Raw genomic sequence first — 56,127 nt, 5'->3', positions numbered from 1 at the left:
GGGCGTAGAGCAGGCGGAGGTAGTCGTAGATCTCGGTGATCGTGCCGACGGTGGAGCGCGGGTTGCGGCTGGCCGACTTCTGGTCGATCGAGATCGCCGGCGAGAGCCCCTCGATCACGTCGACGTCGGGCTTGTCCATCTGACCGAGGAACTGGCGGGCGTAGGCGCTGAGCGACTCGACGTAGCGCCGCTGGCCCTCGGCGTAGATGGTGTCGAAGGCGAGGCTCGACTTGCCCGAACCGGACAGCCCGGTGAACACGATCAGCCGGTCGCGGGGCAGGTCGACCGAGATGTTCTTCAGGTTGTGCTCGCGCGCGCCCCGCACGACGATGCGATCGGAGGACATCGGCGTGAGGCTACCGACGCCCTCGGCGGACGAGTTCAGCCCGCATCGCGCAGCTCCCGGCGCAGGTCGTTGACCTCGTCACGCAGGCGCGCGGCGTACTCGAAGCGCAGCTCGGCGGCCGCTTCGTGCATCTCCTCTTCGAGGGTCTGGATCAGCCGCGCGAGCTCCTGCTGGGGCAGCGTGCGCAGCTCACGCTGCACGGCGGCCTTGTCGCGCTCGCGCTGGCGGCGGCGGTCCTTGCCCGGCAACGGCGCGGTGCCGTCGCCTTCGGGTCGCAGCAGCGACAAGATGTCGCCCACCGCCTTGCGGATGGTCTGGGGATTGATGCCGTTCTCGGCGTTGTACGCGATCTGGAGCCCGCGGCGCCGGTTGGTCTCGCCGATCGCCCGCTGCATCGACGCGGTGACCTGGTCGGCGTACATGATCACCTGCCCGTCGACGTTGCGGGCGGCGCGCCCGATCATCTGGATGAGCGAGGTCTCGCTGCGCAGGAAGCCTTCCTTGTCGGCGTCGAGGATGGCCACGAGCGACACCTCGGGCAGATCGAGGCCCTCACGCAACAGGTTGATGCCGACGAGGACGTCGAACTCGCCGAGGCGCAGCCCCCGGATGATCTCGATGCGCTGGATGGTGTCGACGTTGGAGTGCAGGTAGCGCACCCGCAGCCCTTGTTCGAGCAGGTACTCGGTGAGGTCCTCGGCCATCTTCTTCGTCAACGTGGTGACGAGCACGCGGTCACCCTTCAGCACGCGGGCCTGGACCTGATCCATCAGGTCGTCGATCTGGCCCTTGGTCGGCTTGATGACGACCTCTGGGTCGACGAGCCCGGTGGGGCGCACGATCTGTTCGACCACCTGGTTGGAGACCGACAGCTCGTATGCGCTCGGGGTGGCCGACAAGAACACGCACTGGTTGATCCGCCCGAGCACCTCTTCGAACGTGAGCGGGCGGTTGTCACGTGCACTCGGCAAGCGGAAGCCGTGCTCGACCAGCACGTCCTTGCGGCTGCGGTCGCCGGCGAACTGGCCGTGGAGCTGGGGGACGGCGACGTGGCTCTCGTCGATCACCATCATGAAGTCGTCGGGGAAGTAGTCGAGCAGGGTGAACGGCGGCTCGCCGGGCGAGCGGCCGTCGATGTGCATCGAGTAGTTCTCGATGCCGTTGCAGTAGCCGACCTCTTGGATCATCTCCAGGTCGTACTGGGTGCGCATCCGCAGGCGCTGGGCTTCGAGGAGCTTCGAGTTGTCCTCGAACCAGGCGAGCCGTTCCTGCAGCTCGGCCTCGATGCCGACCACGGCCCGACGCATGCGCTCGTCTCCGGCCACGTAGTGGGTGGCCGGGAAGACCATCGTCTCGCGCAGCTCACGCAGCGTCTCGCCGGTGAGCGGATCGAGCACGACGAGGCGCTCGACGGTGTCGCCGAACATCTCCACCCGCAGCACGGTCTCTTCGTAGGCGGGGTGGATCTCGATCGTGTCGCCGCGCACCCGGAACTTGCCGCGCCCGAGCGTCATGTCGTTGCGGTCGTACTGCAGGTCGACCAGGCGGCGCAGGATCGAGCGCATGTCGTAGTCGACCCCTACGTGCAGGTCGAGCAGCTGGCCCCGGTACTCGTCGGGGTCGCCCATGCCGTAGATGCACGACACCGAAGCGACCACGATGGTGTCGCGACGGGTGAGCAGCGCAGCCGTGGCCGAGTGGCGTAACCTGTCGATCTCGTCGTTGATCGAGGAGTCCTTCTCGATGTACGTGTCGCTCGACGGCAGGTAGGCCTCGGGCTGGTAGTAGTCGTAGTAGCTGACGAAGTACTCGACCCGGTTGTCGGGGAAGAACTCACGCATCTCCTGGGCGAGCTGGGCGGCGAGGCTCTTGTTGGGGGCGAGGATCAGCGTCGGTCGCTGCACGCGCTCGATCGTCCAGGCGATCGTGGCGCTCTTACCGGAGCCGGTGATGCCGAGCAGCGTCTGGAAGCGGTCGCCGCGCTCGATGCCCGCGGCGAGCTGGTCGATGGCCGCCGGCTGATCGCCTGCCGGGGCGAAGGAGGACACGACACGGAAGGGCGACGGCGTAGCCACCCCCTCACCCTACCCTGGGGGTGCGCGCCGCCGAACGCCTGTTCGATGGAATCCGAGAAGCGTGCCGGGAACTTCAGCGCGGTTGCGGGGCGACCGGCTGGTAGTCGTCGGGCAGCTGGGGCAGCGAGCACAGCCACTTCCACGCCCGCTCCACCTGGGGCACCAGCTCGGCCAGCGTGCCCGAGTTGTCGATCACCACGTCGGCGCCTTCCAGGCGCTGCTCACGCGTCGCCTGCCGAGAGATGCGGGCCCTGGCGTCGGCTTCGTCGAACCCACGCTGCTCGACGAGGCGGCGCACCTGGAGCTCGACCGGGGCGTCGACGACGATCTTGCCCTGCAGCCCCTCGCGCGGGTTCTCGGTGAGCAGCGGGATGTCGAGCACCACCACGTTCGTGGTCCCCACCTGTTCGAGCACCCGCCGGTTCATCTCGGCGCCGATCGCGGGGTGCACGATCTTGTTGAGCGCCTGCAACGCCTCGGGATCCTTGAACGCGATCTCGGCCATGGCTCCACGGTCGAGCGATCCGTCTGCGTTCAGCACCTCGGGGCCGAACCGCTGCGCAAGCGCGGCGAGCACGGGCGAGCCGGGGTCTTGCACCTCACGGGCGATCGCATCGGCGTCGATCACCACCGCCCCCCGCTCGGCGAGCAGCACCGCGACCGTCGACTTGCCCGACCCGATGCCTCCCGTCAGCCCGACGATCCTCATGTGCTCACCATAGGGTCGCGATTCCGGCCCGGTCGTGCCGCGCAGCGATCCACGACCGCGCTGAGCCTGCGAACTAGCGTGCCAGGCGAACATGCACGACGAGCAGCAGGCAGACGCCCGTTCCGCCGCTGCAGCCCCTGCCGAGCTGACGTGGCCGCTCGTCGAGCGACGCCAGCGTGCCTCGGGGCCGCCGGCCGGGATCGAGCGCCGCCAGCGCGAGATCGCGGACCCCCCGGCGGCACCACGAGACGTGCTGCTCGAGGCACCTCCCCTTGCTCCGTTCCGCCTCGCCGCGCTCGGGCTCTCGGTGCTCCAGGCCTTCGACGAGCTGCGCGAGGGGCAGGTCTGGACCTGGATCGCGCTCGGCGTGGTGACCGGCTACACCGTCGTCGCGACGATCCGCCCGATCTCGTACCGCGACACCGGCCGCCACCGCGGCCTCGTCGTCGCCGAGCTGGCCCTGCTCCTGGCCGTCGTCGTCACCACCGGGGGTTGGATCTCACCGTTCGCCTACACGCTGGTACCGGTGACGCTGCTGGCGGGTTTCGTCGCCGGGCTGCGCTTCGCCGTCGCGCTCACCTCCGCAACTATCGCGGTGCTGTTCGGCGAGGCCGTCGTCGTCGCCTCGCTCGACGATCGGGGCACGATCACCGCCGTCTGGAGCACGCTGTTGATGGTGGTCGCGCTGACCGCAGGCATCTCCCGCAAGGCGTTCGAGGCCACGGCGCGCACGAGGGCGATGGCGCTCGACCGGATGAGCCGGTTGGCGGAGGCGAACGCCTTGCTGTTCTCGTTGCAGCGGGTGGCGCAGACCCTGCCAGCGTCCCTCGACCTCGACGACGTGCTCGATTCCTCGATCACCCGCGTACGCGCGCTGATCCCCGCCGACGTCGTCACGGTGATGCTGTACAACGAATCCGACGGCACGTTCGAAGCGGTGCGCGGGCGCGGTTCGCGCGAACGCGAGGCGCTGTTGCCCGAGGAGCTGCCCCCTCCCCTGCGGCAGGCGACCACCGCCACCCGCGCGGTGTCGGTCGGCGACCTGCGTGCGAACGGGCCGGGCATCGCCGACGAGGCGACCGAGGGGATCTACGCCGGGCTCCGCGCGCGAGGAGCGCTCGTCGGGATGATCGCGGTCGAGTCCCGCGCCGGTGGCCACCTGGGCGCGCAGCAGGCCGAGGTGCTGACCGGGCTGACCGACGCGTTCGGTGTGGCGATCGACAACGCCCGGCTGTTCCGGCGCATCCGCAGCGTCGGTGCCGACGAGGAGCGGGCCCGCATCGCCCGTGACCTGCACGACCGCATCGGCAGCTCGCTGGCGCTGCTCGGGTTCGAGGTGGACGGCCTGATCGCGGCGTGCCGGCGCGGCGAGCACCCGCTAGAGCCGCTTGTCGATCTGCGCCAGCAGATCACCACCGTCGTCGGCGACGTGCGCGAGACGCTGTCCGACCTACGCGCCGAGGTGAAAGAGGACGCCGACCTCGTGACCGTGCTGGCGGACTTCCTCGGCCGGGTCGAGCAGCGCAGCACGATCCATGCCGAGCTGACGTCCTCGGTCAGCGGACGCCTGCCGCTGCCGGTGGAGAAGGAGCTGTGGCACATCGCGCGGGAGGCGATCACGAACGCCGAGAAGCACGCGGGCAGTGATCACGTCTACGTGGCGTGGAATTGCGACGGCGCCAACGCGGAGCTGGAGATCACCGACGACGGCCAGGGGTTCGCGAGGAGCGCAGGCCGTGCGGACTCGTACGGGCTCGTCGGCATGCGCGAGCGCGCGGCGGGCATCGGTGCCCAGATCTCGATCCGGTCGCACCCGGGTCAGGGCACGAGCGTGACTGTGCGGCTGATACCGAACGGAGAAGCGAGATGACGCTGAGGTTGGTGCTGGTGGACGACCACCAGATGTTGCGGGAAGGGCTGCGGCGCGGGCTGGAGGCCGAGGGCTTCGAAGTGGTCGGCGAGGCCGGCGACGGTGCCACCGGCGTGAAGCTGGCGCTGGAGACGCACCCCGACGTGGTGCTGATGGACGTCTCCATGCCCGAGTCCGACGGCATCGAGGCGACGCGCACCCTCACCCAGGCCGACGCCCGTCAACGCGTGGTGATGCTGACGATGCACATCGACCGCGACGTGATCGACCGGGCGATCAAGGCCGGCGCGGTCGGTTACCTCACCAAGGACTGCTCGATCCACGAGGTGGCCGAGGCCGTGCAGCTCGCCGCGAACGGCGACATGGCGCTGTCACCGAAGCTCGCGGCGAAGATGCTCGAAGAGGTCCGCCGGCCGACGGAGACCGGCGAAGGCGTGGTCACCCAGCGCGAGGAGGAAGTGCTCCAACTGATCGCCGACGGGCTGTCCACCCCCGAGATCGCCGGACGTCTGTACATCAGCCAGAAGACGGTGAAGAACCACCTGGCCTCGATCTACGCCAAGCTCGACGCGCGTGACCGCACGCAGGCGGTGTTGACCGCAGTGCGGATGGGGATCGTGAAGCTGGTCTGAGGCCGGCTCAGGCGTCGGCGTCGGCCGGTGCCTCGGCGTCGGCCGGTGCCTCGACGTCGGCGGCCACTTCTACTTCTGCGGCCACTACGGCTTCGGCGGGTACCTCGACGGCTGGGGCGGCTTCTGCGGGCACCTCGACGTCGACCGCGGTCTCCGCCGCAGCGGGCGCCTCGGCGCCGGCATCGGTGGGCGCCTCGCCGCCGGTCTCGCGGAAGTACTCGGCCCAGGCCGCCTCGCGCTCTGCGTCTTCGGCACCGGCCGTCCAGTTGCCGTGCTCGTCGACCTCGAAGTGCTCGCGGTACTCGGCGGCGAGCTCGCCGCCTTCTGCCGCCTGCTTGATCGACAGGCTGATCCGGCGTCGGCCGAGGTCGAGGTCGATGATCTTCACCCACAGCTCCTCGCCGGGGGTGACCACCGTCTCCGGAGCGTCGACGTGATGCGAGCTCATTTCGGAGATGTGGACCAGGCCCTCGATGCCCTCGCCGACCTGCACGAACGCGCCGAACGGGACGAGCTTGGTGACCCGCCCGTAGACGAGCTGGCCCACCTCGTGCGTGGACGCGAACTCCTGCCACGGGTCCTGCTGGGTGGCCTTCAGCGACAAGCTGATCCGCTCACGGTCGAAGTCGACGTCGAGCACCTGCACGGTCACCTCGTCGCCCACCTGCACCACCGAGCTCGGGTGGTCGACGTGCTTCCACGACAGCTCCGACACGTGGATCAGGCCGTCCATGCCGCCGAGGTCGACGAACGCACCGAAGGACACCACGCTCGACACCACGCCGGTGCGGGTCTCGCCGGGCTTCAAGTTGGTCAGGAACTCGTCGCGGGCCTCCTTCTGGGTCTCCTCCAGATAGGCGCGCCGCGACAGCACGACGTTGTTGCGGTTCTTGTCGAGCTCGATGATCTTGGCTTGCAGCACCTTGCCCACGTAGGGCTGCAGGTCGCGCACCCGGCGCAGCTCGACGAGCGACGCGGGCAGGAAGCCGCGCAGGCCGATGTCGATGATGAGACCGCCCTTGACGACCTCGATCACCGGACCTTCGACGACGCCCTCGGCCTCCTTGACCTGCTCGATCGTGCCCCACGCGCGCTCGTACTGGGCGCGCTTCTTGGACAGCAGCAGCCGGCCTTCTTTGTCTTCCTTCGTCAGCACCAGCGCCTCGACCTGGTCGCCGAGGGACACGATCTCGTGCGGGTTGACGTCGTTGCGGATGCTGAGCTCACGCGCCGGGATGACGCCTTCGGACTTGTAGCCGATGTCGAGCAGCACCTCGTCCTTGTCGACTTTGACGACGGTGCCGTTGACGATCTGGCCGTCGTCGACGTCGACGAGCGTGCCGTCGATTGCGTCTGCGAAGGACACGCCGAGATCGTTCTCGGTGATCTGGCGGGGGGTGTAGTTGCCCTCCTCGTCGAAGGAGCCCATCGAGGAGCCCGTCGAGGCGGAGGTGGTCTGAGTGTCGGACAACGGAGGGGATCTCTTTCGGCTGACGAAGGAACGATGCACGCCTGACACCACGCCGGCGCCAGGACCGGGGAAGGTTAGCACCGCCTGCGGCGAACACCCCAGGCACCAGCGCTGACGTGGGCGGCGTCGGTCACCCGGCGCGGCGTGCGACCACGAGGAACTCCGGTGACTCGGTCGTCGGCTCGGCAGCGCCGTAGGCGCCGGGTTCCACGGACGAGATCGACTCCACTTCCAGCCCCCGCGCCCGCAGCAGCAGACGGAGCTCGCGCGGCGTGTAGCAGCCGGTCCAGAGGTCGACCTCGCGTTCGGCACCGGCCTCGTTGCGCACGGTGGTGCGCTCGTGGCTCAACCCGCGACCGGCGTCGAAGGTTGCCGCGTCGTGATAGCGCACCGCGAAGTAGGCGTTGAAGGCGCTCAGCGCGAGCACTCCGGAGGGGCGCAGCGCACGCGCGATCCCGTCGAGCACGAGCTCGTCTTCGCCGGGAACGGTCATCAGCCCGAACGCCCCTTGGCAGAGACAGATCACCGCGTCGAAGCAGCCGGCGAGGCGATCCTCCCGAACGAGGCGCCTGGCGTCGAGGCGCTCGAAGGTGGCGCCCGCGGGCGCGGCTTCGCGAGCCAGCTCCACGAACCGCTCGCTGATGTCGACGCCGTGCACCGACAAGCCGCGCCGCGCGAGCTCGTGGGCGTGGCGGCCAGGACCGCAGCCGACGTCGAGCACGCGCTGGCCCGGGGCCAGCCCGAGCGCGGCTACCAGGTGGTCGACCTCCTGGTGGGTCCCCTTCGTGAACGAGTACCGCAGGTAGGCCGCGCCGAGGTGGTCGGCGACGGGCTCGAACCAGTGGTCAGAGCTTGGCATCGGCCCAGGTCGTCCCCCAGGTGACGTTCACCTCGAGCGGCACGTTCAGCTCGGCCGCGCCGCGCATCAGCTCGACCACCTGGGGCCCGACGACTTCGCGCTCGGCGTCGGGGACCTCGACGAGCACCTCGTCGTGCACCTGCAGCACCAGCCGGCTCGCGCGCCGCTCGTTCTCGAGCGCGGCGTCGATCCGCACCAGCGCCACCTTGAAGATGTCGGCGGCCAGGCCCTGGATCCCGGCGTTCATCGCCTGGCGCTCGCCGGCCTGGCGGATGCGGTAGTTGGAGCTGAGCAGCTCCGGGATCGGACGCCGCCTCCCGAACAGGGTCTCGGTGTAGCCGCGCTCGCGCGCCTCGTACACCGTGTGGTCCATGTACGCCTTCACGTTCGGGAATGCGACGAAATAGGCGTCGAGGATGACCGCGGCCTCTTCGGTCGGGATGTTCAGCCGCTGCCCGAGACCGTGCGCCTCCATCCCGTAGGCGAGCCCGTAGGAGACCATCTTCGCCTTCGACCGTTGCTCCACGGTCACGGTGCTCGGCTCGACGCCGAACACCCGCGCAGCCGTGGCGCGGTGGATGTCCTCGCCGCCGGTGAACGCCGCGATCAGGCCGGGGTCGGCGGCGAGGTGGGCGATGCAGCGCAGCTCGATCTGGTTGTAGTCGGCGACGAGCAGGACGTGGCCGGGCGCGGGCACGAAAGCACGGCGGAACTGGCGGCCTTCCTCACTGCGGACGGGGATGTTGTGCAGGTTCGGGCGGTCGCTCGACAGGCGCCCGGTTCTCGCCACGGTCTGGTTGAAGGTGGCGTGGATGCGGCCGTCCGCGGCCACCTCGGCGAGCAGACCCTCGCCGTAGGTGCCGCGCAGCTTCTCGACTTCGCGGTACTGCAGCAGCGGGTCGATCAGCTCCGGCCACTGGTCGCGCAACCTGACGAGGGATGCGGCGTCGGTCGAGTACCCGGTCTTCGTCTTCTTCTGGCCGCTCAGCCCACGCTCGTCGAAGAGGATCTCGCGCAGCTGGGTCGGCGAGTTCACGTTGAACGGCCGACCGACGACGTCTTGGAGCACGGCGGTGAGGCGCTGCACCTCGGCCGACAGCCGCTCGTTCAGCTTGCTCAGCTCTTCGCGGTCGACAGCGATGCCGGCGTGCTCCATCTTCGCGAGCACCCGCACCAGCGGGTTCTCGATCTCGTCGTAGAGCGCCGCCATGCCTTGGCGCTCGAGCGCCGCGCCGAGCGCACCGGCAAGGTGGTGCACGGCCAGTGCGTCGCGGCCCGCGCGCTGCGCGTCGTCGGGACCGCCTCCGAAGTCGAGCTGGCCGGTTGCCGCGGCCTCGCCGTCGGGGCGGCGGAACGTCGTGTAGCGCCCGAGCAGGTCGTCGAGCGCGTAGCGGGTCTCGGCGGGATCGATCAGGTAGGCGGCGATCGCGGTGTCGAGCTGCAGTTGGGTGAGATCGGCCCCGCGAGCGAGCAGCCAGCACATCAGCGGCTTCACCTGGTGCGCCCGCAGCGGACGCTCGACGAGCGCGCCGAGCACCGCGGGGTCGCCGAGTTGCGATCCCGGGATCCAGGCGACCTCCCCCACCGAAGGGTCGGTCACCACCGCCACTCCGATCAGCTCGCTGCGCCCCGGCTCTCCCGCCCAAGCCGGGGCGAGGTCACGCACGGGGAGTGCGGCGAGCGCAGCGAGCGACTCGGCCGGCGTCGGGCAGGCACGAACCTCGGCCTCGAGCACCTCGCCGCCATTACCGAGCTCGAGGCGCTTGACACCGGTGCCGGCGAGGGCCTCGTCGAGGCGATCGGCGAGCGTGCGGAACTCGAGGAACTCGAACAGCCGCTTCACATCGCCGGGCTTGGGTGCCACGCCGAGCAGCTCACGGTCGCCGAGGTCGATCGCCTCGACCGGCGCGTCGCGGCGCAGCACCATCACCTCTGCGTTGCGGCGAACCCGGGCCTCGTGCTCGGCCAGCGCCGCGCTCAGCTTGGGCGTCTGCTCGCCGACGTGGGCGAAGATCCCGTCGATGCCGCCGTACGTGTTGATCAGCTTGGCAGCGGTCTTCTCCCCCACCCCTGGGACGCCGGCGAGGTTGTCCGAGGGGTCGCCGCGGAGCGCTGCGTATTCGGGGTACTGCGCCGGGGTGACCCCGGTGCGCTCGGCGATGCCCGCTTCGTCGTAGAGCGCGTAGTCGCTCACGCCCCTGCGGTTGTAGAGCACCTTCACCAGCGGGTCGTGGACGAGCTGGTATGCGTCGCGATCGCCGGTGACGATGACCACCTCATGACCCTCGGCCTCGGCTCGCGTAGCGAGGGTGGCGATGACGTCGTCGGCCTCGAATCCGGGCAGCTCGACCGCCACGATGCCGAGCGCATCGAGCACCTCACGCACGAGACCCATCTGCTGGCGCAAGATGTCGGGCGCCGCCTCGCGCTGCGCCTTGTACTCGGGGACCGCCTCGTGGCGGAACGTCGGCTCCGGGCGGTCGAACGCGACGAGGATCCCGTCCGGGCGATGGTCCTTCAACAGGTTGACGAGCATCGAGGTGAACCCGAACACGGCGTTCGTGACCTGCCCGCTCGCCGTCGCCATGTCGCTCGGCAACGCGAAGAAGGCCCGGTAGGTGAGCGAGTTCCCGTCGAGCAGCAGCAGCTTCACGGGTGCAGCTCGCCCGCCAGCACACGTTCGGCGACGTCACGCATGCGGCTGCGCTCACTCATCGCGGTGCGCTGGATGAAGCGGAAGGCGTCCTGCTCGCGCAGGCCGTGCTCGTCCATCAGCTTGCCCTTGGCGCGGTCGATCACCTTGCGCGACTCGAGCTGTTCGCCGAGGGAGTCGACCTCGCCCGACAGCGCCTGCAGCTCGCGGAAGCGCCCAATCGCGACCTCGATCGCGGGGATCAGGTCGCTCTTCTGGAACGGCTTGACGAGGTACGCGAGGGCTCCTGCGTCACGGGCCTGCTCGACGACCTCGCGCTGGCTGAACGCGGTGAGCACCAGCACGGCGCAGATGCGCTCGTCGCTGACGACCCGTGCCGCCTCCAGACCGTCCATGCCGGGCATCTTGATGTCGAGGATGGCGAGGTCGGGTCGCAGCGCTCGGGTGAGCTCCACCGCCTCATCGCCGCGGCCGGTCTCGCCGACCACGTCGTAGCCCTCCTCCTCCAGGGTCTCCCGCAGGTCGAGCCGGATGATGGCCTCGTCCTCGGCGATGACGACGCGGATGCTCACGGGCGTGTTCCTTTCGCTGGCGTGGCCACCGCCATTCAAGCACCCGTTCAGGTGCCGAGACGATCGAGCAGCTCGTCCTGCCGGCGCTCGAGCTCGACGATCGAATCGACGAGGTGCACACGATGACGAGCCATCGCGTTCGCATGGAGCTGGGCGTCGCGGAACTCCGACGCGGCCACGGGTGTCTCCGCGACCAGCGCGCGCAGCTCCTTGTCGGCCGCGTCGTCGCTCAGGTGGTCGAGCTGCTCGTCGATGACGAGCAGCTCCTCGCGCAGTCGCCGCAGGCGATCGCTGTTCTGCCTCAGCCGTCGCTCGACGAGCCAGTCGACCATCGTCGCGAGACTAGGGCGGTATCCCCGCCGGCGCAGGCACTCCCTCGGTGAGAGCGTTGCCCGCGCGCAGGGGGAGAGCCGCGCCAGACTGGTCGGGTGACCGACGCATGGGGCATCGCCGACGGCTTCCACGACATCGAGGGCACGTGGCACCCGACCCCCGATCACGCCCGCATCGCGCTCCGCGAGGCGATGGGGGCAGCCGACGCGCACGACCCGTACGAGACCCCGCCGGGCGGAATGCCGATGTGGTTCGTGCCGGTCGGCCGTCAAGAGCAGCTGCTCGGCCCGTGCGACGTGGTGCTCGAGGACGGCACGCACATCGGCACGGTCACCCAGCTCCCCCCGGAGCTGCCGATCGGTTATCACGAGCTCGCCCCCGCCGACGGCGGTCCGTGGACGCGCCTCGTCGTGCATCCCGAGCAGTGTCCGGCCGCGCCCCGCGCGTGGGGCGTGGCGTGCCAGACGTATTCGCTGTGGAGCGACCAGAGCTGGGGCATCGGCGACCTGCGTGACGTGGCCACGCTCGCCAAGCGGGTCAGTGCCGCCGGCGGAGGGGCGATGCTGCTCAGCCCGCTGCACGCCCCGCACCCGGCCGTGCCCCAGGATCCGAGCCCCTACTACGCGAGCTCCCGCCGCTACCGCAATCCACTGCTGATCCCCCTCGACGGCACGTCACCGGTGCCGAACGACGGCCCCCTGGTCGACCGCGACGCCGCCTGGACCGCGAAGCGTGGGGCCCTGGAAGCGCGCTTCGAGGCCGACCGCTGGGAGCCGGCGTGGCGGGCATGGGCACGTGAGCAGGGCGAAGCGTTGTGGCGGTTCGCTTCGTGGTGTGCCGTCGCCGACGACCACGGTCCGCTGTGGCGCGCGTGGCCGGAGCAGTTCCGGCACCCGTCGTCGTCTGCGATCACCGATCGCGCCCACGACGACCCGGCGATCGCCGCCCGCATCGAGTTCCACGCGTGGTTGCAGTGGCGCATCGACCAGGCCTTGGCCGAGGCCGCGGATGCCGGAGCGGCGCTGATCGGCGACCTCGCCGTCGGGTTCGCCACCCACGGTGCCGACGCCTGGGAGTTCCAGGACCAGCTCGCCCTCGACGTGGTGATCGGGGCTCCTCCCGACCCGTTCAGCGCCCACGGCCAGGACTGGGGCCTGCCCGGGTTCGTGCCCTGGAAGCTGCGCGCCGACGGATACCGGGCGATCGTCGAGACGGCCCGGCTCGCGTTCCGCCACCTCGCCGGGATGCGCATCGACCACGTGATGGGCCTCTATCGCCAGTTCTGGATCCCACCGGGGGGCGAACCCGCCGACGGCGCCTACGTTCACTTCCCCGGCGACGAGCTGCTCGCGATCATCGCCATCGAGGCCACGAGGGCGGGCGCGTTCATCATCGGCGAGGACCTCGGCACCGTGCAGCCCTCCGTGCGCGAGGCGATGGCCCGTGCCGGGGTCCTCGGGACGAAGGTGCTGTGGTTCGAGCCGTTGGGGCCCGAGTCGTGGCCGGAGGCCAGCCTGGCCACCATCACCACCCACGACCTGCCGACGATCGCCGGCGTGTGGAGCGGCGTCGACGGCGACACCGAGATGCGTGAGCGGCTGGAGGCACTCACCGGGCTCGGCCCCGACCGTCCTGCGGTGCAGGTGGCGGCCGCGGCCCATCGTCACCTGCTCGACTCCCCTGCCAGGCTGCGCCTCGTCACCGCGGAGGACCTCTCCGGCACACCCGACCGCCCGAACGAACCCTCTCAACCCCTGCGCGAGAACTGGTGCCGGCGGCTGCCCGTGCCGGTCGAGCGCCTGCTCTTGCCGCACGCGGCGACTCGCGCTCTCGCCGAGGAAGCTCCGGTGCCCGAGGTGGGACTCGAACCCACACGTCCGTGAAGACAGCGGATTTTGAGTCCGCCGCGTCTGCCATTCCGCCACTCGGGCCGGGACGGACAGCGTAGCGGCGGCGTTACCCGGCGGTAGCAAGACTGCGCCCGCGAAGACGTCTATCGTCGCCGCACCGGGGGCATCTCGCGCCCCGCGCCGACGAGGAACCACAGGTCCCACCGAATGCTCGCTTTCACCTTTCCCGGTCAGGGCTCACAGCGCCCCGGCATGGGCCGGCCGTGGGTCGATCATCCGAGTTGGGAGCTCGTCGACGAGGCCTCCGAGGTCGCCGGGCGCGACGTCGCCGCGCTGCTGCTCGACGCGAGTGCCGACGAGCTGAAGGACACCCGCCAGGCACAGCTCACCACGTTCGTCGCCAGCCTCGTCGTGCTCGACGCCGTCGAGCGGCTCGGCATCGAGCCGAGCTTCTTCGCCGGCCACAGCCTGGGCGAGTACACCGCCCTCACCGCCACCGGTGCGCTGGGTTTCGAGGAGGGCGTCCGCCTGGTGTGCGAGCGGGCCGACGCGATGCACGAGGCCAGCCTCGAGCACCCGGGCACGATGGCAGCCGTGCTCGGTCTCGACGACGGCCAGGTCGACGTCGCCTGCAGGAGGGCCGACCACGAGGTCTGGGTGGCCAACTTCAACGCACCCGGCCAGGTTGTGGTGGCCGGGTCGCCGGCCGGCGTGGCGGCAGCGAGCGAAGTGGCCAAGCAGCTCGGCGCGAAGAAGGTGATGCAGCTTCCCGTCTCGGGTGCCTTCCACACCCCGCTGATGAGCGCGGCCCGCGATCGCCTGCGCAAGGCGATCTCCGACGCCAACCCCCGCGACGCCGAGGCGCCGGTGGTCTCCAACGTCGACGCAGAGGCGCACGACGCTGGCGCCGAGTTCGCCAGCCTCCTCTCGGCGCAGCTCTGCAACCCGGTGCGCTGGCGGCACTCGCTCAACACTCTCCACGAGCTGGGCGTGAACGGTTTCGCCGAGCTCGGTCCCGGCGGCGTGCTCACCGGCATGGCCAAGCGCACGGTCACCGAGGCGCGCACGATCTCGATCGCCACGCCCGACGATCTCGACAAGCTGCTCGAGTGGGTTCAGGCCGGCTCCCCGACGGGCGCGGCCCAACTCGAGGGCGAGCACCTGTTCGCGTCCGAGCGCATCGTGGTCAGCCCCGCGGCCGGTGTGTTCCAGCCCGACGTTGCGGTGCGAGCCGGGACCCAGATCGAGGTCGGCCAGCTGCTCGGCCACGTCGGCGAGCACGAGGTGCGTTCCCCGTTCGCCGGGCGGGTGGAGAGCTACATCGCCGTGGCCGGAGAGCGCATCACCTCCCGGCAGCCTGTCGCCTGGTTGAGGACCTCCTGATGCCCAAGCTGCCCGACGGCTCCCGCCACGCCGTCGTCACCGGATGGGGCACGGCGCTGCCCGACAAGGTGCTCACCAACGACGACCTCGCGTCGACGATCGACACCAGCGACGCCTGGGTGCGCGAGCGCACCGGCATCCACGAGCGCCGGGTGGGCGGCACGACCGCGGGCCTCTCCGTCGAGTCGGGGCGTCAGGCGATCGAGATGGCCGGGCTCGACCCGCTCGACTTCGACGCGCTCGTCCTGGCCACGACCACCCCCGATCGCGCCGTGCCGGCCACGTCGGCCACCGTCCAGCACGAGCTCGGAATGCGCTGCGGCGCGTTCGACCTGAACGCCGCCTGCTCGGGCTTCGTGTACGCCTTCGTCACGGCGGAGGGCCTCATCGCGATGGGTGCCGAGAAGGTCCTCGTCATCGGCACCGACACGCTCGCCCGCATCACCGACTGGGACGACCGCAACACCGCCGTGCTGTTCGGCGACGGCTCCGGCGCAGTCGTGCTCGAAGCCGTCGACGGCCCCGGGGCGCTCGTCTCGTGGCACCTCGACGCGGACGGCTCCGCGGAGCGCTTCTTGTACTGCGAGCTCGGCGACTTCTTGCAGATGGACGGCAAGGAGGTCTTTCGCCGCGCGGTGCGGATCATGGTCGACAGCGCCGAGCGGGCGATGGCGGACGCCGGGGTGGCGGCCGACGACATCGCGCTCGTCGTGCCCCACCAGGCGAACGTCAGGATCATCAAGGCAGCCTGTGAGCGGTTGGGCATCCCGATGGAGCGCACCTCGATCGTGCTCCACCGCACCGGCAACACGTCGTCGGCGTCGATCCCCCTCGCGCTCGCCGACGCCCTCGACACCGGGCGGGTCAGTGACGGCGACCTCGTGCTGCTCGTTGGCTTCGGCGCCGGGATGACTGCGGCGAGCGCCATCTTGCGCTGGGGAGGTGGGCCGGGGATCAGCGCCCGGCCCGCGCTGCCGAGGCAGGCGAGATGAGCAGGGTGGTCCTGGTCACGGGAGGCGCGCGCGGCATCGGCCTCGCGTGCGCGCAGCGCTTCGTCGGCCTCGGTGACAAGGTGGCCGTGACGCTCCGCTCGGGCGAGGCGCCCGCGGGAGTGCTCGGCGTGCCCTGCGACGTCACCTCCACCGAGCAGGTCGACGCCGCTTTCGCCACCGTCGAAGCCGAGCTCGGCCCGGTCGAGGTGCTCGTGTCGAACGCCGGCATCACCAAGGACACGCTGCTGCTGCGGATGTCCGAGCAGGACTTCACCTCCGTCGTCGACGCCAACCTCACCGCCGCGTTCCGCGTGTGCAAGCGCGCCACCCAGGGGATGCTGCGCGCCAGGCGGGGACGCATCGTCCTCGTGTCGAGCGTGGTCGGGCTGCTCGGCTCGGCCGGCCAGGCCAACTACGCGGCGTCGAAGGCCGGCCTGGTCGGACTCGCCCGCTCGCTCGCGCGCGAGCTCGGCTCACGTTCGATCACGGTCAACGTGGTGGCCCCGGGACCGGTCGCCACCGACATGACCGCCGCGCTGAGCGAGCAGCGCCTGGCCGAGCTCACCGCAGCCGTGCCGCTCGGCAGGGTCGCCACACCCGACGAGATCGCCGCCGCGGTCGCCTTCCTCGCCTCTGCCGACGCCGCCTACATCACCGGGGCGGTGATCCCGGTCGACGGCGGGCTGGGCATGGGCCACTGACCACGCCTTATCCTTCTCCATCCACTCCCGGGTCGCGCGTCGATCCGGGCAACACCCCACACCTACCAAGGAGTCCATGTGAACGAAGAGCTGTTCGCCCGCTTCCGCGATTGCGCCGTCGAGGTGCTGAGCGTCGACCCGGCACAGGTCACCCCCGACGCCCGCTTCGGTGACGACCTCGACGCCGACAGCCTCGACCTGGTCGAGCTCGTGATGGCGCTCGAGGAGGAGTTCGGAGTAGAGGTTCCCGAAGAGGAGCTTGAAGGCATCGAGACCGTCGGCCAGGCGTACGAGCTGGTCGCCGGGAAGCTCTGATGCTCGGGCGGCGGGTCGCGGTCACCGGCCTCGGCGTCGTCGCTCCTTGCGGTCTCGGGCGCGAGGCCTACTGGCAGGGCCTGCTTGGCCCGGGCATCACCGGCGCGAGGTCGGTGCACCTCGCCGGCTGGGATCCCGCCTCGTGGTACCCGAACCCCAAGGAGGCGCGCCGCGCCGACCGCGTAGAGCAGTTCGCCGTCGCCGCCGCGACCGAAGCGCTCGATCAGGCGGGCTCGGTCGGCGTCGAGCCGGCCCGCTTCGGGGTCGTCGTCGGCACCGGCATCGGGGGGCTGCACACCCTGGAGGAACAGGTCGAGCTGCGCCTCGCGAAGGGGGATCGGCGGGTGTCGCCGTTCCTCGTCCCGATGATGATGGCGAATGCGTCGGGCGCGGCGATCTCGATGCGCTTCGGCTTGCAGGGCCCGAACGAGACCATCTGCACTGCCTGCGCGGCTTCGACCCATGCCATCGGGTACGCGGCGCGGCTCGTGGCCATGGGCCGCTGCGACGCGATGGTCACCGGGGGCAGCGAGTCCGCGTCCACCGTCACCGCGCTGGCCGGCTTTGCCAACATGACCGCGCTCTCCACGTCGGGGTCCAGCCGCCCCTTCGACGTGGGCCGTGACGGTTTCGTGATGGGCGAGGGTGCGGCGATGCTGGTACTCGAAGAGTGGGAGCACGCGCAGGCCCGCGGAGCCACCGTTCTCGCCGAGGTGCTCGGCTCGGCCAGCAACGCCGACGCCCACCACGTGACGGCTCCGGCCCCGGGGGGCACCGGTGCCATCGCCTGCATGCGCCTCGCCCTGGACGACGCCGGCCTGCAACCCGCAGACATCGTGCAGGTGAACGCCCACGGCACGTCGACGCCGCTGAACGACGCCGCCGAGGCGGAAGCGGTGGCCGCGTTGTTCGGCGCCAACCGCGTTCCGGTCACCTCGATCAAGGGTGTCACCGGGCACGCGCTCGGCGCGGCAGGGGCCTTGGAGGCCGCCGCCGTGCTGCTCGCCATCGAGCACCGGCTGATCCCGCCCACCGCAGGGACGACCGACGTCGACCCGGAGATGGCGATCGACGTCGTCACCGGCACCGCCCGGCACTGGACTCCGGGGCCGACGATCTCCAACAACTTCGGCTTCGGCGGCCACAACGGTTCGCTGGTCCTCGCGCCGGCAACCTGACGACCGCCTCGGAAGGACGGCCCAGATGAGCACTTCACCAAAGGGCGCGAGCCAGCACACGCGGGCTGCGAACGCGCCGGTCGAGCTCGGCTTCGACGACGCCGACTGGGAGCGTGTGGAGCGTGGTCTCCTCGCCGAGCACCCGACGGGTGTGATCTCGACCGAGCACGGCGCGGCGTGGGACACGGGGAGGCACGCGTTCATCCAGCGCGGGTCCGTCAACTCCGAGACCGTCAACCCCAGCCTGTGGCGTCAGGCCCAGCTGAACGGTGTGCACGGCCTGTTCGAGGTGGCGCCCGGGTGCTGGCAGGCGCGCGGCTACGACATCTCCAACATCACCTTCGTCGCCAGTCGCAGCGGATGGATCGTGATCGACCCCCTCTCCGTCGAGCCGACGGCACGAGCGTGCCTCGACCTGGCAAACGCCACGCTCGGCGAGCGCCCGGTGGTCGCGGTCATCTACACCCACAGCCATGTCGACCACTTCGGCGGAGTCCACGGGGTGACCACCGAGGACGACGTCACCTCCGGTCGTTGCCGGGTGATCGCCCCGCAGCACTTCATGCGCGAGACGCTCGCCGAGAACGTGCTCGCCGGGTACGCGATGATCCGCCGCGCGGCGTACCAGTTCGGCCTCTTGCTCCCGCCGAGTGAGCGGGGCCACGTCGACTGCGGGCTGGGCAAGGCGTTGCCCTTCGCCACCCCGGGGTTGATCGCTCCCACCGAGGACGTCACGCACACCGGCGAGGAGCTCGACGTCGACGGAGTGCGCATCGTCTTCCAGCTCACCCCGGAAGCCGAGGCGCCGGCGGAGATGAACTTCTACTTCCCGGACTTCGGTTGGCTGTGCATGGCCGAGAACTGCACGCACAACATGCACAACCTGGTGCCGATCCGTGGCGCCCAGGCCCGCGACGCGCTCCGCTGGTCGAAGTACATCGGCGAGGCGATCGAGATGTTCGGCTCCAGCACGGAGCTGACGTTCGCGTCGCACCACTGGCCGCGCTGGGGCAACGACGACGTGCTGCACTACCTCACCCTGCAGCGTGACCTGTACCGGTTCATCCACGACCAGACGCTGAGGCACGCGAACCACGGGCTGGTCCCGACCGAGATCGCCGAGGTGCTCACGCTCCCGCCCGAGTTCAAGGCCGAGAGCCACACCGTCGGCTACTACGGCCACCTCGGCCACAACGTGAAGGCGGTGTACCAGCGCTACCTCAGCTGGTACGACGGCAATCCCGCGCATCTGGCGGAGCTGCCTCCCGCCGAGGCCGGGCGGCGGTACGTGGAGCTGGCCGGCGGAGCCGAGCAGATGCTCGACCACGCGCGTCGCAAGTTCGACGCCGGCGACTACCGCTGGGCGGCAGAGGTGTTGAACCACCTCGTCTTCGCCGATCCGTCCAACGTCGCGGCACGTGAGTTGCAGGCCGACACGTTTGAGCAGCTCGGCTACCAGTGCGAGTCGGCCACGTTCCGCAACGCATACCTGATGGGGGCGCAGGAGCTGCGCCAGGCTTCGTTCCCGCCGCGGGTCGCGACCGCGAGCGGCTACCTGTCGGCGATGGGACCCGACCTGCTGTTCGACGCGTTGGCCGTGCGTCTGCTCGCCGACGACGTGGGCGGGCTCGACGTCACGCTCAACGTGACGTTCACCGACCTCGACCGCGACGGCGACGTGCCCAAGTGGGTGTTGCAGCTCTCCAACAGGGCGCTCTCCCACGTCGCCGGACGGCATGCAGACGTTGCAGATGCAACGATCACCACCACTCGTCGAGCGCTGTCAGCCGTGGCCTCCGGCGAGTCGACCTTCGCCGAAGTGGTCGCGAACGGGGACGCGACCGTCGACGGCGATCCGGCTGCGCCCGGACGTCTCTTCGATCACATCGACGTGTTCATGACCGGTTTCGGCATCGTCGAGCCCTGACCGTCGCGAACCACTCAGGCGTCGACGAGTACGAACATCAGCTCGCACGAGCAGGCGAGCGCGCCGTCGACCGTCGCCCGGCCGGCTCCCTTACCGGCGCGAGTGCTGCGCTGACCGAGCTCGACGGTCATCTCCAGCGTGTCGCCAGGCAGCACCTGGCGCCGGAAGCGGGCCGAGTCGAGGCCGCCGAACAGCGCGAGCTTGCCGGGGAGCTGCCCGCCGGCGAGAAGGGCGAGCGCGCCTACCTGAGCGATCGCCTCGCACATCAGGACGCCCGGCAGCGTCGGGCGTCCCGGGAAGTGACCGGCGAAGAACCACTCCTCGCCCGAGACATGCCATCGCCCGGTCGCGCCGCGACCGGGGTCGAGGGCAGTCAGCTCGTCGACGAAGAGGAAGGGGGGGCGATGGGGGATGACGTCGATCGGGTTCGGCAGGTCGCTCACGAACCGAGCTCCGCGAGCGCGGCGAGCAGCTTGGCCGGGGTGTCCTTCGGGCTGATCTTGTACCACACCCGCTCCAGCTCGCCGTTCGGGCCGACGAGGAAGGAGGAGCGCACGACGCCCATGTACGTCTTGCCGTAGTTCTTCTTCTCCTGCCACACCCCGTAGGCCTCGGCCACCTCGTGCTCGGTGTCGGCGAGCAGTGGGAAGCCGAGGCCGTACTTCGCGTCGAACTTGGCCTGGCGGGCGACGGTGTCGGGGCTGATCCCGACGATCACCGTGTCGCCGACCTCGCCGGCGACGTCTCGCAGCAGGCACGACTGCTGCGTGCAGCCCGGCGTGTCGGCCTTCGGGTAGAAGTACACGAGCATCCGGCGCCCGCGCTGCCCACTCGCCGTGAACTCGTCGCCGTGTTGATCGAGCAGCGTGAAGTCGGGCGCCTTGTCACCGGGTTCGAGAGGCATGTACCGACGATACGCCCGGCGAGGCGATCGAGGTGCCTCTTGTGCAACACGAACCTTCGCGTTCGCCGGACTCTCGGTAGGAGTCTTACTGGTACGATTCCAACATGCGGGTCACCGAGAAGGGCCAGGTCACCATCCCCAAGGAGCTACGCGATGCCCTCGGCATCGGAGCCGGGACCGAGGTCGAGTTCGAGAGACGCAAGGACACCATCGTCGTTCGCAAGAAGGCCACCGCTGCCTCCCGGGGAGCACTGCTCGTAGACCGGATGCGCGGCCGAGGCGACATCGGGATGACGACCGACGAGATCATGGCCCTGACGCGGGTCGACTGACCCATGGCCGCCGGCACTCTCGTCGACTCGAACGTGCTGTTGGACATCTTCACCGAGGACCCGGCCTGGGTCGACTGGTCGAGCCGCTCGCTGAGCGCTGCCGCCGAGTCGGGACCGCTCTTCGTGAACCCGATCGTGTACGCCGAGGTGTCCGTGAGGTTCTCGCGTGTCGAGGACCTCGAGGACGCCCTTCCCGCGAGTGAGTTCCGCCGTGCACCGCTTCCGTGGGCAGCCGCGTTTCTCGCCGGCAAGGCGTTCACGGCCTACCGGCGCAGCCAGGGCGGCGCCCCCGTTCCCCTGCCGGACTTCTACATCGGGGCCCATGCCGCCGTTGACGGGCTCGCGCTCCTCACGCGCGACGGCGGCCGGTACCGCACCTACTTCCCCACCCTCGAGCTGATCACGCCGCAGCCCTAGACCACCTGCTTGCGAGCCTCAGCTGCATGAGCTGATCGCAGGGGATCAGGACCCCGCGAGGCGGGCGAGAAGGGTGCGACGGTTTCGGGTGCCGGTCTTCGCGAAGATCGACTTCAGGTGGTCCTGCACGGTGTGCTCCGAGAGGAACAGAGACTCGGCGACCGATCGCGTGTCGGCACCTTCGCAGAGCAGATCGATGAGCTCGCGTTCTCGCGGTGTGAGCCCGTGGGCGTGCGCGTAGAGCGAGCGGCGGTCGCGCGGTGATGTCAACTCGATGGTGACGGCGATGTCCTGCTCGACGACGGGCCGATCGGCGTCGACTCGCGCCGCCCGGAACGTGAGCCAGGTCCCGACGGCCGGTCGCACCCGAGCCACCGCCGCGTGGTCGAAGTGCCCGCCCTCCGACGCGACGAGGGCTGCCGCCACGTTGTACGCCCCTGCGGGCACCGGTTGACGATCGGCCTCGGTCGGCAACAGCGCCCTGAGGTAGGCCTCGGTGCCCGGCGTCTGGCCGCGCACCTCCAGGTCGGGAGAAAGGAACAGCACCGCGGGGCCGGCGCCTGGCGGGATGGAGGCTCGCTCGTCGAAGGTCCGCGCCAGGCAGCGGCGCAGCGCTTCGGTGATGGCGGGGACGTCTGCGGCCAAGGTGTCGAGCTCCGCGTCGCTGAACGGGGCATCGTCCGCCGAACGCCACAGGTCGACGAACCCCCAGCACCCGAACCGATCGCGGAACACCATGATGGCGATGTCACCGATCCCGGCGGGCCCGAGGACCTCGGCGTGGAGCGGGCTTTCCGCCAGACTCCCGCCAGTAGCCCGGTGCAGCGAGCCGACCGGGCCGTCGATGCTGTCCCACCGGTTCACGGGGGTGAGGTAGCGGCGGCGGATGAGGCCAGGCAGCTGCGGCATCACGTGGTCGGGCACGGTGGCCAGCGGCGCGACCGCCACCTCGGTCTCGGGATCGGTGAGCGCCCAGACGTGCCACTCGAACGGCACCCGGGCGCGCAGGTCGTCGAGGAGGGCGGTGCGCAACGACCGCTCATCGCCGTCGTGACCCCGGCAACGACGTGCCACCAGCTCCGTCATGGGACAACCGTAGAACCCCACCTATCTGGGATGGGACGAGACGGCGATCAGCGGGATAGTTCGAGACATGACCACCCTCAACATCACCCATGGCGTCAGGGACTTCGACGAGTGGCTGACGACCTTCGACACCTTCGATGCGTTCCGCGCGGAGGGCGGTGTGACCGCCTACTCGGTGCGGCGGGGCACCGACTATCGGAACCTCGTCTCGGTCGAGCTCGAGTTCGACACGGCCGCGCAAGCCCGTGCGTTCCTCGGGCGGCTGCAGACGGAGATCTGGCCGAACACCCCGCACCTGCGTGACGGCACCCCGACCGCTTACCTGCTCGAGACATTGCCCAGCCCAGCCTGACCCGATCTCCAGGGTCTGCCGAACTCTCTCATTGCGGCGATCTCACTACGGTGAGTGGTTTCCTCAAGAATCTTGACTCTGTGTCTTTCATTCCACCACGGAACGTGGTTGAATCATGTTGTCACTGTCAAGCGATTCGGGGGGTGATCACCACTGCCCGTGTCGATCAACACATTAGGAGAGCCCATGACGGGTCGCCCTGTTTCGAAGCCCTGCTGACAGCTCTACCGAGACGACGCCTCGTATCGAGATCATCACCGCCAAAGCCCCCGCGGTCGCGCGTGGGCGTGGTAGTGGTCCGGGATGTTGCGCATGTTGTCGTCGACGTAGTGCTCGAACCCGAACTGCGACACGACCACCTCTGCCAGGCGGGCGTGAAGGTAACCCTTCACCTCGTCGGGCGGCAGGTGGTCGTGTTGTTTCCAGACCACCATCGGCACGGCGCAGAACTCGCACTCGGCCACCCAGCAGACGTCGTCTTCGTAGTACCACGGCGTGATCCGGGCGGCCTCGCACAGATCACACGCCCGCTGCGCCGGAGGTGTCACCGGCGGTCGAGCGCCGAGCGGACCTCGGCCACGTAGTCACCGACTGCGTCAGGCCCGTGCTCCATCAAGCGGCGCACCACCGACGCCCCCTGCACGACCCCGTCGGCGACGAGCACCGCCTCGGCCGCCTGCGCGGCGTCGGACACACCGACACCGACCAGCACGGGCAGGTCGGTGATCGCCTTCAGTCGCGCGGCGAGCGCCGAAGCCGTCGCCGCGAGCTGCTTGCGCTCGCCGGTCACGCCGAGCAGGCCGACGGAGTACACGAAGCCCCTCGCCCTCGCACAGATCCGCGGCAGGCGCTCGTCCGGTGCCGTCGGCGCGGCGAGCAGCACCGTCTCCACCCCTGCGTCGTCGGCGGCGAGGCACCACGGGCCCGCTTCCTCGAGGGGCAGGTCGGGCACGATCGCCCCGCTGATGCCGCTGGCTTCGAGCTGGGCGGCGAAGCGCTCGTGGCCGGCATGGTGGACGGTGTTGTAGTAGGTCATCACGACGAGTGGGATCCCGACGTCGAGGTGCCTCGCCGCGTCGAGGATCGCGGGCGGTGTCGCCCCGTCGTCGAGCGCCTGCTGCGACGCAGCCTGGATCACGGGACCGTCCATCACCGGGTCGGAGAAGGGGATGCCGATCTCGACCGCGTCGGCTCCGGAGGCGGCCGCCGCGCGGATCGCTTCCTCCCAGCCACGCAGCCCCCCCGTGACGTACGGCACGAGCAGCTTGCGCCCCGCCGCACGCTTCGCGCGCAGCTCGGCCTCGAGTCGGCCGCTCATCGGTCGAGCAGCTCCATCATCTGGGCGACGTCCTTGTCGCCGCGCCCGGACAGGTTCATCAGCACCGTGCGGCCCTGAAGCTGGTGGGCTTCACGCACGATCCAGGCCAGGGCGTGGGCGGGTTCCAGCGCGGGGATGATGCCCTCGGTGCGAGCGAGCAGCGCGAAGGCGTCGATCACCTCGGCGTCGTCGACGGCGGGGTATTCGGCACGCCCGATCGACGCCAGGTGCGAGTGCTCGGGGCCGACCCCGGGGTAGTCGAGGCCGGCGGACACCGAGTGGGCCTCCATCACCTGGCCGTGCTCGTCCTGTAGCAGGAAGCTGCGCATGCCGTGCACCACACCTGGCTGACCGCGCCCGATCGCTGCTCCCCCCGCGGGCTCCACCCCGACGAGGCGGGCGGCGGTGTCGACGAAGCCGGAGAAGATGCCGATCGCGTTCGACCCGCCGCCGACACAGGCGACGACGACGTCGGGATCGGCCCCGAGCAGTGCACGGCACTGCTCGCGCGCCTCGTCGCCGATCACGCGATGCAGCTCCCGCACCATCCACGGGTACGGGTGGGGGCCCATCACCGAGCCGAGGCAATAGTGGGTGTCCTCCACAGTGGCCACCCAGTCACGCATCGCCTCGTTGACCGCGTCTTTCAGGGTCCTGCTGCCGCTCTCGACGGCCTCCACCTCGGACCCGAGCAGGCGCATCCGGAACACGTTCAGCTGCTGGCGGGCGACATCGACCGCGCCCATGTACACCTTGCACTCCAGGCCCATCAGCGCCGCGGCCGTCGCGCTGGCCACGCCGTGCTGGCCGGCACCGGTCTCGGCCACCAGGCGACGCTTGCCCATCCGCTTCGCGAGCAGCGCCTGGCCGATCACGTTGTTGATCTTGTGCGAGCCGGTGTGGTTCAGGTCTTCCCGCTTCAGCACCAGGCGCAGGCCGAGCTTGGCGCCCAGGTTCTTGCACTCGGTCAGGATCGAGGGCCTGCCGGTGTAGTCACGCAGCGTGTCGGCGAGCTCGCGGCGGAAGCCGTCGTCGGCCCAGGCCTCGGTGAACGCGCGCTCGAGCTCGATGCACGCGGGGACGAGCGTTTCGGGTACGAAACGGCCGCCAAACTCGCCGAAACGGCCGCTGGAGGAGGGATCGGCCATCAGCGACATCGACTGATCCTCTCACGACGTCACCGGGCCGGCCCACTCGCTTCAGCCCGCGTCGCGGCGGTCTATTCGTCGTCGGCCCAGTCGTAGGGAAGCTCATCGGGTCCGAGGTAGGGCTGGGGCGCCGCGGCCCGCGCACAGGCGATGAAGGACTTCAGCTTCAACGGGTCCTTGCGCCCGGGCTCCCGCTCGACTCCCGTCGACACGTCGACGCCCCACGGCCTCACCCGCCGCACGGCCGGGCCGACGTTGTCGGCGTCGAGCCCTCCGGCGAGGATCAGCTTCGGGCCCTCGGGGATCTCGTCGATCAGCGACCAGTCGAACACCTCGCCCGATCCTGGCGACCGCGCGTCGACCAGTACGAAGTCGGTGCCGAAACGGTCGGCGCGCCTCGCGTCGGGGGACCCGGCGGCGACTGCCTTGATCACCCAGCGCACGCGCTCGGCCACTTCGGCCACCTGCTCGGGCGTCTCGTGCCCGTGGAGCTGCACCGCCTTCACGCCAGCGCGTCCGGCGACGTCGATCACCCGGTCGGGCAGGTCGTCGCGGAACACGCCGACCGTGAGGATCTCGCGGGGCAGCCGCCGGGTGATGTCGTAGACCGCCTGTGCGGCGACCTGGCGCGGCGACGGCGCGAACACGAACCCGAGGGCGTCGGCTCCGAGCGCCACGGCCAACAACGCGTCGTCCTCGGTGGTGATCCCGCAGATCTTCACGAACATCGCGGACCGACCGTACCCGTTGGCCTACCCGCGAACGCGGAGGTTTCGCACGGCGGCCTCGGGGTCGGCCGCGGTGACCAGCGTCTCACCAACGAGCACCGCGTCGTAGCCCGCAGCCCGCAGCGCCCGCGCGTCGTCGGGACCGCGCACCCCGCTCTCGGCGACCTTCACCGCACCCGCCGGGATCAGGCCTGCCATCCGCGCCGCCCGCTCGTGGTCCACCTGGAACGTCACCAGGTCACGCTGGTTGACACCGATCAGTCGGTCGGCCCCGGCGGCGAGCGCCTGGTCCAGCTCACGCTCGTCGTGCACCTCGACCAGCACGTCGAGGCCGAGCCCCACCGCGAAGCGATGCAGGTCGACCAGTTCGTCGGGATCGAGAGCGGCGGCGATGAGCAGCACCGCGTCGGCACCCATCAGCCGGGCGTCGCACACGTCGTGGCGACAGACGGTGAAGTCCTTGCGCAGCACCGGCAGCGTGCATGAAGCCCGCGCCGCTTGCAGATCGGCCGGCGAACCGCCGAAGAACTCGGCATCGGTGAGCACAGACAGGCACGCTGCCCCACCCGCCTCGTAGGCACGCGCCATCGCTGCCGGGTCGAGATCGGGATGCAGCTCCCCCTTCGACGGCGATCGGCGCTTGATCTCGCTGATCACCGCCAGTGCGCCCGTCGACGACTCGCGCAGGAACGCGGTGAAGCCGCGGGTGGCCGGAGCCTGCGCGGCGAGAGCGGTCAAGGCGTCGAGCGGCCGCTCGTCGCGGGCGGCGACCGCGCGATGGCGGGCGAGGATGCGGTCTAGGTAGGTGGCCACGCTCGTGTCGGGTCGCGCTAGCAGCCGAGCCGCGCGGCGAGCTCGCCCGCCAGAGCATCTACGGGCACGCGTACCTGGGCGGTGGTGTCGCGCTCGCGGATGGTGACTGCGCCGTCGTCGAGGGAGTCGAAGTCGACCGTGACGCAGTAGGGGGTGCCGATCTCGTCCTGGCGGCGGTACCGGCGCCCGATCGCCTGGGTCTCGTCGTAGTCGCACATGTAGCGCTCGGCGAGCGTCGCGTAGACCTGCTTCGCGAGGGGGGTGAGCGTGTCCTTCTTGGACAGCGGCAGCACCGCCACCTTGTACGGCGCGAGCCGCGGATCGAGGCGCAACACGGTGCGGGTCTCGTCGTTGACGACGTCTTCGTCGTACGCGGCGAGCAAGAACGCGGCCATCGCCCTGTTCACCCCGGCGGCGGGCTCGATCACGTACGGCACGTAACGCTCGCCCGACGCCTGGTCGAAGTAGTCGAGGCGCTCGCCGGAATGCTTGGCGTGCTGGGTGAGGTCGAAGTCGGTGCGCTGGGCGATCCCTTCGAGCTCGCCCCACCCCCACGGGTAGAGGAACTCGACGTCTGACGTACCGGCGGAGTAGTGGCTCAGCTCGTCGGCGTCGTGGGCACGCAGGCGCAGCATTTCGGGGGGGATGCCGAGCCCGACGTACCAGTCGAGACGCGCCTGGCACCAGTACTCGTACCAACGCGGCCCCTCTTCGGGGGGTACGAAGTACTCCAGCTCCATCTGCTCGAACTCGCGGGTGCGGAAGATGAAGTTGCCCGGCGTGATCTCGTTGCGGAAGCTCTTGCCGACCTGGGCGATGCCAAAGGGTGGCTTCTTGCGGCTCGTCTGCAGGACGTTCGCGAAGTTGACGAACATCCCCTGCGCGGTCTCCGGGCGCAGGTAGACCTCGGCGCCCTGGGCCTCGACCGGACCGGCGGTGGTCTTGAACATCAGGTTGAACTCGCGCGCCTCGGTGAACGAGCCCTTCGCGCCGCAGTTCGGGCACACCTCGTGGTCTTCCAGGTGGTCGTCGCGGAAGCGCTGCTTGCACTCCTTGCAGTCGACCAGCGGGTCGCTGAAGCTGGACAGGTGGCCGCTGGCCTCGAACACCTGGGGCGGGCCGAGCACGGCGGCATCGATCAGCACCACGTCGTCGCGTTGTTGCACCATGGTGGATATCCACGCCTCACGCACGTTGCGCAGCATCAGCGAACCGAGTGGCCCGTAGTCGTAGCTGGAGCGGAAACCGCCGTAGATCTCAGCCGATGGGAAGACGAACCCACGGCGCTTGCAGAGGTTGACGATCTGGTCGAGATCCGACGCCGGCATAGTGGGCAGAGGCTACGCGTAGATGGGCGCGATCAGTGCTGCTCGAACATCGCCACGGTGCGCAGCCGGCGCTCCAGGTGGTGCTCCACCGCCTTCGTCGCGAGGTGCGTCACCTCGGCCGTGGTCGACGACGACGGCTCCGCCAGGGCCTCGTTGAGCCGACCTCCGAGGACGCTGCGCAACAGCGTCAACGCCTCCCCCGAGATCGCGACCCCGCCGCGGCACTGCCGGCACGACACCCCGCCTTCGGCCAGGTCGAACGCCACCAGGTCGCCCGCCTCGCCGCACGACACGCACACGTCGAGCTCGGGCCGCACACCCTCGGCGGCGAGGAGCTTCCAGTAGAACGCCGCGACGACGAGTGGCGAGGGTCGCTCGGCAAGCGTCCGCCGGGCACCGACGAGCATCCGGTACAGCTGGGGCACCGGCTCACGGTCGGGGGCGAGCTGGTCGACGGCTTCGAGCAGCGCGAGGCCTTGGGTGGCGATGTCGAGGTGGTCGAGCAGCGGCCGCAGCGAGTCGACGGAGTCGGCCTGGCTCACGATGTCGAGCTCGCGGCCGCGGTACAGCAGCAGCCGGACGTGGCTCATCGGCTCCATGCGGGCGCCGAAGCGCGAACCGGTCTTGCGCACCCCCTTGGCCACCGCCCGCACCTTGCCGTGGGCCTCGGTGAGGATGACGACGATGCGGTCCGCCTCACCCAGCTTGTAGGTGCGCAGCACGACACCGGTGTCGCGGTACAGCGGGTTCACGAGGACACCCCGCCGAAGCGGCGATCGCGCCCGGCGTACTCGTCGAGCGCGGCGCGGAGGTGCTCGACGTCGAGGTCGGGCCACGCCACGTCGAGGTAGACGAGCTCGCTGTAGGCGAGCTCCCAGACGAGCGAGGGCGGCAGGCGATCGGGGGGCCCGAGCACGACGACGAGATCCGGATCGCAGGCGGCGGGCGCGAGCACGGCCGCGGCAAGTGCGGCTTCGTCGAGCGCCGCTTCTGGCGCGAGCCGCTGCATGCCGCGCAGCAGTCTGGCGCGCCCGTCGGGCTCGGGATCGACGATCACCGTGCACCCGTCGCGTTCCAGCGTCCACGGCGCCGCGGCGACGGTTGCCGAGGTGTCGGGGCCGTACGGGTGCAGGGTCAGCCAGCGGCAACCCGCAGCTCGGGCGGCGTCGCCGAGGGCACTCGCCCGCTGCAACCAACGCTCCTCGTCGAGCTGGGCCCATTCGCCGACGGTGCCCCCGACGAGCATCACGTGCGTCAGCGGCAACGGCTCCGCTGAGCGGTCTGAGCGCGGGGAGGGCACCGGCGCATCCTCTCACGTCCGCTCACGTCCGCACCGGGAACGGCCCGCCATGGGGACCCGGCGCAAGTATCGTCGGCACCCGTGCCGCCCCCCGCTCCGTCGCCCCCGAGCCCGCTCGGGCCAGGGCTGCACATCGCGTGCATCATGGACGGCAACGGACGGTGGGCGAAGCGCCGCGGGCTGCCGCGCACCGCCGGGCACACCGAGGGCGAGGAGAACCTGGCCGCCGTGGTGCGCTCGGCCGTCGCCCGCGACGTCGGCTGGCTGACGGTGTTCGGGTTCTCCACCGAGAACTGGGTCCGCCCCCGCGGCGAGGTACGCCACATCATCGGGCTGCACCGCAAGCTCTTCGGCCGGGTCGCCGAGCTGAACGAGCTGAACGTGCGGGTGCAGTGGATCGGCCGCCCGTTCGACTCGCCCGGCGCCCTCACGCCGAAACACGTCCAGCGGGCGATCCGCAAGGCGATCGCCGACACCGCGCAGAACACCGGGATGGTGCTGACGGTGGCGTTCGACTACGGCAGCCATGCCGAGCTGGTGCACGCCGCCCACGAGCTGCGCGCAGCCGGTGAGTCGCCCACCGCCGAGCACCTGGCCGCGCACCTCTACCTACCCTCGCTCCCACCCGTCGACGTGCTGGTGCGCACGTCCGGCGAGCAGCGCATCTCCAACTTCTTGCTGTGGCAGATCGCCGGCTGCCACGTGTACTTCACCGAGTGCACCTGGCCCGAGTTCGACGCCGCCGAGCTCGACCGCGCGATCGCGCTCGCGCGTTCGTGAGCCCGACGACCGACGACGTCGTCGGCGCGTTGCGCGCCGTTGCCGGTGGGCTCGCGGCTTGCGAGCACCGCCCGGGCCAGGAGCGCATGGCAGGCGAGATCGCCCGCAGCATCGACACGCACCGTCACCTCGTCGTCCAGGCCGGCACGGGAACCGGTAAGACGCTCGCCTACCTGGTGCCGGCCGCACTGTCCGGTCGGCGCGTCGTCGTCGCCACGGCCACGAAGGCGCTCCAGGACCAGCTCGCGACGAAGGACCTGCCGTTCGTCGCCGGACAGCTCGCCCTCCACACGGGCCGCGACCCGTTCACCTGGGCGGTCTTGAAGGGGCGCAGCAACTACGTGTGCCTACAGCGGCTGCACGAGCTCACCGCCGGCGAGCAGGGCCAGCTCGAACTGGACGACCTCGGCTCCAGCATCCGGGCAGAGGTGGTGCGCCTCGACCAATGGGCGAAGACCTCGCCGACGGGCGACGCGGCAGAGCTCGCGTGGTCGCCTAGCGAGCGCGCGTGGCGGTCCGTGAGCGTCGGCAGCGACGAGTGCCCCGGCGCGAGCCGCTGCCCGCTGGGTGAGCCGTGCTTCGCCGAGCAAGCGCGGCGGCGGGCCACCGGCGCCGACGTCGTCGTCGTCAACACCCACCTGTACGGGCTGCACGTCGGCAGCGGCGGGGTGCTGCTGCCCGAGCACGAGGTGCTCGTCGTGGACGAGGCCCACCAGTTGGAAGACATCATGAGCGACACCGTCGGCGTGTCGCTCGGGGCGGGCCGGCTGCGGTTCCTCGTCGCCGCCCTCGGGCGCATCGTGGCGGACCCCCAGCTCCTCGCTCGGGTCACCGACAGCGGGCTACAGCTCCGTGACGCACTCGCCCCCCTGCTCGGCACCCGCCTGCCCCACCCGCTGCCGCCCGAGGTGTCCGACGCCGTGCTGTCCTGCCGGCAGGCCGTGCAGGCATCACTCGACGTGCTGCGCGCGATCACCACCGAGGTGGAAGACGCGAAGCAACGCAAGCTGCGCGGCGTGACCGCAGCCACCCGGCTGGCAGAGGCACTCGACGTCGCGCTCGGCGCCCGGGAGGGCCACGTCGCCTACGTCGCCGGAGGGCCCGAGCACCCGCGGCTCGAGATCGCCCCGCTCGACGTCGGGCCGCTGCTCCAGCGAGGTGTCTGGTCGAAGACCACCGCGGTGCTGACGAGCGCGACCATCCCCGCTTCGCTCGCTCGACGAGTCGGCCTCGACGCGCACGGTCACGAGTCGATCGACGTCGGAAGCCCGTTCGACTACGCGACGCAGGCCCTGCTGTACTGCGCGATGCACCTGCCCGACCCGCGCCATGGCGGCTTTCGCGACGCCGCGCACGACGAGCTCGCCGCGTTGATCGAGGCCGCGGAAGGTCGCACCTTGGCGCTGTTCACCAGCTACCGGGCAATGGATGCCGCCGCCGAGGCGCTGCGCCCGCGGCTGGCGTATCCCGTCCTCACCCAGCGTGACCTGCCCAAGCCGGCGCTCCTCAAGCAGTTCACCGACGACGAGTCCGTCTGCCTCTTCGCCACCTCCGGGTTCTTCCAAGGGGTCGACGTGCCCGGTCGTTCGTTGTCGCTCGTCGTCGTCGACCGCATCCCGTTCCCTCGACCCGACGACCCGTTGCTCTCCGCTCGCCGAGAGCTGCTCGGACCCGCCGCGTTCGCCGAGATCGACGTGCCGCGCGCGGCCACCTTGCTCGCGCAGGCCGCCGGCCGGCTGGTGCGCTCGACGACCGACCGCGGGGTGGTGGCCGTGCTCGACCGCCGGCTCGGCACGGCCGGCTACCGCTGGGACATCATCCGCGCCCTGCCGCCGATGCGCCGCACCCGTCATCGCGCCGAGGCCGAGGAGTTCTTGCGCTCGATCACCGGCACCACCTGAGCCGGTACTGTCCGACGCGTGGCAGAACACCCGGTCAGGCTCGACGTGCACGACGAGGTGGCCACGATCACGCTCGACTCCCCCGGCAACCGCAACGCCTTGTCCCGCGCGCTCGTCGCCGGGCTGAACGCCGCGCTCGACGACGCTCTGGCCGGCGAAGCCCGTGTGATCGTGCTCACCCACTGCCCACCCGCGTTTTGCGCTGGCGCCGACCTGAAGGAGCGCGCGGCGGCCGGCGGTTCCACGCCGGCGGGCAGCTCCTCGTCGCCGATGGTGAGGGCGATGCGAGTGCTGATGGAATCCGACGTACCGACGATCGCCGCCGTCAAGGGCCCGGTGCGGGCTGGGGGCATCGGCGTGATGGCCGCCTGCGACCTCGTGGTCGTCGACCCCGCAGTCGACTTCGCGTTCACCGAAGTACGCATCGGCGTCGCTCCGGCGATCATCTCCGTGCCGATCCTGCGCCGCGTCGGTGCCGCCCAGCTCACGGCGCCGTTCCTCACCGGCCAGGTCTTCGACGCCGACCACGCCCGCCAGATCGGTCTCGTCACCCACGTGAGCGCAGATGTCGACGCGACGGTGGCCGGTCTCTGCGCGGCGATCGTCTCCAGCGCCCCGGCGGCCACGGCGGCGACCAAGCGGCTGCTGCACGAGGTCCCCGGGCTTCCGCTGGACGAGGCCTTCAGCCGGATGCAGGCCCTCTCGGAGGCCCTGTTCGGCGGGGCCGAGGCCGCCGAGGGGATCACCGCCTTCGTCGAGAAGCGGTCCCCGCGCTGGCCGCCGCGAGCGGGTCGGGCCACCGAGCTCAGCTGATCAGGCGGTAGCCGATGCCGCGCACGGTCACGATCAGGCGGGGGTCGTCGGGCTGATCCTCCACCTTCACCCGCAGGCGGCGAACGTGGGCGTCGACGAGCCTGCTGTCGCCGAGGTAGTCGTAGCCCCACACCCGCTCCAGGAGCTGATCCCTGGACAGCACCATGTTCGGATGGTCGGCGAACTCGCACATCAGCCGGTACTCCGTCTTCGTCAACGCCAGCTCACGCCCCGCCTTCACGACGATGGCCTGGTCGCGGCGCAGCTCCACGTCGCCGAAGCGTTCGGCGCGGCCCGTCGTCGGGATCTCCGAGTGCAGCTGCACCCGGCGCAAGTGCGCCCTGATCCGGGCGGCGAGCTCTTTCGGGACGACCGGTTTGGTCACGTAGTCGTCGGCACCCGCTTCGAGCCCGGCGACGAGGTCGTGGGTGTCGGTCTGCGCCGTGACGATGATGATCGGCACGATGCTCGATGCCCGGATCGACCGGCACACCTCGAACCCGCTCAGGTCCGGAAGGCGCAGGTCGAGCAGCACCAGGTCGGGCTCGGCGGTGGCGAAGGCGGCCAGGCCGCTCAGGCCGTCGGGCGCCTCCCGCACGGAGTAGCCCTCGTCCTCCAACGCCAGGCGCAGGGCGAGCCTGATCGGGTCGTCGTCTTCGATGAACAGCAGGTCGTGCACGGTCAGGCCATTCTGCCTCGCCGTCACCGCCACGCAGTTGTTACAGAAATCGCGCACAGCGCGCAAGGGGCTGTCACAGACGGTGACCAGGATGGCGGTGTTCACGCTGCCCCGGTGGGGTACCTTCCTCCCCCTGGTGCCCCACCGGCCAGCGTGTGAACCCTCCCTCTTGCGCCTCCCGCCCGCCTTCGGCGATGACAGGATGGCGCAGTGCCCGCCCGTCGCCAGCGTCGCTCCCTCCGCTTGCGCACGCGCGTCACGCTGCTGTTCTTGCTCTCCGGGCTCGTCGCCGCGGTCGGGCTGAGCGTGGTCAGCTACCTGGTCGCTCGCGCGTACTTGCTGGATCGCCGCGACGAAGTTGCCGAGCGGCAGGCCTTCAACAACGCGCAGCTCATCCGCACGCAGCTGAAGAACCGCCGCGGCGAGGCGTTCGAGCTGGTCAGCGGGGTGCGCACGGAGCCGGGAGGATTCGCCGTGCTTCACCTCGAGCCGGAGGACCTCTTCTACTCCCAGGATCTGAGGTTCACCCAGACGGCGTTCCCGGACCAGCTCGTCAACGCGACCATCTCCGGGCGCACCGGCTCGCAGCGCTTCACGCTCGACGGAGAGCCGTTCGTCGGCATCGGGGTGAGCATCGCCGAGATCGACGCCAACTACTTCGAGGCGTTCCCGATGAGCAGCGAGCAGCGAACGCTGCGGCTCATCGGTTCTACGCTGGCGCTCGGGACCGCCATCACCACCCTGCTCGCCGCAGGGCTCGGGTGGTGGGTGAGCCGGCGCCTGCTGCGCCCGCTGACCCGCGTCGCCGATGCGGCGAGCGACATCGCCTCGGGCGGGCTCGACACCCGGATGGAGCCAGAGGCCGATCCCGACCTCGAGCGCCTCGCCCACTCGTTCAACGACATGGCCGACACGGTGCAGGCCCGCATCGAGCGGGAGACCCGGTTCGCGTCCGACGTCAGCCACGAGCTGCGCTCGCCGATCACCGCGCTGACAGCGGCGGTCGAGGTGCTCGACGCGCGCCGCGCCGACCTCCCCGAGCGCAGCCAGCAGGCCCTCGACGTAGTCGTCAGTCAGGTGCGACGCTTCGACGCCATGGTGATGGACCTGCTCGAGCTGTCCCGTCTCGACGTCGGTGCCGGCGACCTCCACCGCGAGGAGCTGGCCATCGCCGACGTGGTCGAGCGCATCGCGCGCCGCCACGGCTTCGCCGGGGTGCCGGTGCTCGTCGGCCACGAGGGTGACCGCTCGGTGATGGTCGACAAGCGGCGTCTGGAGCGGATCGTGGCCAACCTGCTCGACAATGCCCGGCTGCACGCCGGCGGCCCGGTAGCGGTGACGATCGACGGCGCGCCCGACGGCAGCATCCTGCTCGCCGTGGAAGACGCCGGACCAGGGGTCTCCGCGAGCGAGAAGGCGCACATCTTCGAGCGCTTCGCGCGCGGCACCGCAGGACGGAGCCGGGCCGGCGGCACGGGTCTCGGCCTGGCCCTCGTGCGCGAGCACGCCCGCTCCCACGGCGGCGACGCGTGGGTGGAAGACCGCTCCGGCGGCGGTGCCCGGTTCGTGGTGCGCTTCCCGGGGAGCCGTCGATGAGCGCCCCTGGATCGCGGAGTCGGCTCGCCGTCGGCGCCGCCGCGGCCGTCGTGCTCGCGCTCGTCACGGCTTGTGGGGTGCCGGGCGAGAGCGACTTCCAGCAGATCGACTCGGCAGACATCCCGTATGGGCTCGACGCGACCACCACCTCGACGACCATCGCGTCCACCACCTCGTCCGCGTCCTCGACGACCATCGCGCGGCAGACCACCACCGAGCCCGCGACCACGAGCACGAGCACGAGCACGACGGTCCCCGTCGAAGTGGTGACCCTTTTCTGGGTCACCGGCGCGGAGCTGTTCCCGACCAGCCGACTGCTGCTCAGCCCCGCCGCACCCCCGCAGGTGCTGACCGCACTCCTGGAAGGACCGCCCGAAGGCGACATCGCCGCCGGGCTGCGCTCGGCGATCCCCGAGGACACCGAGATGACCGTCGGGGTGGAGCGCGGCGTGGCGACGGTGGAGCTGCCCCCGGCGTTCATCACCGACGTCCCCGGCGGCGAGCAGCGCCTCGCGGTGGCCCAGATCGTGCTCACGCTGACCCGGCGCGGAGGGCTCGGCCAGGTGACGTTCACCATCGGCGGCGTTCCCCAGGCGGTGCCCCGCGGGCGCGGTGACCTGACCGAGCCCGGCGACCTCGTGAGCTGTGACGACTACGAGAACCTGCTCGGCCCCGGCCTCGGATGCTGAGCGCGCGCTAGTACCCGAGCCGCTCGACGCGGTCGGGGCGGCGCTGCCAGTCCTTGTCGACGGTGACGTGCAGCTCCAAGAACATGCCCGGTGGCAGCTGGCGGCGCGCGGCCTCACCGGCTCGCTTCAGGACGGCGCCACCCTTGCCGATGACCATGCCCTTCTGGCTCTCCCGCTCGACGACGATCTCGACGCGCACCCGCGGCCACTCCCATTCCGTCACCCTGGTGGCGATGGAGTGAGGTAGCTCCTCACGGGTGACCGCGAGTAGCTGCTCGCGCACCAGCTCGGCCACCCACTGCTCCTCCGGGACGTCGCTGACCATGTCGGCTGGATAGAACTGGGGACCCTCGGGTAGCCGCGCCACCAGGTGCTCGACGAGTTCACCGACGCCGTCGCCGGTGCGTGCGGAGAGCGGGAAGTACGCCTCGGCGCCGAGCTCCGCGGCAGCGGCGAGCTGGGCGAGCACCTGGCTCTTCGACGCGATGTCGGTCTTCGTCACCACGATCACCGCGCGCTCGATGTCGAGGCGCTCTGCCACCCAACGATCGCCGCCGCCGAACGGCTTGGTGGCGTCGAGCAGGAGACATGCCACGTCGACGTCGTCGAGGCTGGCGAGCGCCGCCGAGTTCACCCGTTGGCCGAGGGCGGTGACGGGCTTGTGCAGACCCGGGGTGTCGACGAACACGATCTGCGCGTCGGGACGGGTGAGCACCCCGCGCACCTGCCGGCGCGTGGTCTGGGGCTGAGGGGAGACGATCGACACCTTGCGCCCACAGATCGCGTTTAGCAGCGTCGACTTGCCGACGTTCGGCCGGCCGACCAGCGTGACGAATCCCGAGCGCAGTTGCGCGGTCACACGTTCGTACCGTGGCCCTGCCAGAACGGCGCGCGCAGCTCGCGCTTCAGCATCTTGCCGCTGCCCGTCTTCGGCAGCTCGGCCGACCAGCTGATCGAGCGCGGGATCTTGTAGCTGGCGAGGTGCTCGCGGGCGTACGCGACGACGGCGGCCTCGTCTAGCGACGAACCCGGCGCGAGCACCACGACGGCGTGCACGCTCTCGCCCCACTCGTCGGAGGGCACGCCGAACACCGCCGCCTCGTAGATCTCGGGGTGGTGCTCGAGGACGCCTTCGATCTCGGCCGGGTACACGTTCATCCCCCCCGTGATGATCATGTCCTTCTTGCGGTCGCAGATGTAGATGTAGCCCTCGTCGTCGCGGTAAGCGATGTCGCCCACGGTCTGGTACCCGTGCTTGGAATCGGCGACGAACTTGTCGTGCTGCTTGTAGTAGTCGGCGAAGATCGACGGGCTCTTCACGAACAGCTCGCCGGTGTGCTCCGGGCCACGCCCGGTCACCTCGTTGCCGTCGTCGTCGAACAGCGCCACCTCGACCCCCGGGGCGGGAAGGCCACACGAGCCGGGCTTGCGCAGCTGGTCCTCCGGGCGCAGCACGCAGTTCACGCCGAGCTCGGTGGAGCCGTACACCTCGAACAGCGAGTCCTCGGGGAAGTCGGCGAGGTACATCTTCTTCAAGGCGAACGGCCAAGGCGCCGCGTTGGCGATCATGATCCTCATCGAGGACCGGTCGTACTTCGCCTTCACCTCGTCGGGCAGCGTGCAGATCATGCGGATCGGCGTCGGCGCACTGAACGTGGAGGTGACGCGGTACTTCTCGACCAACCGCAGCCAGTCCTCCGGGTCGAACCGGCGCTGCAGCACGACCGTCTGTCCGAGCGATTGCGCGACGCCCATGAAGCCGCCCGGGCCGGAGTGGTACAAGGGGCCGGTCGGCAGGTACACGTCGTCGGGCGAGTAGCCGATGTGGGCGACCAACGCCATTCCCTGCGCCGGATCCACCGTGTTGCGCCGCAGCGCACCTTTCGGCTTGCCGGTCGTGCCGGAGGTGTAGATCATCGTCGACCCGGACTCGGCCGCGTCGGCGGATTCCACCGGCTGGGGCTCATCCGCCGACGCCGCCGCCACGAGCGCGTCTACGTCGACGAACCCGTCCGGTACAGCGCCGTCGAAGACCAGCACGTGGCGCACCTTCGGGAGGTCGGCGAGAATGCGCTCGAACGTCGGCGCGAACTCGGCGTCGACGTACACGATCGTCGCGTCGCAGTGGTCGGTGACGTAAGCGGCCTCTTCGTCGGACAGGCGGTAGTTGAGCGGAACCGCCGTCACCTTCAGCTTGCGGGCGGCGTTGACCATCGTGACCACGCCCGGCGAGTTCTGGCCGCACCACACCACCTTCGTCCCCGGACCGGCGCCGAACCCGGCGAGCACGTTCGCCAGCCGGTTCGACTGCTCGTCCAGCTCGCGGAACGTGAGGGTGCGCGCCGTGGCGCCCGGCCGGTCGTCGACCACGGCGAGCTTGTCCGGATGCATCTGGGCGTACACCGCGAGGAAGTCGGCCATGGCGAGGCTTCGTAGCATACGCCGCGCCCCGGTCACGGCCCGGAGGGGCATCCGGACGGGCGCGGTGAGCAAGCGGCTGAGTCGGTCGAACATCGATGCTCACGGTACGCCTGTAAGACTGTTCGCACTATGCCGACGTCCGCCCCCCTCGACCTGCGCAAGTGGTTCGACCGTTTCCAGCCACAGACCCTGCAGATCGCGACCTGGCTGCTCTACCTGAACGGCCTCTTCGCGCTGGTCGACTTCGCCGGCGAGCGCGGCTGGATCGGCTACGCCCGGGTCGACAAGGGCATCGTCGGCACGCTCGTCGGACTCGGCATCGTCGTCGCTTACGTGGCCGGCGGCTTCTTGATGGCCAACGACCGCAAGCTCGGCTACAGGCTGGCCCTGATCGGGGCGTTCTCCCCCTTCGTCTTGCGCTTCTGGGTGCTCTGGGATGTGCCCGGGATCAGCTTCTTCGACATGCTCACAGGTCGCCAAGCGATCGGTTTCATCTTCGACGTGGCGCTCTGCGTGCTGTTGCTCCACCCGACGAGCCGCGAGCACCAGCGGGTCTGGTATCGCTGAACGGGCCAGGCCGTGGCACACTCGTCGCCCATGGCACCCCGCATCATCGACGGTCCCGACGAGCTGAAGGCGCTGGTCGGCGAGCACCTCGGCTACAGCGACTGGCTGGAGATCACCCAGGACCGGGTCAATCTGTTCGCCGACGCCACCGGCGACCACCAGTGGATCCACGTCGACGTCGAGCGGGCCAAGGCCGGACCCTTCGGCGGACCGATCGCGCACGGCTACCTCACGCTGTCGCTCGGCCCCGTGCTGTACCCGCAGGTCGTGCAGGTCCGCGGCTTCTCGATGGGGGTCAACTACGGCGCCAACAAGGTGCGCTTCCCCTCGCCCGTCCCCGTCGGATCGAAGGTGCGCCTCGGCGTCAAGCTGGCCGGCGTCGAGGACATCGCCGGCGGGGTGCAGCTCACGATGGAGTTCACCTTCGAGGTGGAGGGCGCGCCGAAGCCCTCGTGCGTGGCCGAGATAATCTTCCGCAGCTACGTCTGAGACCGGAACTCGGGGATCACCTTCGTCGCCAGCAACTCCAGGCTCTCCGTGCTCGGGTAGTCCGAGCACCAGGGCACGAAGCCGCCACAGCCGAGCGCGATGTAGGACTCGATCTTCTCCGCCACCTGCTCGGGCGTGCCGACGAGGTTCCCTTCCCGCCAGCTCTCGAACGGCTCGTTCCAGAGGCTCTTCGTGCCCGCTGCCGTGATCTCGGCCTCGGTCTCCCGAATGAACAGCTCCGGTGACCAGGTCTTCACGATCTCGGCCTCGTCGCGCTTGACCGCGACGCAGTGCGCCCGCAGGACGTCGCGCTTGCGGGCCCACTCCGCGGGATTGCCGCCGAAGTTCGAGCGGTCCGCGTGCTTGGCCACGACGCGCAAGGTGAGCTGCTCCCCGCCGCCACCGATCCAGATGGGCGGGTGCGGCGACTGCAACGGCTTCGGGTCGCAGTTCGCCCGCAGCAGCTCGTAGTACTTGCCCCGGTAGGTGGTCTCGTCCTCGGTCCACATCGAGCGCACGATCTCCACCGACTCCTGGAGCATGCCGATGCGGTCCTTCGGCCGCGGGAAGTCGTAGCCGTACGCGCGGTACTCGTTCTCGTACCAGCCCGCGCCGATGCCCCAATCGAGACGGCCCCCGGAGACGACGTCGACCGTCGACGTGATCTTCGCGAGCAGCGCCGGGTTGCGATAGCTGTTGCACCCGACCATCTGCCCGAGGCGGATGCGGCTCGTCAGCTGGCTGATCGCGGTGACGACGGTCCAGCACTCGAACACCGCCTCGTGCGCCGGCCGGGGGACGTTGTGGAAGTGGTCGTAGAGCCAGATCGAGTCGTACCCGAGCTCCTCCGCCAAGAGCGCGACCTCGACGGCCTTGTCCCACTTGGCCCGCGCCCCCTCGATCGCCGACAGCTCCATCTTCCACCCCTGGGGCATGAAGACCCCGAAGATCACGTCGCTCATACGTCGCAACCTAGGCGCGTTGCACCGAGGTGCACTCCCGCCGATTCGTGACCGCTGTCACGGCGGTCGTACCTTCGTCCCATGGCGGGCGCGCCCACTGCCGAGTTCACGGTCGGCGAGGTCCACGAGGCCATCGCCGCCACCCGACCCGAGCGCGAGTGCATCGTCTTTCGCGACCGCCGTCTGACTTGGGCCGAGGTGACCGATCGCACCCGCCGCCTGGCGAACTACCTGAACGGGCGTGGCCTCGGCTGCCACGTGGAGCGATCCGCGGGCCTCGAGGGCCACGAGAGCGGTCAGGACCACCTCGGCATCTACCTGTACAACGGCAACGAGTACCTGGAGGCGATGCTCGGCGCGTTCAAGGGCAGGGTCGCCCCGTTCAACGTCAACTACCGCTACGTCGCCGAGGAGCTCACGTACCTGCTCGCGGATGCCCGCCCGTCAGGGCTCGTGTACCACTCCCGGTTCGCCCCGATGCTCGCCGCGATCGTGGGCGACCTTCCGGGGATCGAGGTCTTGCTGCAGGTGGCCGACGAGACCGATCACCCGCTGCTACCGGGAGCGGTGTGGTACGAGGACGCGCTCGCGTCGGCTTCGCCGGAGCCGCCCCCACCAGCGTCGCCCGACGATCTCTACATCCTCTACACCGGCGGCACCACGGGCATGCCGAAGGGTGTGCTCTGGCGGCAGGCCGACGCGCTGACGGAGTGCATGGGCGGCGCACGTGACGCCGTGCGCGTAGACGACTTCGTCGCCGCGGCCACGGGGCGGCGCGCGCTGCTCGCGCCACCGTTCATGCACGGGGCCGGGCACTGGATGAGCTTTGGCACGTGGAACACCGGCGGCACCGTGTTCGTCCAGGACGACCCCGGCCACCTCGACCCCGCCGACATCTTGGGGCTCGTGGAGCGGGAGCGGATCGAGTTCCTGCTCATCGTCGGCGACTCGTTCGCCCGGCCCCTGCTCGACGAGCTCGACCGCAAGGCGTACGACCTCTCCAGCCTGGCAGTGGTGCTGTCGGGCGGCGCGACGCTGTCGGCGCACTACAAGGACGCGCTCCTCCAGCACCTGCCGACCGCGATCGTCATCGACGGCCTCGGCTCCTCCGAGGCCGGGGGACAGCTCGCCCATGTCTCGACGGGTGGCTGCGCGTCGACGGGGACGTTCGCCCTCACCGAGGGCAACCACGTGCTCTCCGACGACCTGTCGCGGGAGTTGTCCCCCGGCGATCCCGAGATCGGCTGGCTAGCGAAGAGCGGGCGCCTCGCCCTCGGCTACCTCGGTGACCGCGCGAAGACGCAACGCACCTATCCCGTGGTGAACGGGAGGCGGTACGTGGTGCCCGGCGACCGTGCTCGGCTGACCGCCGACGGCATGGTCCAGGTTCTCGGCCGCGAGGCGGCCACCATCAACACCGGCGGCGAGAAGGTGTTCGCCGAAGAGGTCGAGTCGGCGCTGCGCCAACACCCCGACGTGTACGACTGCATCGTCACCGGCAGGCCGAGCGAGCGATGGGGGCAAGAGGTAGTCGCCGTCGTCCAACTGCGCGAGGGCTCCCCGGCCACGAGCGCCGACGTGCTCAACGAAGCAGCGCGCCACATCGCCCGGTTCAAGGTGCCCAAGCTGGTCGTGTTCGTCGACCGCGTGGTCCGCTCTCCTTCGGGCAAGGCTGACTACCGCTGGGCGAGAGCGGTCAGCGCCGAGGCCTGAGCGCCGGCCTGAGGCGCACTAGAGCGGCAGGTTGCCGGTGGCCGAACGGGTGCTGCCGTGGTCTTTCCAGGCGGCGATCGTGCGCTGGGCGATGCGCATCTGGTGGATCTCGTCGGCACCGTCGGCGAAGCGGCTCCAGCGCGCCTGCGTCAACATGCCGGCGAGCGGGGTGTCGGTGGAGTAGCCGAGCGCGCCGTGCACCTGGATCGCGCGGTCGATGATGCGCCACAAGCTGTTGGCGACGAAGTGCTTGGCCATCGACACCTCGGCGACGAAGTCCTCGCAGCGCTCGATCTTGTACGCGGCGTGAAGCACCATCAGCTTGCACTGGTACATCTCCATCGCGGAGTCGGCGATCATCCACTGGATGCCCTGCTTCTCGGCCAGGTACGAGCCGTGGCTGTACCTCTCGAGCGAGCGCTTGACCATCATGTCGAGGGCGGTCTCGGCCTGGCCGATCCACCGCATGCAGTGCGCGAGGCGGGCCGGCCCCAGCCTGTACTGACCAAGCAGATGTCCCTGGCCCTGCCCACCGAGCATGTTCTCGTGCGGCACCCGCAGATCGTGGATGAGGATCTCGCAGTGGTTGTGCCCGCCCGACATGGTGTGCACGTCGCGCACGATCTCCCAGCCCTCGCTCGGCAGGTCGACGAGAAAGCACGTGTTCGCCGCCTGGGGGATGTCGGGGTCGTCCTCTGTCCTCGCGAGCAGCAGCGCGAAACCCGCGCCACGCGCACCGGAGATGAACCACTTGTGACCGTTGATCACCCACTCGTCGCCGTCTCGGTAAGCGGATGTCTTGATGAGCGTCGGGTCGCTGCCCGCCACCTCCGGCTCGGTCATCGCGAAGCAGCTCCGCGCGGTGCCCTCGCACAGCGGTCGCAGGTACTTCTCCTTCTGCTCCGGCGTCGCCCAGTGCAACAGCGTGTGCTGGTTGCCTTCGTCGGGTGCCTGCGCGTTGAGCACGAACGGCCCGATCGAGACCTTCGCCGCTTCTGCCGACACCGCCGCCATCGCCGTCGGGCCGAGGCCCATCCCGCCCCACTCCGGCGGCATGTGCGGCAGCCACAGCCCCCACTCATGGCGCGCCGCGTGACGGAGCTTGACGATCGCCCCGACGAGCTGGCGGCGATCGGTGGGATCGATCGACTCCCACTCCGGACGAACCACTTCGTCCATGAAGCGGCGCACCTTGACGCGCACCTCTTCGACCTCGGGCGCAAACGTGAAGTCGATCATCGCCGCGGTACCCCCTTTCCTCGCGTGTGGTGAGTCTCGCCGCTCCCGCGTGCGCGCCGCCACCCCTACTCGTAGCCTCGTCAGCCGTGACCGAGCGCGAGCCTTCGACCGCGGCCAGAGCAGCGTGGGACAGCGACGAACTGCCCGAGGGCCAGGCCAAGGCGCACGCGGTGCGCGAGATGTTCGACACGATCGCGCCGCGCTACGACCTCTTGAACCGGATCATGACCTTCCGCCTCGACGTGCGTTGGCGCCGGCGCGCGGTCCGCGACCTCGCGCTGGCGCCGGGCAGCGTGGTGGCCGACCTCGCGAGTGGGACCGGGGACCTGTGCATCGATCTCGCTCGCGCCGGCCACCGACCGCTCTCGATCGACTTCAGCTTCGGGATGCTCGCCGAAGACCGCAGCGGGGCGCCGCGGGTGCAGGCCGACATCGTCCGTCTGCCGCTGCGCGACTCGGCGGTGGACGGTGCCGTCTGCGGCTTCGCGTTGCGCAACCTCGTCGACCTGCCGGCGTTCTTCGCCGAGCTCGGCCGCGTCGTGCGCCCCGGCGGGCGCATCGCCCTGCTCGACGTCGGCGTGCCCCGCAACGCCCTCGTCCGCTGGGGCAACGGCGTGTACTTCGGCCGGGTGGTGCCGAAGATCGGTGCCCTGCTGTCCGACCCCGGGGCCTACCGGTACCTGCCACGCAGCGTCGCCTACCTGCCCGAACCCCCCGTGCTGGTCGCCGAGCTGCAGCGCGCCGGGTTCGCCGACGCCGTTCATCGACCCCTGACCGGTGGCATCACCCAGCTCTTCACCGGCACGGCGAGCTGACCGGATGCGAGCGGTAACCAGCAGGGTCGCGGGCGACCTCGACCTCGACGCGTTCGCCCGCGGTGACGGCTACCTGTTCGTGCGCGACGGCATCGGAGTGGCCGGGCGGGGCGTCGCCGCTCGGGTCGATGTCGACGAAGCGGTCGAGTTGCTGCGCTCGATCGAGCACGAACAGGCGCCCGGCCATCCCGGGTGCGGGCCGGTGGCCATCGGCTGCGTGCCGTTCGAACCAGGGGCGCCGGCCGAGCTCGTCGTCCCGGCGGTGACCATCTGCAGAGACGACGACGGCCGGTGTTGGTCGACGGTCGTCGACGATGCGCGGTCCGAGGCGCTCGACTCTGCGCCACCGCCCGCTCCCAGCGCGGCAGCGTTCACCGTCTCAGCGCTGACACCGGTCGACACGTATCTGAATGCCGTCGCCACCGCCCGCGACGCCGTCCGCTCCGGTCTGCTGACGAAGGTGGTGATCGCGAGGGACGTGCTGGTGGAGAGCGACCGCCCGATCGACGTCCATTCCGTGCTGCTGCGCCTGCGGGCGAGCTTCGGCTCCAGCTACCGCTACTCCGTCGACGGGCTGATCGGCGCTTCGCCGGAGCTGCTCGTCGCCGTGGCCGGCGACGTGGTGCGCTCCCACCCGCTGGCCGGCACCACACCGCGAACGGGTGATCCGGCCACCGACGAGCGCTTGGCTGCGGCGCTGGTCGCCAGCATGAAGGACCAGGTCGAGCACCGGGTGGTGATCGAGGTCGTCCACGACACCTTGCTGCCGTGGTGCAGCTACCTCGATTGGGAAGCGGAGCCCTCGATCGTGCCGGTGGCCAACGTGCAGCACCTCGGCAGCGCGGTGGAGGGACGACTCAGCGACCCGACGCCGACGGTAGTCGAGCTGGTGCGCGCGCTGTCGCCCACCCCGGCGCTCGGCGGCCATCCGCGAGACGCCGCGCTACGCCTCATCGCAGACGTCGAGGGATTCGAGCGGGGCCGCTACGGCGGCGCCGTCGGCTGGGTCGACGCGCACGGCAACGGCACGTGGGCGGTGGCGATCCGCTGCGCCGAGCTGTCTCCCGACCGTCGCCGGGCGCGGCTCTTCGCCGGCGGCGGCATCGTCGCCGACAGCGATCCGGCGGCGGAGTTGGGCGAGACGCAGGCCAAGTTGCAGGCGATGCTCTCCGCGCTCGTGCGCCCCTAGCGTTCAGCCGAGCGCTCCTCCGAGCGCGTCGTGCACGGCGCGGTGCAGCGCATCGTGCACCGCCTTGTTCGACTGCCGGTCGGTGCGCACGCGCACGACGTGCGGGCCCGGGACCGCGACGGCGGCGGCGAGGTCGGCGGTGGAGACGGCGGTGCACGTCGGCAGGCCGTGGGCCGCGGCCAGGCCGGGCACGTCGGTGCCGTGCGGGGTGCCGAACAACTGCTCGAACCGGTCGCTCGCCAGCTCGGTCGCCTGCGGCAGGAACGAGAAGATCCCGCCACCGTCGTTGTCGACGACGACGATCCGCACGTCGGCGTCCCTTCGCGCCAAGGCGGCGAGCGACGAGGAGTCGTGCACGAACGCGACGTCGCCGATCAGCAGGCCGACGGGGCGCCGCGTGCCGAGAGCGATCCCGATCGCGGTGGCCACCACGCCGTCGATGCCGTTCGCTCCCCTGTTCGCGTGCGTGCTCACGCCGGCACGGGATCCGGCGAACCACTCGACGTCGCGCACCGGCATCGAGGACGACACCACCAGGTGCGCGCCTTCCGGCAGCGACTGCAGGACGGTGCGCGCCGCCCCCGGCTCGGTGAGCTCGGCCTCGTCGGCGAGCGCGGCCGCCAGCGCAGCCTCGGCGAGCTGTTCCGCGCGGCGCCAGCGGGCGAGCCAGGGCGTGCCGCTCGCGCCGCGCAGCTCCGCGGCCAGAACCGCGCACACCGCTGCCGGATCGCCGACGACGCGGTGCGTGACGGCATGTTCGGGGTCGACCACCCGAGGGCGCGCCCCGACATGCACCTGCACCGCCCCGCTGGCAGCCGCCCACTCGGCCAGCACCTTCGACGCCGGGGGATCCCCGAGCCGCACGACCACCTGGGGGGCGTGTGCGGCGGCGAACTCGTGGTGGCGCAGGATGCTGTCGAAAGCACGCACCGCGCCGGGGAGTTGGCCGCAACCGCTGCGCGGGTCGGCCAGCACCGGCCACCCGGCGGCGTCCGACAGCCGGCCGACCGCCTCGGGCGAGCCGGCCCCGCGGCCGGCGACGATCACACCGCGCTGGGCGTCGACAACCCGGGCGAGCCGAGCCACGTCCGCCGGGTCGGCGGCGAGCGCTGCCGGCCACGTGACTGGAGCACGGTCGCTGGCGCCGCGCCGCGCCGGCAGCTCCCCCGCGGGTGCGACGAGCGGGTCGCGAAACGCCAGATTCAGGTGCACCGGGCCGGGATGCGGGGCGCCGGTGGCCGCCAGCGACCGCGCCGCCACCGCTCGCCAGGTGCCCGCCACCGATGCGTCGGCGACTCCGGGGTCGTGGTACCAGCGCGCCGCCGGCCCGTACAGGCGCGTCTGGTCGATCGTCTGGGGAGCACCGACGTGATGCAGCTCCGGTGGCCGATCGGCGGTGAGCACGAGCAGTGGCAACCCCGCCAGGTCGGCTTCGACCACCGCCGCGTGGAGGTGCACCGCGGCGGTACCACTGGTGCACAGCACGGCCGCCGCCCGGCCGGTGGCCTCCCCGATGCCGAGCGCGACGAACCCGGCGGAGCGCTCGTCGAGCACGACGTGTACGCGGATCTCGTCGCGGGCGGCCAGCGCGAGTGCCATCGGGGTGGAGCGCGATCCCGGTGACACCACTGCGTGGGCCAGTCCTTGCGCCACCCATTCGTCGACGAGCGTCGCGCACCACGTCGCCTGGACGACCCCGAAAGCCTGCCGCGCGTCCATCGGCTCGACACGATAGGGGCCTATCGTCACCGTCGATGGCCGACAAGGCGCGCGCGCTCGCCACCTGGTCGCTCGGCGGCGGGGAACGCCTGGTGCTGGTGCACGGCTTCACCCAGACCGGGCGCTCGTGGCTGCCGATCGCCCGCCAGCTGGCCGAGCGCTACCACGTGAGCGCGGTGGACGCCCCCGGCCACGGCGGATCAGCCGACGTCGACACCGACCTCCCGGATGGCGCCGCACTCCTCGGCGCGGCGGGAGGGCGGGCAACGTACGTCGGCTACTCGATGGGTGGCCGGCTGTGCCTTCACCTGGCACTCGCCCACGCCGCGCTCGTCGAACGGCTCGTGCTCGTCGGCGCCACCCCTGGCATCTCCGACCCGGCCGAGCGGGCGGCGCGCCGGCGCAGCGACGAGCAGTTGGCCGAAGACCTCGAGCGTGACGGGGTCGAGGCGTTCCTCGACCGGTGGCTGTCGAACCCGATGTTCGCCGGGCTGCCCGACGACCCCGCCGACCGCGCCGAGCGGGGCGGCAACACGGCCGCCGGTCTCGCGTCGAGCCTGCGCCGCTGCGGCACCGGCACGCAGGCCGATCTGTGGCCCGAGATCGGCCGGATCACGTGCCCGACACTCCTGATCACCGGGGAGCGCGATCACAAGTTCACCGAGATCGCGCGGCGGATGAAGTCAGCGATGCCCCGAGCCGAACTTGCGGTGGTGCCCGACGCCGGACACGCCGCGCACCTCGAACGACCTGCCGAGGTGATCCGCCTCGTGCGCGAGTTCCTGCAGGCCCACCCTGTGGAACAGCTTCAGGCACCGAGCGAGAGGAAGAGCGCGAGCGACGCGCCGTAGACGAGCTGCAACCCGCCCGTGCCGGCGAGCACCGTGACGAGCTCTGCCCCCTTGGCACCGCGGCGTACGGCGACGACGGGTCTGACGGCAGCCGCCGCGGCGAAGGGTACGGCCGCGAGCGCGAGCGGCCGCCACGGCGCCGTCGCTGCGGCCGCGAGGAGAGCGCCGGCGACGAGCAGCACGTACATCTGGCGCGTGCGCGCGTCGCCGAGGCGCACCGCGAGCGTCCGCTTGCCGACGGAGGTGTCGGAGGGGATGTCACGCAGGTTGTTGACCACCAGCAACGCGCAAGCGAGGAACCCGACTCCGGCGGCAGCGACGAGCGACAGCGCCGTTACCCGCTCGACGACGACGAAGGTCGTGCCCGCGGTGGCGACGAGCCCGAAGAACACGAACACGAACAACTCGCCCAGCCCGAGATACCCGTAGGGCCGCGGCCCACCCGTGTAGAACCAGCCGGCCAGCAGGCACGCCGCCCCTACCGCGAGCAGCCACCACGTGGTCGTCGCGGCGAGGGCCAACCCGGCCACGGCGGCGACGCCGAAGGCCACGAGCGCGGCGCGCTTCGCGGACCGCGGTGTCGCCAGACCGGAGGCCACGAGACGCGTCGGGCCGACCCGGGCGTCGTCGGTGCCCCGTACGCCGTCGCTGTAGTCGTTGGCGTAGTTGACCCCCACCTGCAGGGCGAGGCTGACGACCAGCGCCACAGGGACGCGCCACCAGACCGCACCGCCCTCGCCCACCGCGCACGCCGCCCCGACGGCCACGGGCACGACGGCGGCAGGAAGCGTGCGCGGTCGTGCACCGATCACCCAGCGGTTCATGTCGCCAGTCTGCCAGCGCCCTTAACCTGTCCGCGTGGCGTCGCTCGTCGCTCTCGACCTGCCCGGGGGGCCCGACTTCGTCGACGCCCTGCGCCGGGTGTGGGACCGCGGCGACACCGCCTTCCCGGTGGACCAGCGCCTGCCGCCGAAGGCGAAGAGGGCGGTGACCGCGTCGATGGCGCCGGGGAGTGTCATCGACGAAGGCCTCGAGGAACGCAGTCTCCCCGGAGGGCGACCGACCGAGCCCGGCGACGCCCTCGTGGTGGCCACCAGCGGATCGACCGGTGAGCCGAAGGGGGTCGTGCTCACCCATGACGCCGTCGCGGCCTCGGCGCGGGCGTCGAGCACCTGGCTCGACGTATCGAGCGGCGACCGATGGCTCGCGTGCCTGCCGCTCGCCCATGTCGGGGGCCTCTCGGTGGTGACGAGGGCGCTCGTCACCGGCACCGGACTCACGGTGCTGCCCGGCTTCGACGCCGAGCAGGTTGGCGCCGCCGCTCGCGCAGGGTGCACCCTCGTCTCGCTCGTCGCGACGGCACTCCCCCGGATCGACCCCCGCCTCTTCCGGGTCATCCTGCTCGGCGGTGGTCCCCCGCCCGCGGCCCGCCCAGACAACACCGTCGCCACCTACGGTATGACCGAGACCGGTAGCGGGGTGGTCTACGAGGGGCATGCCCTCCCCGGCGTCGAGATCCGCGTCGACGACGCAGGCGAGATCCACGTGCGCGGTCCGATGCTTCTGCGCTGCTACCGCGACGGCCACGATCCGTTGGACGCGGACGGCTGGTTCGCGACGGGCGACCTCGGTGGCCTGCTGCCCGACGGCCGGCTCACGGTCGCCGGTCGCCGCGGCGAGCTGATCATCACCGGCGGCGAGAACGTGTGGCCGGACGCGGTCGAGCGGTCGTTGCGCAGCCATCGCGCCGTCGCCGACGTCGCCGTCGCCGGGCGCGCCGACCCGGTGTGGGGCCAGCGGGTGGTGGCGTTCGTGGTCCCCGCCGACGAGGTCGAGCCCCCCACCCTCGACGAGCTGCGCGCGCACGTGAAGGCAGATCTCGCCACGTTCTGCGCGCCGCGCGAGCTGCAACTCGTGACCGTCGTGCCGCGAACTGCACTCGGCAAGGTGCGTCGCACGGAACTGCTGTCACGGACGGGGTAGTTTCGCGGCCTGATGACGGGGCTGGCGAGGCGATGAGGGCTGGCCGCGCGGCAGACCCGGCGCGTCTACCGTCCGCCTATTGGCGCCAGTGGGGCGCCACCGCAGTGTCGAACACCGGTGACGGCATGAACCTGGCCGCGATGCCGCTGCTCGCGTACAGCCTCACCGACGACGCCCGGATGATCGCCGCGGTGACGTTCGCCGCCTCGTTGCCCTGGCTCATCTTCTCGTTGCCGATCGGAGTCTGGATCGACCGCTGGGACCGCCAGCACACGATGGTCATCGCGAACGTCGTGCGCGCGGCGCTGTTCGCCGTGATCGCCGTCGGCGCAGCCACCGGTCGCCTCGGGATCGAGGGGCTGCTCGTCATCCTGGTCGGGGTCGGCATCGGCGAGGTGCTGTTCGACAGCACGGCGCAAGCCTTCCTGCCGTCGATCGTCCAACCGGAGCAGCTCCCGAGAGCGAACGGGATCCTGTACGCCACCGAGGTCGTCGGCAACGGGTTCGTCGGGCTGCCGATCGGGGCGTGGCTGTTCGTGGCGATGATCGGGCTGCCCTTCGGCATCAACGCCGCTTCCTTCCTGCTGGCGGCGGCGCTGATCGCCAGCATCCGGTTCGCGCCGGGTTCGGCTCCCACCTCGTCCAAACTGCCGAGCCCATTCCGCACCGAGCTCTCCGACGGATTCCGCTGGCTGTTCGCCAGCCCCCTGCTGCTCAGCCTCGCGATGCTGCTCGCCGCGGTGAACCTCGGCCTGCACTTCGGATACGCGGTGTTCGTCAAGTTCGCGGCCGAGGAGCTGGGGGTCAGCGAGCGCGGGTACGGCCTGCTGCTCGCGGTGATGGCTCTCGGCGCAGTTGCCGGTGGTCTGCTCGGCGATCGTTTCGCCGAGCGCCTCGGCTCGTCGTCAGCTCTGCTCGGCGCCTACTTCGCGTTCGGGATGTGCCAGATCGCGATGGGGCTGGCCACGAGCGTGTGGATGGTGGCGCTGATCGCGGCCGCCGAAGGCATGGCGACGACGGTCTGGAACGTGATCTCGGTGTCGCTTCGCCAACGGCTCATCCCCAAGCACTTGTTCGGCCGCGTGAACGGCATCTTCCGCTGGCTCGGCACCGGATCGGTGGCGATCGGTGCGTTGATCGGCGGCCAGCTGGCCTACCACGTCGACATCAGGGCCCCGTTCATCGCCGGAGGCGTGGTCACCCTCGTCGCGCTGGTCGTGGGCGCCTGGCCGGTGCGGCCGGCAGCACTAGCCCGCGCCGAAGCGCTAGCGGCGGCCTAGCGCGCCCCTCCGTTCTCGGTCGGATGAGTCGCGCTATGTGTCACAAATCCGACCGAGAACTGGAGGGTTCGTCGGCGACCAGCGGGTCGGCGTGACGCTCGCCGGGGTCGGGCTCGGCGTGGTGATGGCCCAAGTGGCGGTGGCGGGCACCGATCGCACTGACCCGCACCCGGCGGACACGGCGCCCTTCCACCTCTTCGACCAGGAAGCGCCAGTCTTCGTGGTCCACCGTCTCGCCGGGTACCGGTACGTGTTCCAGCGTGCCGAACACGAACCCGCCGACCGTGTCCCACTCCTCGTCGGGCAGGCCGAGGCCGAGCAGCTCGTTCAGGTCAGACACACTGGTGCCGCCGTCGACGAGGTAGCCGCCGTCGTCCAGCGCCTCGACCTCGGCGGTCTCGTTGTCGTACTCGTCGTGGATCTCGCCGACCAGTTCCTCGAGGCAGTCCTCCAGCGAGACCAGCCCGGCGATGTCGCCGTACTCGTCGACGACGATCGCGAGGTGCGCCTTCTCGGCCTGCATCTCGCGCATCAGCCGAGCGACGGCCTTGTTCTCGGGGATGAACCGCACCGGACGCAAGAACTCGGTGACCGGGCGGTACCCGCCGCCGGTGCGCTCCGCCTGCATCAAGTCCTTCGTGTACGCGAGGCCGATCACGTCGTCGCCGTCCTCTTGCACCACCGGCAGGCGGGAGAAGCCGTGCTCGAGCGCGAGGTCGAGCGTGGCGGTGACGCTCTCCGAGCTGCTCACGACGACCATGTCGGGTCGCGGCACCATCACTTCGCGAGCCACGGTGTCGCCGAACTCGATGATCGACTCGATCAGCTCGCGCTCCTCGTGCTCGATCACCTCGTCGTCGGCGGCGGCACCGACGATCCCGAGCAGCTCTTGCTCCGAGACGAACGGGCCTTGCTTCAGCCCCTTGCCGGGCAACAGGACGTTCGTCAACCCGATCAAGCCCCGGGAGAGCAGTTGCAGCGGCGGGAAGTTGACCAGCGCCTCGGTGAACCGGGCCGTGGCGAGCGCCGCGCGCTCGGCCGACAGCACCGCCCATGTCTTCGGCATCGCCTCGGACACCACGAAGAACACGACCACGTTGAGCAAGAAGGCGACCGCCACCCCGACCGCCCCGAACAGCCGGGAGGCGAGCAGCGAGGTGAGGAACGCCTGACCGGTCTGGCACAACGTGATCGTCACCAGCACCGGGTTGATGAACCGCTCCGGATGCGTGACGAGGCGCTCTAGCGACTGCGCCGCCTTGGTGCCCCTCGATTCGGCGATCGCCTTCGCCTTCACCCGCGAGATCCGGTTCAGCGAGGTTTCGGCGACGGCGAGCAGCACGAGGATGAACAGCAGCAGCACGATCACGATCGCCATGACGAGATCGACGGAGGTGAACGAGGCCGCGATCATGCCGAGTGCTCCTGGCGGAAACCGGCCGGCGGCGGAGCACCCCAGTGGTGGGCCTCCAACAGCTCGAGCTCACGCCGGCGCATGCGGGCGGCCTCGTCCGGCTCGGCGTGATCGTGACCGAGCACGTGCAAGATGCCGTGCACCACGAGCAGGGCCAGCTCGTCCTCGATGGTGCCTGCGTGCCCGCCGGCCTGCTCCGCGGCGACGGCGGGGCAGATGACCACGTCGCCGAGCAGCAGCGGCAGGTCGCTCAGGTCGCCGGGCGGGCGGTCGGGCCCGCGGGTCGCCCCTCCGGGGCCGGCGACGATCTCCACCAGCTCACCGGCGTCGATCGGGAACGAGAGCACGTCGGTCGGCCCCGCGGCGCCGAGGTGGGTCTCGTTGAGCTCGGTGATCGACGCTCGGTCGATGAACAGCAGCGAGAGCTCGGTGCCCCCGCGCACGCCTTCGGCCACGAGCACCGCTTCGGCAAGACGCTGCCAGCGCGCCACGTCGACGGGCACCTCGGTCTGCTCGTCGGCGCAGAACACCTCGGCCGCCTCGTCGCCACCGACGCGGCGCTGCCTGCCGAGGCGTGGCCGGGACGCCTCACCCACCGGTCGGGCCTCTCTCGTACGCGGCGACGATGTCGGCGACGATGCGGTGCCGCACTACGTCTGCCGCAGTCAGGTGCACGAACGCGAGCCCGTCGATGTCGGTGAGGATGCGCTCCAACCCGGCGAGACCGCTGCGCCCGTCGGGGACGTCGATCTGGGTGACGTCGCCGGTGACCACGACCTTGGACCCGAAGCCGATGCGCGTGAGGAACATCTTCATCTGCTCCGGCGTCGTGTTCTGGGCCTCGTCCAAGATGATGAAGCTGTTGTTCAAGGTGCGCCCCCGCATGAACGCGAGCGGTGCCACCTCGATCGCCTGGCGCTCGAGCATCCGCTGGGCACCGTCGGGTTCGAGCATGTCGTAGAGCGCGTCGTACAGCGGGCGTAGGTACGGGTCGACCTTGGCCATCAGGTCGCCGGGCAGGAATCCGAGACGCTCGCCGGCTTCGACCGCGGGCCGGGTGAGGATGATCCGCTGCACCGCCTTGGCCTGCAAGGCCTGGACCGCCATCGCCACCGCGAGCCAGCTCTTGCCCGTGCCGGCCGGGCCGATGCCGAACGTGATCACGTTCGCCCGGACGGCATCGATGTACCGCTTCTGCCCGGCGGTCTTGGGGCGGATCGACCGCCCGCGCGCACTGCGCATGATGTCGTCGGTGAGGACCGTGCTCGGCCGCTCGTCGGCGCGGATCATGTCGATGCTGCGCCCGATGGTGGCGTCGTCGAGTGGCTCGCCGCGCTGCAGCAGGAGCACGAGCTCTTCGAGCAGGTGCCCGACGGCGGCGGCGCCGGCGCCACTGAGGGACACCTCGTTGCCGCGCACGTGGATCTCGGTGTCGGGGAACGCAGCCTCGATGCGGCGCAGATGTGCGTCACGCGTGCCGAGCAGCGCGGGCATGAGGTGCGAACCGGGGACGACGACGGAGGCGGTGGAGGCTCGTGTTGTCATGTGGTGTTTGGCCAGCGCCGCGGCGTGGTGGCACACCGTACCCCGCAGCGACCATTCCCACGTTCGATCACCGACTGAAACTACATTGCGTGGTCACATGGCTACCGAACGTGGGCACGGGAGGTTCTGGTCCTCGGGCGCCCTTGTCGACGGCGCGGTGGCGCTGGTCGGGGTGTGGATCGTCTTCTGGAGTGCACGGGGCGTGGCCGCTCGCGCGCTCGCCATCGCCGCCGTGCTCGCGGTTGCCGCGCGGGCCGCGCATCGGTCGAGGGCCAGCAACCGTGAGCACGCCGCACTGCGCCAGTCCGCCCACACCGATCCCCTGACCGAGCTGGCGAACCGGGCGCTGCTGATCGAGATGATCTCCGGCGCGTTGGCTGCTTCCTGGGAGTCCGGGCGCCGGCCGGCGGTGCTGTTCATCGACCTCGACCGGTTCAAGACGATCAACGACAGCCTCGGGCACGCCGTCGGTGACATCGTGCTCACCACGGTCGCCGCCCGGCTGCTCGACGTCGTCCCCGCGGGCGCGACGGTCGGGCGGATCGCCGGTGACGAGTTCGTCGTGCTCGACCCCGGATCGAGCGGTCCCGACGCCGCGATGGCGTTGGCCGACAAGGTGCTGGATGCCTTTCGCGAGCCGATCACGCTGCGCACGGGCGATCTCTTCGTCACGCCGAGCATCGGGGTCGCGAGCGCCAACCCGAACGCGAACGAGTATGCAGACGACCTGCTGCGCGCCGCCGACGCGGCGATGTACCGGGCCAAGAACCGTGGCCGCAACAGCATCGCCTTGTACGACGAGTCGATGCTGCACAGCGCGTCGCACCGCCTTGCCACGGAGACCGCGCTCTACAGGGCACTCGAGCACGACGAGCTGAGGCTGTATCACCAGTTGGTCATCGACATCGAGCACGGTGACGTCGACGGGTTCGAGGCGCTGATGCGCTGGGAGCGCGCGGAGGGCACGTTCGTGCCGCCAGGGGAGTTCATCCCCATCGCCGAGGAGACCGGCACGATCGTGCCGATCGGGTCCTGGGCGCTCGTCGAAGCGCTCACCCACCTGCGTTCGTGGATCGACGAAGGCGAGTGCGGGCCGATGGCGTCGATGTCGGTCAACGTGTCGCCGAGACAGCTCCGCGACCCGAACTTCCTCGGCATCGTCAACGAAGCGCTCATCCGCTCCGGCGTGCCGGCGCGCCAGCTCTGGCTGGAGGTGACCGAGGGGGTGATGGTGACCGAGCCCGAGCAGGCCCTCGCCACCTTGCGCCGGATCAGGGCGCTCGGCGTACGGATCGCGATCGACGACTTCGGCACCGGCTATTCGTCGCTGTCGCTGCTCCAGCGGTTCCCGATCAACCGGTTGAAGATCGACCAGGCCTTCGTGTGCGGGCTCGCCACCGACCCGAGCGCGCGCTCGCTGGTGCGCGCGATCGTCGCCATGGGGCGCTCGCTGGGGCTCGACACGGTGGCCGAGGGGGTGGAGGACGTCCGCCAGCTCCAGATCCTCGGCGAGCTCGGCTGCCACAAGGCGCAGGGTTTCCTGATCAGCCACCCGGTGCCGCGAGCGGCGGTGCCCTCCACCGTGCGTGCCCTGGATCAGCTGGGATCCTGGCCCGCCCTCGGCGCTCGCCCCGGCTGATCGCTACGCGACCACTTCCCGGGTTCCCCATAACGCGGCGGCGCGTGCAAGCATCCACCGCATGAGCACGAGCACCGAGGACGAGCTGAGCGCCGTCGAGGCAGAGGCCTTCCGGACCCGGTGTCGGGAGTTCCTCGACGCCCACGCCACAGGCATCAGCTCTGGCGGGCCCGAGTCGCGTGGCGACAGATCACTGACCGCTGGCCGCCGGTTCCAGAAGGCGCTGGCCGAGGCCGGCCTCGCCGGGTTGG

The 56,127-nt window shown here is 70.5% G+C and carries 56 protein-coding genes and 1 tRNA gene (2 of these 57 only partly in view); 27 read left to right on the top strand and 30 right to left on the bottom strand.

Features of this window, described 5'->3' with window-relative positions:
* From uvrA to IPM43_14600, 3 genes are all read right to left on the bottom strand, one after another.
* A protein-coding gene (gene uvrA, locus IPM43_14610; protein ID QQS24606.1) for an excinuclease ABC subunit UvrA crosses the window boundary here: on the bottom strand, positions 1-346 show its beginning. The gene continues 2,510 nt to the left of window position 1, outside the view; the window shows 346 of its 2,856 coding nt (coding positions 1-346); it begins with the start codon at positions 344-346; its stop codon lies beyond the left edge, outside the window.
* A gap of 35 nt (positions 347-381) precedes the next feature.
* Positions 382-2,421: an excinuclease ABC subunit UvrB gene (uvrB, locus tag IPM43_14605; protein QQS24605.1), complete on the bottom strand. Its 2,040-nt coding sequence runs from the start codon at positions 2,419-2,421 to the stop codon at positions 382-384.
* 73 nt (positions 2,422-2,494) lie between these two features.
* Complete coding sequence (locus tag IPM43_14600) at positions 2,495-3,130, bottom strand: dephospho-CoA kinase (GenBank protein QQS24604.1); 636 nt, start codon at positions 3,128-3,130, stop codon at positions 2,495-2,497.
* Positions 3,131-3,221: 91 nt separating this feature from the next.
* On the opposite strand from IPM43_14600, the gene IPM43_14595 reads away from it, so the two are divergent.
* Both IPM43_14595 and IPM43_14590 read left to right on the top strand, forming a co-directional pair.
* Positions 3,222-5,000 (top strand): hypothetical protein, encoded by a 1,779-nt coding sequence (locus IPM43_14595; protein ID QQS24603.1) that lies wholly within the window; start codon positions 3,222-3,224, stop codon positions 4,998-5,000.
* Positions 4,997-5,632, top strand: coding sequence for a response regulator transcription factor (locus IPM43_14590; GenBank protein QQS24602.1), 636 nt, complete (start codon positions 4,997-4,999; stop codon positions 5,630-5,632). Before IPM43_14595 ends, IPM43_14590 begins: the two co-directional genes overlap by 4 nt.
* A 7-nt stretch (positions 5,633-5,639) precedes the next feature.
* Here IPM43_14590 and rpsA read toward each other — a convergent pair whose 3' ends face one another.
* The 5 genes from rpsA to IPM43_14565 all read right to left on the bottom strand — a co-directional run bounded on the left by rpsA (position 5,640) and on the right by IPM43_14565 (position 11,519).
* Positions 5,640-7,061, bottom strand: coding sequence for a 30S ribosomal protein S1 (gene rpsA, locus IPM43_14585; GenBank protein QQS24601.1), 1,422 nt, complete (start codon positions 7,059-7,061; stop codon positions 5,640-5,642).
* Between the two features lie 172 nt (positions 7,062-7,233).
* Positions 7,234-7,962, bottom strand: a complete 729-nt coding sequence (locus tag IPM43_14580) for a class I SAM-dependent methyltransferase (GenBank protein QQS24600.1) — start codon at positions 7,960-7,962, stop codon at positions 7,234-7,236.
* Positions 7,949-10,615, bottom strand: a complete 2,667-nt coding sequence (polA, locus tag IPM43_14575) for a DNA polymerase I (protein ID QQS24599.1) — start codon at positions 10,613-10,615, stop codon at positions 7,949-7,951. Before polA ends, IPM43_14580 begins: the two co-directional genes overlap by 14 nt.
* The gene (locus tag IPM43_14570; GenBank protein QQS24598.1) at positions 10,612-11,226 is read right to left on the bottom strand and encodes a response regulator; all 615 of its coding nucleotides are present in this window, start codon (positions 11,224-11,226) and stop codon (positions 10,612-10,614) included. The genes polA and IPM43_14570 overlap by 4 nt, the downstream gene beginning before the upstream one ends.
* A gap of 8 nt (positions 11,227-11,234) precedes the next feature.
* Positions 11,235-11,519, bottom strand: coding sequence for a hypothetical protein (locus tag IPM43_14565; GenBank protein QQS24597.1), 285 nt, complete (start codon positions 11,517-11,519; stop codon positions 11,235-11,237).
* Positions 11,520-11,615: 96 nt separating this feature from the next.
* On the opposite strand from IPM43_14565, the gene IPM43_14560 reads away from it, so the two are divergent.
* A complete protein-coding gene (locus tag IPM43_14560) occupies positions 11,616-13,403 on the top strand; it encodes a 4-alpha-glucanotransferase (protein ID QQS24596.1) in 1,788 nt (595 codons plus the stop codon).
* On the opposite strand, the gene IPM43_14555 is transcribed toward IPM43_14560, so the two are convergent.
* Positions 13,369-13,451, bottom strand: a tRNA-Leu gene (locus IPM43_14555). The genes IPM43_14560 and IPM43_14555 overlap by 35 nt on opposite strands.
* Before the next feature lie 126 nt (positions 13,452-13,577).
* Between IPM43_14555 and fabD the strand changes: the two genes are divergently transcribed.
* The 6 genes from fabD (at position 13,578) to IPM43_14525 (ending at position 19,866) form a co-directional block, all read left to right on the top strand.
* Positions 13,578-14,753 (top strand): ACP S-malonyltransferase, encoded by a 1,176-nt coding sequence (fabD, locus tag IPM43_14550; GenBank protein QQS24595.1) that lies wholly within the window; start codon positions 13,578-13,580, stop codon positions 14,751-14,753.
* Entirely contained in the window at positions 14,753-15,745 is a 993-nt protein-coding gene (locus IPM43_14545) for a ketoacyl-ACP synthase III (protein QQS24594.1), read from the top strand. The genes fabD and IPM43_14545 overlap by 1 nt, the downstream gene beginning before the upstream one ends.
* Positions 15,742-16,446: a 3-oxoacyl-ACP reductase FabG gene (gene fabG / locus IPM43_14540; protein QQS24593.1), complete on the top strand. Its 705-nt coding sequence runs from the start codon at positions 15,742-15,744 to the stop codon at positions 16,444-16,446. Before IPM43_14545 ends, fabG begins: the two co-directional genes overlap by 4 nt.
* A gap of 78 nt (positions 16,447-16,524) precedes the next feature.
* Positions 16,525-16,761: an acyl carrier protein gene (gene acpP / locus IPM43_14535; protein ID QQS24592.1), complete on the top strand. Its 237-nt coding sequence runs from the start codon at positions 16,525-16,527 to the stop codon at positions 16,759-16,761.
* Entirely contained in the window at positions 16,761-17,939 is a 1,179-nt protein-coding gene (locus IPM43_14530; GenBank protein QQS24591.1) for a beta-ketoacyl-ACP synthase II, read from the top strand. Before acpP ends, IPM43_14530 begins: the two co-directional genes overlap by 1 nt.
* A 25-nt stretch (positions 17,940-17,964) precedes the next feature.
* A complete protein-coding gene (locus IPM43_14525) occupies positions 17,965-19,866 on the top strand; it encodes an MBL fold metallo-hydrolase (protein QQS24590.1) in 1,902 nt (633 codons plus the stop codon).
* A 14-nt stretch (positions 19,867-19,880) separates the two neighbouring features.
* Here IPM43_14525 and fabZ read toward each other — a convergent pair whose 3' ends face one another.
* Positions 19,881-20,309, bottom strand: coding sequence for a 3-hydroxyacyl-ACP dehydratase FabZ (gene fabZ, locus IPM43_14520; protein QQS24589.1), 429 nt, complete (start codon positions 20,307-20,309; stop codon positions 19,881-19,883).
* Positions 20,306-20,770, bottom strand: a complete 465-nt coding sequence (gene bcp / locus IPM43_14515) for a thioredoxin-dependent thiol peroxidase (GenBank protein ID QQS24588.1) — start codon at positions 20,768-20,770, stop codon at positions 20,306-20,308. Before bcp ends, fabZ begins: the two co-directional genes overlap by 4 nt.
* 104 nt (positions 20,771-20,874) lie before the next feature.
* Between bcp and IPM43_14510 the strand changes: the two genes are divergently transcribed.
* The gene (locus tag IPM43_14510; protein QQS24587.1) at positions 20,875-21,102 is read left to right on the top strand and encodes an AbrB/MazE/SpoVT family DNA-binding domain-containing protein; all 228 of its coding nucleotides are present in this window, start codon (positions 20,875-20,877) and stop codon (positions 21,100-21,102) included.
* 3 nt (positions 21,103-21,105) lie between these two features.
* Positions 21,106-21,519 carry a type II toxin-antitoxin system VapC family toxin gene (locus IPM43_14505; protein ID QQS24586.1) on the top strand — a complete coding sequence of 138 codons (414 nt, stop codon included), beginning with the start codon at positions 21,106-21,108 and terminating at the stop codon, positions 21,517-21,519.
* 45 nt (positions 21,520-21,564) lie between these two features.
* Here IPM43_14505 and IPM43_14500 read toward each other — a convergent pair whose 3' ends face one another.
* Positions 21,565-22,551 (bottom strand): helix-turn-helix transcriptional regulator, encoded by a 987-nt coding sequence (locus IPM43_14500; protein ID QQS26479.1) that lies wholly within the window; start codon positions 22,549-22,551, stop codon positions 21,565-21,567.
* Between the two features lie 121 nt (positions 22,552-22,672).
* Here IPM43_14500 and IPM43_14495 point away from each other — a divergent pair, with 121 nt between their 5' ends.
* Entirely contained in the window at positions 22,673-22,957 is a 285-nt protein-coding gene (locus tag IPM43_14495) for a hypothetical protein (GenBank protein ID QQS24585.1), read from the top strand.
* 254 nt (positions 22,958-23,211) lie between these two features.
* Here IPM43_14495 and IPM43_14490 read toward each other — a convergent pair whose 3' ends face one another.
* The 8 genes from IPM43_14490 to IPM43_14455 form a co-directional block, all read right to left on the bottom strand.
* Entirely contained in the window at positions 23,212-23,505 is a 294-nt protein-coding gene (locus IPM43_14490) for a hypothetical protein (protein QQS24584.1), read from the bottom strand.
* Positions 23,502-24,275: a tryptophan synthase subunit alpha gene (gene trpA, locus IPM43_14485; protein QQS24583.1), complete on the bottom strand. Its 774-nt coding sequence runs from the start codon at positions 24,273-24,275 to the stop codon at positions 23,502-23,504. The genes IPM43_14490 and trpA overlap by 4 nt, the downstream gene beginning before the upstream one ends.
* Positions 24,272-25,423 (bottom strand): tryptophan synthase subunit beta, encoded by a 1,152-nt coding sequence (gene trpB / locus IPM43_14480; GenBank protein QQS26478.1) that lies wholly within the window; start codon positions 25,421-25,423, stop codon positions 24,272-24,274. Before trpB ends, trpA begins: the two co-directional genes overlap by 4 nt.
* A 71-nt stretch (positions 25,424-25,494) precedes the next feature.
* The gene (locus tag IPM43_14475) at positions 25,495-26,151 is read right to left on the bottom strand and encodes a phosphoribosylanthranilate isomerase (protein QQS24582.1); all 657 of its coding nucleotides are present in this window, start codon (positions 26,149-26,151) and stop codon (positions 25,495-25,497) included.
* 24 nt (positions 26,152-26,175) lie between these two features.
* Positions 26,176-26,964 carry an indole-3-glycerol phosphate synthase TrpC gene (gene trpC, locus IPM43_14470; GenBank protein ID QQS24581.1) on the bottom strand — a complete coding sequence of 263 codons (789 nt, stop codon included), beginning with the start codon at positions 26,962-26,964 and terminating at the stop codon, positions 26,176-26,178.
* 17 nt (positions 26,965-26,981) lie between these two features.
* Positions 26,982-28,292: a glycine--tRNA ligase gene (locus IPM43_14465; protein QQS24580.1), complete on the bottom strand. Its 1,311-nt coding sequence runs from the start codon at positions 28,290-28,292 to the stop codon at positions 26,982-26,984.
* 32 nt (positions 28,293-28,324) lie between these two features.
* On the bottom strand, positions 28,325-29,044 hold the full coding sequence (gene recO, locus IPM43_14460; GenBank protein QQS24579.1) for a DNA repair protein RecO: 720 nt from the start codon (positions 29,042-29,044) through the stop codon (positions 28,325-28,327).
* The gene (locus IPM43_14455; protein ID QQS24578.1) at positions 29,041-29,592 is read right to left on the bottom strand and encodes an undecaprenyl diphosphate synthase family protein; all 552 of its coding nucleotides are present in this window, start codon (positions 29,590-29,592) and stop codon (positions 29,041-29,043) included. The genes recO and IPM43_14455 overlap by 4 nt, the downstream gene beginning before the upstream one ends.
* 144 nt (positions 29,593-29,736) lie before the next feature.
* Between IPM43_14455 and uppS the strand changes: the two genes are divergently transcribed.
* From uppS to IPM43_14440, 3 genes are read left to right on the top strand one after another with little or no spacing between them, the layout of a single operon-like run.
* Positions 29,737-30,372: a di-trans,poly-cis-decaprenylcistransferase gene (gene uppS / locus IPM43_14450; protein ID QQS26477.1), complete on the top strand. Its 636-nt coding sequence runs from the start codon at positions 29,737-29,739 to the stop codon at positions 30,370-30,372.
* Complete coding sequence (locus tag IPM43_14445) at positions 30,369-32,273, top strand: ATP-dependent DNA helicase (protein QQS24577.1); 1,905 nt, start codon at positions 30,369-30,371, stop codon at positions 32,271-32,273. The genes uppS and IPM43_14445 overlap by 4 nt, the downstream gene beginning before the upstream one ends.
* A gap of 18 nt (positions 32,274-32,291) precedes the next feature.
* Positions 32,292-33,086 carry an enoyl-CoA hydratase/isomerase family protein gene (locus tag IPM43_14440; protein ID QQS24576.1) on the top strand — a complete coding sequence of 265 codons (795 nt, stop codon included), beginning with the start codon at positions 32,292-32,294 and terminating at the stop codon, positions 33,084-33,086.
* Here the strand turns inward: IPM43_14440 and IPM43_14435 are convergent.
* Positions 33,079-33,765, bottom strand: coding sequence for a response regulator transcription factor (locus IPM43_14435; protein QQS24575.1), 687 nt, complete (start codon positions 33,763-33,765; stop codon positions 33,079-33,081). The genes IPM43_14440 and IPM43_14435 overlap by 8 nt on opposite strands.
* Positions 33,766-33,975: 210 nt before the next feature.
* Here IPM43_14435 and IPM43_14430 point away from each other — a divergent pair, with 210 nt between their 5' ends.
* Positions 33,976-35,361 (top strand): HAMP domain-containing histidine kinase, encoded by a 1,386-nt coding sequence (locus tag IPM43_14430; GenBank protein ID QQS24574.1) that lies wholly within the window; start codon positions 33,976-33,978, stop codon positions 35,359-35,361.
* Positions 35,358-36,050 (top strand): GerMN domain-containing protein, encoded by a 693-nt coding sequence (locus IPM43_14425; GenBank protein QQS24573.1) that lies wholly within the window; start codon positions 35,358-35,360, stop codon positions 36,048-36,050. The genes IPM43_14430 and IPM43_14425 overlap by 4 nt, the downstream gene beginning before the upstream one ends.
* A 7-nt stretch (positions 36,051-36,057) precedes the next feature.
* Here the strand turns inward: IPM43_14425 and era are convergent, their stop codons facing one another.
* Together era and IPM43_14415 are read right to left on the bottom strand one after the other, a co-directional pair.
* Entirely contained in the window at positions 36,058-36,909 is an 852-nt protein-coding gene (era, locus tag IPM43_14420) for a GTPase Era (protein QQS24572.1), read from the bottom strand.
* Positions 36,906-38,471 (bottom strand): AMP-binding protein, encoded by a 1,566-nt coding sequence (locus tag IPM43_14415; GenBank protein ID QQS24571.1) that lies wholly within the window; start codon positions 38,469-38,471, stop codon positions 36,906-36,908. Before IPM43_14415 ends, era begins: the two co-directional genes overlap by 4 nt.
* Before the next feature lie 129 nt (positions 38,472-38,600).
* Here IPM43_14415 and IPM43_14410 point away from each other — a divergent pair, with 129 nt between their 5' ends.
* Both IPM43_14410 and IPM43_14405 read left to right on the top strand, forming a co-directional pair.
* Positions 38,601-39,038, top strand: a complete 438-nt coding sequence (locus IPM43_14410; GenBank protein QQS24570.1) for a hypothetical protein — start codon at positions 38,601-38,603, stop codon at positions 39,036-39,038.
* Between the two features lie 30 nt (positions 39,039-39,068).
* The gene (locus IPM43_14405; GenBank protein QQS24569.1) at positions 39,069-39,527 is read left to right on the top strand and encodes a MaoC family dehydratase; all 459 of its coding nucleotides are present in this window, start codon (positions 39,069-39,071) and stop codon (positions 39,525-39,527) included.
* Here IPM43_14405 and IPM43_14400 read toward each other — a convergent pair.
* Positions 39,518-40,489 carry an LLM class F420-dependent oxidoreductase gene (locus IPM43_14400; GenBank protein QQS24568.1) on the bottom strand — a complete coding sequence of 324 codons (972 nt, stop codon included), beginning with the start codon at positions 40,487-40,489 and terminating at the stop codon, positions 39,518-39,520. The genes IPM43_14405 and IPM43_14400 overlap by 10 nt on opposite strands.
* 81 nt (positions 40,490-40,570) lie before the next feature.
* On the opposite strand from IPM43_14400, the gene IPM43_14395 reads away from it, so the two are divergent.
* A complete protein-coding gene (locus IPM43_14395) occupies positions 40,571-42,202 on the top strand; it encodes an acyl-CoA synthetase (GenBank protein ID QQS24567.1) in 1,632 nt (543 codons plus the stop codon).
* Between the two features lie 18 nt (positions 42,203-42,220).
* Here the strand turns inward: IPM43_14395 and IPM43_14390 are convergent, their stop codons facing one another.
* The gene (locus IPM43_14390; protein ID QQS24566.1) at positions 42,221-43,441 is read right to left on the bottom strand and encodes an acyl-CoA dehydrogenase family protein; all 1,221 of its coding nucleotides are present in this window, start codon (positions 43,439-43,441) and stop codon (positions 42,221-42,223) included.
* Between the two features lie 179 nt (positions 43,442-43,620).
* On the opposite strand from IPM43_14390, the gene IPM43_14385 reads away from it, so the two are divergent.
* Complete coding sequence (locus IPM43_14385) at positions 43,621-44,256, top strand: ubiquinone/menaquinone biosynthesis methyltransferase (GenBank protein ID QQS26476.1); 636 nt, start codon at positions 43,621-43,623, stop codon at positions 44,254-44,256.
* A gap of 4 nt (positions 44,257-44,260) precedes the next feature.
* Positions 44,261-45,445, top strand: a complete 1,185-nt coding sequence (locus IPM43_14380; GenBank protein ID QQS24565.1) for an isochorismate synthase — start codon at positions 44,261-44,263, stop codon at positions 45,443-45,445.
* 3 nt (positions 45,446-45,448) lie between these two features.
* Here IPM43_14380 and menD read toward each other — a convergent pair whose 3' ends face one another.
* Positions 45,449-47,164, bottom strand: a complete 1,716-nt coding sequence (gene menD / locus IPM43_14375; GenBank protein QQS24564.1) for a 2-succinyl-5-enolpyruvyl-6-hydroxy-3-cyclohexene-1-carboxylic-acid synthase — start codon at positions 47,162-47,164, stop codon at positions 45,449-45,451.
* A 35-nt stretch (positions 47,165-47,199) separates the two neighbouring features.
* On the opposite strand from menD, the gene IPM43_14370 reads away from it, so the two are divergent.
* A complete protein-coding gene (locus tag IPM43_14370) occupies positions 47,200-48,015 on the top strand; it encodes an alpha/beta fold hydrolase (GenBank protein ID QQS24563.1) in 816 nt (271 codons plus the stop codon).
* Here the strand turns inward: IPM43_14370 and IPM43_14365 are convergent.
* Positions 47,973-48,839, bottom strand: a complete 867-nt coding sequence (locus IPM43_14365) for a 1,4-dihydroxy-2-naphthoate polyprenyltransferase (protein QQS24562.1) — start codon at positions 48,837-48,839, stop codon at positions 47,973-47,975. The two genes, IPM43_14370 and IPM43_14365, sit on opposite strands and share 43 nt — an antisense overlap.
* Before the next feature lie 34 nt (positions 48,840-48,873).
* Here IPM43_14365 and IPM43_14360 point away from each other — a divergent pair, with 34 nt between their 5' ends.
* Both IPM43_14360 and IPM43_14355 read left to right on the top strand, forming a co-directional pair.
* Positions 48,874-49,998 (top strand): AMP-binding protein, encoded by a 1,125-nt coding sequence (locus IPM43_14360; protein QQS24561.1) that lies wholly within the window; start codon positions 48,874-48,876, stop codon positions 49,996-49,998.
* 104 nt (positions 49,999-50,102) lie between these two features.
* On the top strand, positions 50,103-51,278 hold the full coding sequence (locus IPM43_14355) for an MFS transporter (protein ID QQS24560.1): 1,176 nt from the start codon (positions 50,103-50,105) through the stop codon (positions 51,276-51,278).
* Positions 51,279-51,318: 40 nt separating this feature from the next.
* Here IPM43_14355 and IPM43_14350 read toward each other — a convergent pair whose 3' ends face one another.
* Genes IPM43_14350 through IPM43_14340 form a run of 3 tightly spaced genes read right to left on the bottom strand, consistent with a single transcriptional unit; the run spans position 51,319 to position 54,237 of the window.
* On the bottom strand, positions 51,319-52,692 hold the full coding sequence (locus IPM43_14350; protein ID QQS24559.1) for an HlyC/CorC family transporter: 1,374 nt from the start codon (positions 52,690-52,692) through the stop codon (positions 51,319-51,321).
* Entirely contained in the window at positions 52,689-53,288 is a 600-nt protein-coding gene (ybeY, locus tag IPM43_14345) for an rRNA maturation RNase YbeY (GenBank protein QQS24558.1), read from the bottom strand. Before ybeY ends, IPM43_14350 begins: the two co-directional genes overlap by 4 nt.
* Positions 53,281-54,237: a PhoH family protein gene (locus IPM43_14340; GenBank protein ID QQS24557.1), complete on the bottom strand. Its 957-nt coding sequence runs from the start codon at positions 54,235-54,237 to the stop codon at positions 53,281-53,283. Before IPM43_14340 ends, ybeY begins: the two co-directional genes overlap by 8 nt.
* Positions 54,238-54,334: 97 nt before the next feature.
* Here IPM43_14340 and IPM43_14335 point away from each other — a divergent pair, with 97 nt between their 5' ends.
* Positions 54,335-55,876, top strand: coding sequence for a bifunctional diguanylate cyclase/phosphodiesterase (locus IPM43_14335; protein QQS24556.1), 1,542 nt, complete (start codon positions 54,335-54,337; stop codon positions 55,874-55,876).
* A gap of 61 nt (positions 55,877-55,937) precedes the next feature.
* Positions 55,938-56,127, top strand: partial view of an acyl-CoA dehydrogenase family protein gene (locus IPM43_14330; GenBank protein QQS24555.1) — the start only. It continues 1,043 nt past the right edge of the window; only the first 190 of its 1,233 coding nucleotides appear in the window; it begins with the start codon at positions 55,938-55,940; its stop codon lies beyond the right edge, outside the window.

This window comes from Actinomycetota bacterium (assembly GCA_016700055.1).
Classification (GTDB): Bacteria; Actinomycetota; Acidimicrobiia; order Acidimicrobiales; family Ilumatobacteraceae; genus Kalu-18.
This window is presented reverse-complemented; position numbering and strand designations above follow the sequence as displayed.

Coding starts and splice junctions, on each gene's coding strand:
- IPM43_14600 (QQS24604.1), bottom strand. CDS start 3,130: ATGAGGATCGTCGGGCTGACGGGAGGCATCGGGTCGGGCAAGTCGACG.
- IPM43_14595 (QQS24603.1), top strand. CDS start 3,222: ATGCACGACGAGCAGCAGGCAGACGCCCGTTCCGCCGCTGCAGCCCCT.
- IPM43_14590 (QQS24602.1), top strand. CDS start 4,997: ATGACGCTGAGGTTGGTGCTGGTGGACGACCACCAGATGTTGCGGGAA.
- rpsA (QQS24601.1), bottom strand. CDS start 7,061: ATGGGCTCCTTCGACGAGGAGGGCAACTACACCCCCCGCCAGATCACC.
- IPM43_14580 (QQS24600.1), bottom strand. CDS start 7,962: ATGCCAAGCTCTGACCACTGGTTCGAGCCCGTCGCCGACCACCTCGGC.
- IPM43_14565 (QQS24597.1), bottom strand. CDS start 11,519: ATGGTCGACTGGCTCGTCGAGCGACGGCTGAGGCAGAACAGCGATCGC.
- fabD (QQS24595.1), top strand. CDS start 13,578: ATGCTCGCTTTCACCTTTCCCGGTCAGGGCTCACAGCGCCCCGGCATG.
- IPM43_14545 (QQS24594.1), top strand. CDS start 14,753: ATGCCCAAGCTGCCCGACGGCTCCCGCCACGCCGTCGTCACCGGATGG.
- fabG (QQS24593.1), top strand. CDS start 15,742: ATGAGCAGGGTGGTCCTGGTCACGGGAGGCGCGCGCGGCATCGGCCTC.
- IPM43_14530 (QQS24591.1), top strand. CDS start 16,761: ATGCTCGGGCGGCGGGTCGCGGTCACCGGCCTCGGCGTCGTCGCTCCT.
- IPM43_14525 (QQS24590.1), top strand. CDS start 17,965: ATGAGCACTTCACCAAAGGGCGCGAGCCAGCACACGCGGGCTGCGAAC.
- bcp (QQS24588.1), bottom strand. CDS start 20,770: ATGCCTCTCGAACCCGGTGACAAGGCGCCCGACTTCACGCTGCTCGAT.
- IPM43_14510 (QQS24587.1), top strand. CDS start 20,875: ATGCGGGTCACCGAGAAGGGCCAGGTCACCATCCCCAAGGAGCTACGC.
- IPM43_14505 (QQS24586.1), top strand. CDS start 21,106: ATGGCCGCCGGCACTCTCGTCGACTCGAACGTGCTGTTGGACATCTTC.
- IPM43_14495 (QQS24585.1), top strand. CDS start 22,673: ATGACCACCCTCAACATCACCCATGGCGTCAGGGACTTCGACGAGTGG.
- trpA (QQS24583.1), bottom strand. CDS start 24,275: ATGAGCGGCCGACTCGAGGCCGAGCTGCGCGCGAAGCGTGCGGCGGGG.
- trpB (QQS26478.1), bottom strand. CDS start 25,423: ATGGCCGATCCCTCCTCCAGCGGCCGTTTCGGCGAGTTTGGCGGCCGT.
- IPM43_14475 (QQS24582.1), bottom strand. CDS start 26,151: ATGTTCGTGAAGATCTGCGGGATCACCACCGAGGACGACGCGTTGTTG.
- IPM43_14465 (QQS24580.1), bottom strand. CDS start 28,292: ATGCCGGCGTCGGATCTCGACCAGATCGTCAACCTCTGCAAGCGCCGT.
- uppS (QQS26477.1), top strand. CDS start 29,737: ATGGACGGCAACGGACGGTGGGCGAAGCGCCGCGGGCTGCCGCGCACC.
- IPM43_14425 (QQS24573.1), top strand. CDS start 35,358: ATGAGCGCCCCTGGATCGCGGAGTCGGCTCGCCGTCGGCGCCGCCGCG.
- IPM43_14415 (QQS24571.1), bottom strand. CDS start 38,471: ATGGCCGACTTCCTCGCGGTGTACGCCCAGATGCATCCGGACAAGCTC.
- IPM43_14410 (QQS24570.1), top strand. CDS start 38,601: ATGCCGACGTCCGCCCCCCTCGACCTGCGCAAGTGGTTCGACCGTTTC.
- IPM43_14405 (QQS24569.1), top strand. CDS start 39,069: ATGGCACCCCGCATCATCGACGGTCCCGACGAGCTGAAGGCGCTGGTC.
- IPM43_14400 (QQS24568.1), bottom strand. CDS start 40,489: ATGAGCGACGTGATCTTCGGGGTCTTCATGCCCCAGGGGTGGAAGATG.
- IPM43_14395 (QQS24567.1), top strand. CDS start 40,571: ATGGCGGGCGCGCCCACTGCCGAGTTCACGGTCGGCGAGGTCCACGAG.
- IPM43_14390 (QQS24566.1), bottom strand. CDS start 43,441: ATGATCGACTTCACGTTTGCGCCCGAGGTCGAAGAGGTGCGCGTCAAG.
- IPM43_14385 (QQS26476.1), top strand. CDS start 43,621: ATGTTCGACACGATCGCGCCGCGCTACGACCTCTTGAACCGGATCATG.
- IPM43_14380 (QQS24565.1), top strand. CDS start 44,261: ATGCGAGCGGTAACCAGCAGGGTCGCGGGCGACCTCGACCTCGACGCG.
- menD (QQS24564.1), bottom strand. CDS start 47,164: ATGGACGCGCGGCAGGCTTTCGGGGTCGTCCAGGCGACGTGGTGCGCG.
- IPM43_14370 (QQS24563.1), top strand. CDS start 47,200: ATGGCCGACAAGGCGCGCGCGCTCGCCACCTGGTCGCTCGGCGGCGGG.
- IPM43_14365 (QQS24562.1), bottom strand. CDS start 48,839: ATGAACCGCTGGGTGATCGGTGCACGACCGCGCACGCTTCCTGCCGCC.
- IPM43_14350 (QQS24559.1), bottom strand. CDS start 52,692: ATGATCGCGGCCTCGTTCACCTCCGTCGATCTCGTCATGGCGATCGTG.
- IPM43_14340 (QQS24557.1), bottom strand. CDS start 54,237: ATGACAACACGAGCCTCCACCGCCTCCGTCGTCGTCCCCGGTTCGCAC.
- IPM43_14335 (QQS24556.1), top strand. CDS start 54,335: ATGGCTACCGAACGTGGGCACGGGAGGTTCTGGTCCTCGGGCGCCCTT.